This window comes from Bacillus sp. ISL-45 (assembly GCF_018613195.1).
GTDB lineage: Bacteria > Bacillota > Bacilli > Bacillales > Cytobacillaceae > Mesobacillus.
On the sequence record NZ_JAGGQQ010000011.1, the window covers coordinates 115,343 to 173,013 of the forward strand.

The following is a 57,671-nucleotide window of genomic DNA, read 5'->3' on the forward strand; positions in this document are numbered from 1 at the left end:
TCTAATCAGCTGCTAAAATATATAGACTTTGACTTGATTGCTGCTAACCCGAAGGTTTTTTGCGGGTACAGTGACATTACAGCGCTGCAGTTGGCTATCTATCAAAAAACAGGTCTCGTTACATATTCTAGTCCCTTTTTTTCGAGCTTCGGCGTCAAGCATGGACTTGAATACACTCTGGAATCGTTCTTGCAGGCAGTCACCAATGATGCGCCTTATGAGATCGTTCCATCAAATACATGGTCGGATGATGCCTGGTATCTCGACCAGGAAAATCGGACATTTCATGAACAAAGCGGCTACCTGATTCTTCAGGAAGGCGAAGCCGAGGGCAGACTGATCGGCGGCAATCTCTGTACCATAAACCTTCTTCAGGGTTCAGAATTCATGCCTTCCATCAAGGATAGCATCCTGTTCATCGAGGATGACGAAGAAAGCCACTCCAGAAGCTTCGACAGGGACCTGCAATCGCTGCTTCATCTTCCGGATGCTGATTCGATAAAAGCTCTGTTGATTGGCCGATTCCAAAAGAACTCCAATATTACGGAAGAAGCTCTAAGGAAGATTATTTCAAGTAAGGAAGAGCTGCGGAATATCCCAATCATTGCAAACGTCAACTTCGGGCATGTCCAGCCTCTTGCCACACTGCCTATTGGGGCAGTTGCCACAATAAAGGCAGCGGGTGGACAAACCGAGATCTTTATCGAACAAAAAGAATAGGGTTATAAACCTTAATGGCACCTTTTTGGGTGTCTTTTTTTTGCCAAGAATTTGTCGGATAAAACAGCTGGTGGAAGAACAGATTTAGTCTGAAGTAAGTTGCAGGTTCAAACAAAACAGCCGACGGAATAGCAGAAGTTGTCTAAAGTCACCCCAGGTTCAGACAAAACAGCCGACGGAATAGCAAAAGTTGTCCGAAGTCACCCCAGGTTCAGACAAAACAGCGGATGGAAGAGCAGAAGTTGTCCGAAGTCACCCCAGGTTCAGACAAAACAGCCGACGGAAGAGCAGAAATTGTCCGAAGTCACCCCAGGTTCAGACAAAACAGCCGACAAAATAGCAGAAGTTGTCTGAAGTCACCCCAGGTTCAGACAAAATAGCCGACGGAATAGCAGAAGTTGTCTGAAGCCACCCCAGGTTCAGACAAAAGAGCCGATGGAAGAGCAGAAGTTGTCTGAAGTCACCCCAGGTTTAGACAAAACAGCCGATGGAAGAGGAGAAATTGTCTGAACTCACCCCAGGTTCAGACAAAACAGCGGACGGAAGAGCAGAAGTTGTCTGAAGTCACCCCAGGTTCAGACAAAACAGCCGATGGAAGAGCAGAATTTGTACGAATTGTAGGCAATCCTCAATTACGAAAATGGATCAATTCCGTCCCTATCAAAAATCCCAGGCCAGTACCACTTATTTTTTACATCTTCAAGAAAGATTCCCCTTTTCATTTCATACAATTTATAGAATGTCCATTTAATTTTAATTGCGGTGAATGGAGTGAATGTATGAAGCCGTCCTACTTGATTAAGCCTGCCCTGGATGAAAGCTATCCAGAGATTGACTATGGAAAAGGTGTCTTTCTTTTTGACAAAGATGGCAAGAAATATCTTGATGCTGCATCCGGGGCTGTAACAGCAAATATCGGACACGGAGTTCCTGAAATTATCCTGGCAATGCATGAACAGTCCAAACGGGTGTCATTTGTCTATCGCTCCCAATTCACCAGTGAGGCAGCAGAAAAGCTGGCGGAAAAACTCGCTGATGCGCTGCCGGGGGATTTGAATTGGAGTTTCTTTGTAAATAGTGGCTCAGAGGCTACTGAAACCGCGCTGAAAATTGCGATTCAGTACTGGCAAGAGAAAGGGATAAAGTCCAAAACAAAAATTTTATCAAGATGGATCAGCTACCATGGAATCACTCTAGGTGCACTATCTATGTCAGGGCATCCGGGAAGAAGAGCAAGGTTTGTTCCATTGCTTGAAGAATTCCCATCGATTTCGCCTCCATATTGTTATCGCTGTCCATATCAAAGCACAGCACCTGAGTGTGGTTTTTTATGTGCGATGGAGCTTGAGGGAGCAATAAAGCGGATTGGTTCTGACCATATCGCCGGATTTATTGCAGAACCGGTTATTGGTGCGGCTGGAGGGGCGATCTCCCCCCCCAAAGGCTACTACGAAACAATTAAAAAGATTTGTGACGAAAACAATATATTATTCATTGCAGATGAGGTCATGACGGGTTTTGGCCGCACAGGGACGATGCTGGCATCAGAACACTGGAACATCATTCCCGATATTGTCGCGCTTGGTAAGGGAATGGGAGCAGGTTATGCCCCGATTGCGGCAACGGTTGTCAGTGACCATGTGATGGAGCCTATTTTGAATGGCTCTAAATCAATCATGAGCGGCCATACTCTTAGCGCGAATCCACAATCCTGCGCAGCCGCACTGGCGGTAATGGAATACCTTGAGAACAATCAAGTTTTAAATGAAGTCGGATCAAAGTCTGTGTACCTGAAAAATAAACTTGATAAGTTGAAAAATCAGTTTGATTTTATAGGAGATGTGCGGGGCAAAGGCCTGCTTCTCGGTCTTGAATTTGTCAGGTTGCCAGGTGCGAAACTCCCGTTTGAACGAAGCATGAAATTAACTGAACTAGTGGTTAAGGCGGGCAGGGATCATGGGATATTGCTGTACCCTGCAGGCGCTGGCATGGATGGTCTTTCAGGGGATGCAATAATTATTTCGCCACCGCTGACGATCACCAGGCGGGAGATTGATGAATTAATAGCCTTGCTGAAGGCAACATTCATCGAAGTGTATAGAATACTGGGATTTCCTTTTGAAGATGGAGTTGAAAAGTAGATGGATAATCCATTTGGAAAAATTGCGACGCTTGAGCAGGCAATGGAGCATTTTTATGACGGAATGACTTTGATGTTTGGCGGATTTGGCGGGGTAGGGTCACCTCCTGACCTGATTGACGGCATTCTTGAAAAAGAAATAAAAAATCTTGTGCTGATTGGAAATGATACTGGTTTTCCCGAGGTCGGCATTGGCAAAATTGTCAGCCGCGGTAAGGCAAAGAAAGTGATCGCCTCCCATATTGGGTCCAACCCAGTAGCAGGCACCCTGATGACCCAGGGAGAACTGGAGGTTGAATTCTCGCCGCAGGGAACCCTGACAGAACGGATTCGTGCTGGAGGAATTGGACTTGGAGCAATTTTGACAGATGTAGGAGTGGATCATGAGTTTGTTGCAAAAGGCAAACAAAGAATGACTTTGAACGGCAAAGATTATTTGATTGAAACTGCGTTAACGGCCGAAGTTTCAATCGTTTATGCAAAAAAGGCAGATCCATATGGAAATCTTGTCTTTGATAAAAGTGCCAGGAATACGAACCCGCTCGTGGCGATGGCCGGAAAATTCACCATCGCGGAGGCAGAGGAAATTGTGCCCCTTGGCAGCCTTGATCCTGAAGAAATCGTCACGCCTGGTGTATTTGTGGATATGGTAATTCCGTCTGGAGGGGTGAATTGGAAATGGGCATGGGAATAGATGTCAGAAACAGAATGGCCAGACGAGCCGCCGAAGAAATTTCTCCGGGCATGGTTGTTAACCTGGGCATAGGAATTCCCTCCCTGGTACCAAACCACCTTCCCGAAAAAACGAGAGTCATGTTCCATGCTGAAAACGGAATTGTCGGAATGGGAAAGTCGCCGGAAAAAGGTCAGGAGGATGAAAACCTGTGCAATGCCGGCGGATTCCCAGTCACTGTCATGGCGGGTTCCTCTTATTGTGATAGTGCTATAGCCTTCGGTATGATTCGCAGAGGCAGAGTGGATCTTACTATTCTAGGATCCTTACAGGTTAGCCAAAAAGGGGACCTTGCGAACTGGATTGTCCCCGGCAAGAAGGTTCCGGGCATGGGAGGAGCAATGGAGCTGGCACAAAAAGCCCGAAAAGTTGCCGTATTGATGAACCATACGGATAAAAACGGAGTTTCTAAAATCGTTCAATCGTGTACCTTGCCATTAACCGCTTCTGAATGTGTTGACATGGTCATCACCGATCTCGCCGTTTTTAAAATAATTGACGGTTCATTGATTTTGTCTGAACTTTTTGCGCCACATACAATACCTGAAGTTACCGGAAAGACCGCATGCGATTTTACAATCGACGAAAACATCCGGATTATCGAATATTAAAAGGGGCTGATATCGTGCAAACTCCTGAGCAAAAGGTGAGGAATTACATTAAAGAAAGCAGAATAAGAGGGACCCGGCTTTTGCAAAAATTAGTTCAGGAACCGAGTACTAGAGGGGATGAAAGCGGAGCCCAGGCAGTCATTATTGAAAAATGCCGCGAGCTGGGGCTTGAAATGGATATTTGGGAAATCGGGGAGAACGGACTGGCTGCTCACCCCGCTTTTTGTTCAGATCGAAAAGACTTCACTGGGAACCCAAACGCTGTAGGAATCATGAGAGGAACAGGTGGAGGCAAGTCGATGATCCTGAATGGACATATTGATGTTGTTCCCGCAGGCGACACAAAAGATTGGGAACGGGACCCGTTCAGCGGACATATCGAATGCGGCAAGTTATTTGGCAGAGGCTCGACAGATATGAAGGGCGGCACAACTTCGCTGCTTATGGCGATGGAGGCATTAAAAAATTCAGGAATCAAGCTAAAGGGCGATGTCATTTTTCAAAGTGTGATCGAAGAAGAAAGCGGTGGTGCGGGAACACTTGCTGCTGTCCTGAGAGGTTATAAAGCGGATGCAGCCATCATCCCTGAGCCGACTAATATGAAGCTGTTTCCAAAACAGCAAGGATCCATGTGGTTCAGGATTTCAGTGAAAGGAAAAGGGGCGCATGGCGGAACGAGGTATGAAGGTGTCAATGCGATTGAGAAAGCGATGCTGGTTATTGATAGACTGAGAATTTTGGAGTCTCGGAGAAATGAAAGGATTACTGACCCGTTTTTTGAAAGCATCCCAATCCCGATTCCTATCAATATCGGAAAAATCCATGCTGGAGACTGGCCATCATCTGTACCGGATTTAGCTGTAATTGAGGGGAGGATGGGAGTGGCTCCCAATGAAACACAGGATGAGGCAAAGAGGGAAATGTTTGAAGCCATTGTCGAAGTCTGTAACGAAGACCCATGGCTGAGAGAAAATAAACCTAAACTTGAATGGTTCGGTGCAAGCTGGTTGCCAGGCGACCTGGATCCTGAACATGAGCTGATTCATGTCCTTTCAGAAAGCTTTATGAACGTTAAGGAAAAATCTCCATTAATCGAGGCATCCCCATGGGCAACTGACGGCGGTATCCTCTCCAAGGTAGGTGGAGTGCCTGTAGTTGTTTTTGGACCCGGGGTGACGGAAACCGCACATCAGGCGAATGAATATATCAAGCTTGAAGATGTTTTTGAAGCGGCGGAAATCATTGCACTTGCTCTGCTTAAGTGGTGTGAGGTCAGCGATTAGAGAAAAGGGGGAACCAAACAAATGGGAGATATAAAGATTAAAACAGCTATACCAGGCCCAAAGGCAAAGGCATTGTTAGAGCGGAAAGAAAAAAATATCCCTGTGGGACCGTTCAACACAATCAAGTCGTTTGCGGAAAGAGGAGAAGGTGCCTTATTGACGGATGTTGATGGAAATACATTCATCGATTTTGCGGGCGCCATCGGCACACTGAATGTTGGCCACTGTCCAAGTAATGTAGTGAAAGCACTTCATGAGCAGATCGACCGCTATCTTCACCCGTGCTTCCATGTGATGATGTATGAACCATATATAGAACTTGCGGAAATTCTAAACAACATTACTCCAGGGACTCATGATAAAAAAACATTCTTCCTGAGCAGCGGAGCAGAAGCAGTAGAAAATGCGATAAAGATAGCAAGGAAATATTCAGGCCGGAAAGGAATCATTTCTTTTGAACGAGGTTTTCACGGAAGGACCTATATGGCAATGTCGCTGACGAGCAAGGTCAAACCATATAAATACCAGTTCGGCCCGTTCGCTCCGGAAACCTATAAATGGCCATTCCCGGTGTATTCTCAAGAAAAAGGCATGGCACCTGAAGAACTGGATGCCTACATGTTAAAAAAATTTGAGACATTTTTCCTTAGCGAGGTTCCTGGCACCGAAATTGCGGCTGTCATAATGGAACCGATTCAGGGTGAAGGCGGATTTAATATTCCATCCAAAACCTTTGTCCAAGGAGTGAAAAGGATTTGTGAACAGTATGGGATTCTCTTTATTGCAGACGAAATCCAAACCGGTTTCGGCAGGACAGGGAAGATGTTTGCGATGGAGCACTACGATGTGGTCCCCGATTTGATGACGATGTCAAAATCGATTGCTGCTGGGCTGCCGATCAGTGCGGTCACGGGAAGTGCTGAAATTATGGACTCAGCAGGTATCGGGGAAATTGGCGGAACCTTTGGCGGAAGTCCTCTTGGTTGTGTAGCGGCAATAGAAGTCGTTAAAATGATAGAAGAGCTAAATCTTCTTGATAGAGCAAACCTGTTCGGGGAAAAGTTCCAGGAAAGGTTCGGCAAGCTGACAGACAGTTTTTCGGAAATAGGCGATATCCGTTCTTTAGGTGCTATGTGTGCGATCGAATTTTTCGATGAGAATGATCGGCCAAACGGCCAAATCGTTCGAGAAATACTTGCAAAAGCACATCAGCGAGGATTAATTTTAATGAGCGCTGGTCTTTATGGTAATGTAATCAGGCTTTTAGCACCTCTGGTCATAACAGAGGATCAAATGGAGGAAGGGTTCGATGTGCTTGAATCAGCAATCACTGAATGCTGCAAGCGGTAGGAGGGGGAAACAATGAGACAGAATTTATGGATTAATGGTGAAAGCGTTGAATGTGATAAATACCGTCCGCTTTTTAATCCTTTTAATGGAGAAAAAATTGCCGATGTAGCAGAGGCAAGCAAAGAAGACGTGATAAAAGCGATAGATTCAGCTGCCGGGTCAGCAGGGACGATGGCAGAGATGGATGCCTATAAGCGTTCCGACATTCTCCGGAGAGTGGCTGAATTAATCCAGGAGGACAGGGAGGAGTGCGCCCGCCTGATTGCGGAGGAATCCTCCAAACCATTGAAGGCTGCATTTGGTGAAGTCGACCGTACCATCATGACCTATAAGTTTGCATCAGAAGAAGCAAGGAGGCTTCACGGCGAAACAATCCCGATGGACGCGGCTCCTGGAGGCGAGGGAAGAGTCGCCTATACGGTGAGGGAGCCGCTTGGAGTTATTGCTGCGATCACTCCTTTCAACTTCCCGATGAATCTTGTTGCCCATAAAGTCGGCCCGGCAATCGCTGCCGGAAATACGGTAGTCCTTAAGCCAGCCAGCCAGACCCCATTATCAGCCTATAAAATTGCTTCCTATTTCCATGAAGCAGGGCTTCCTGCGGGTGCTCTCAATGTTGTGACAGGCAGCGGAAAAAGTGTTGGTGATGTGCTGATTGCCGATGACCGGGTGAAGATGGTCACTTTTACGGGAAGTCCTGAAGTTGGGAAGCATATCCGAGAAAATGCCGGGTTGAAACGAGTAACTCTGGAACTGGGTTCCAATTCAGCATTGATTGTCGATGATGGAACCGATCTTAAAAAGGTAATGCCAAGAATTGTTACTGGAGCCTTTTCTAATCAGGGGCAGGTTTGCATCTCTATCCAGAGGATTTTCGTACACGAAGCGATCGCTGCTGAATTTGTTTCTTTGTTTATTGAAGAAGCTGGCAAACTGAAGGTGGGAGATCCACTGGATGTGCAAACAGATTTAGCTGCAATGATCAGCGGAAATGATGTGACCAGGGCAAAAGCCTGGATTCAGGATGCAGTGGAAAGTGGAGCGGAGCTCGTATATGGCGGAGATAGTGAAAGACAAATCTTGAAGCCAACTGTGCTGCTCAATGCAAAGCTCACTGATAAAATTTCCTGTGAGGAAGTGTTCGCCCCGGTTGTCCACATTAATACATTCCTTGAATTCGCTGATGCGATTGCTAAGGCTAATGACTCAAAGTACGGGCTGCAGGCAGGAGTCTATACGAATGATCTTCAAAAAGCGATGCAAGCGGCAAAAAAACTTCATGTCGGCGGTGTGATGATCAATGAAATACCGACATTCAGGGTAGATCATATGCCTTACGGCGGTGTCAAAATGAGTGGAACCGGAAGAGAAGGGATTAAATACGCTTTAGAAGAGATGACCGAACTGAAGCTTGTTTCAATCAAACTGGATTGAATCGTCAGCCTGGCTTTAAGCCGGGCTTTTCATACGATTGAAATGTTGAAGATCGGTAATAGGGGGTTTGAATATGCACTTAGGAAAAACATTAGCTTTATCGGAAAAGGAGTATAACATGACCGTTTATCTTGATAAACAGAATAAACGAGTCAGAGTAGAAGATTATTTAGGGAGTTTATCAAAAGTATTGGATCGAGCTGAAGGGTTTATTGAGAGTGAAAAGGCTGACAAATTGATTATCAAAGGAAGAAGAGAACATTTTACACAGCTGATCGAACGAGGTTTCAGTTTTGAAGCAAGTATTGATGGGTTCTTCCTGGGCTCTGACTGTGTGTTCTTTTCGAAGTTTTTCAGCGACGAAAGAAGGACTTCGCCGCATTGGCTTCAAGAGGATGGAATCATTAAAAGTGTTTACCATCTGGCAGAACCAGCACAGAAACTCACACCTCCAAAGGATTACATTTTGAAAAAGATGGACGAAACGGATTCAAAAGGATTGTCTCATTTATACAAAGTAGTTTTCCAAATTTATCCCACACCGTTGAATGATCCAGAGTATATCGTCAAAACAATGAAAGAAGGAACCATTTATTACGGATTTGTCCATGATGGTCAGATCGTAAGCGCTGCATCAGCAGAAGTGGACTCTTTTTATAAAAATGCAGAGATGACTGATTGTGCGACATTAAAAGAGCACAGGAAGCACGGATTGATGAAGGTGCTGCTAGCCCGCCTTGAGGAGGAACTGATCGAAAATGGCATATATTGTTCTTACTCCATCGCCAGGGCATTATCGTTCGGGATGAACGCAGCCCTCCATCAACTGGGTTATGCATACCGTGGCAGACTGGTGAACAATGTGTTTATCTATGATAAAATTGAAAACATGAACGTTTGGATAAAAGATTTGGCAAAACCGCCAAATTTTGGGCAGTGAAAAGACAGTTTTTCGGCACTCTGTCATATACTGAATATGGGAGTGTGATGAGATGAATTCAATATCCAATGTGACCGAAGAAATCTTGAGCGCAATATTGAAGTGCATCGACGAAGCAATCCATGTTGTGAATACAGACGGTATGACCATTTTCTATAATGAAGTAGCTGCCAGGCACGATGGACTGGAAATCAATGAGGTGATTGGAAAGCCGCTCCTTGCTGTATTCCCTTCACTGAACAATCAGTCCAGCACTCTATTGAAAGTAATTGAAACGAAGAAACCGATCTATAATGAAACCCAGTCCTTCGTCAATTTACATGGGCGAAAAATTGACACTGTCAACTCGACTCTGCCCATCTTTGTGCAGGGAGAATTGATTGGCGCAGTTGAAATTGCAAAGGATTATTCTCAAATCAAGCAGCTTTCTGAACGTCTGGTCGAAATTCAAAAGAGTCATAAGCATCGTGGCGGGAAAGCTGTTAAACAGCAAGCCGGCTATACGTTCAGCGACCTGATTACAAGCAATAAGCATTTTATGATGATTAAAAAGAAGGCAGAGAAACTGGCAAAATCTGATTCTCCGATTCTTGTGTATGGGGAAAGCGGGACCGGAAAGGAGCTTTTCGTCCAATCCATCCATAACGCCTCCAGTCGGGCAGCTGGACCTTTCATTGCGCAAAACTGTGCGGCAATTCCGGAAAACCTGCTTGAAAGCATCCTGTTTGGCACATCAAAGGGAAGCTATACTGGAGCAGTGGACAGGCCTGGATTGTTCGAGTTGGCTAATGGCGGAACACTTTTTCTAGATGAGCTTAATTCGATGCCCTTCGACCTCCAGGCCAAGCTTCTTCGTGTCCTTGAGGATGGCGCTGTCAGAAGAATCGGAAGCACTCATGTCATTTCTGTCAACGTCAGGGTGATTTCTGCGATGAACGTTTATCCTGCCCAGGCAATGGAAGCAAACCAGCTTCGGACGGATTTGTTTTACCGTTTGAATGTTTTGACATTCGAACTGATCCCCTTAAGGCAAAGGAAAGAAGATATCCTTTATTTGTCCGATATCTTTATCAGTCAATATAACAAGCAGCTGAGTAAGCATGTCTCCGGGCTTGATGATTATGTAAAAGCCATTTTCTGCAAACACCCATGGCCTGGCAATGTCAGGGAACTGAAGCATACTATTGAATACATGATGAATGTATGTGAAGGCAGTATGCTGACCGGACAGGATCTGCCGATGATGATGAAAAACATCCAGCCAGATCCTGCTGAAGAAACACGTACTTCATTTGTTTTGAGAGACCATCTAAAAGAGCTGGAAATCCAAATAATCAGTGATGCGCTGGATGCTTCTGGCGGAAATGTCCAGAAAGCAGCCGTCCTCCTCGACATTCCAAGACAAACACTACAATATAAAATGAAAAAATTAAATCTATGACATTCTAATCTGCCGAATTTTCAGCAGGTTATTTTCTTTTTTAAGATTAAATTCCCAAACTAGTTTACTAAAGCCTTGCAGGAAGCGGGATTGCCGAATTCTGAATAATCCGTCACTTTTGGCACGGAACTTGCATTATAAATAGCTATAAAAATAGCTAGGGGGAATTGGAATGAAACAGACTTTATATAAGCCTTTAAGACACTGGAAGGATATAGAACTTTGGAAGAATGTTACCGAGGAACAATGGAATGACTGGCTATGGCAGCTTACAAATACAATCAGGACACTTGATGATTTAAAGAAGGTTATTAATCTTACACCCGAAGAAGAAGAGGGTGTCAGGATCTCGACGAAAACAATCCCGCTGAATATAACACCTTACTACGCTTCATTAATGAATCCAGACGACCCGCGCTGTCCGATCAGGATGCAGTCAGTGCCAATCTCCAAGGAAATTCACAAAACAAAATATGATCTTGAAGATCCCCTTCATGAAGATGAAGATTCACCTGTACCTGGTTTGACGCACAGATATCCTGACAGGGTGCTTTTCCTCGTAACCAATCAATGCTCGATGTATTGCCGCTATTGCACAAGGAGGAGATTTTCGGGACAAATCGGCATGGGGGTTGCAAAGAAACAGCTTGATGCCGCAATCAACTACATCAGGAATACTCCTGAAGTTCGTGATGTCTTGATATCTGGCGGAGATGGCCTGCTGATCAACGATAATATTCTTGAATATATATTAAAAAACCTGAGAGAAATCGACCATGTTGAAATCATCAGGATTGGAACTCGTGCACCAGTTGTTTTCCCACAGCGCATCACAGAGAATCTTTGTTCAATCCTCAAAAAATACCATCCAATCTGGCTGAATACACACTTCAATACATCAATTGAAATTACTGAAGACTCAAAGCGGGCCTGTGAAATGCTTGCCAACGCAGGTGTCCCTGTTGGAAACCAATCCGTCATACTTGCAGGAATCAATGACAGTGTCCCGATTATGAAAAAGCTTATGCATGACCTCGTTAAAATTCGTGTCCGCCCTTATTATATATACCAATGTGACCTCTCTGAAGGCATCGGCCATTTCCGTGCCCCGGTCACAAAAGGCCTTGAAATTATTGAAGGCTTAAGGGGGCATACATCCGGCTACGCCGTTCCAACCTTTGTGGTCGATGCACCTGGCGGAGGCGGCAAAATTTCCTTGCAGCCAAACTACCTGATTTCCCAAAGTCCAGAAAAAGTGGTACTGCGGAATTTTGAAGGTGTAATCACCTCTTATCCCGAGCCTGAAAGTTATGTTCCAGGCAGAGCAGAAGGATACTTCAAACAGGTATATCCAGAATATGAAAACAAAAAATCCAATACTGGTATTGCTGCTATCATGAATGACAGTGAATTCAATCTCATTCCCGAAGGACTTCGCAGACTGGATCGGAGAGAACAATATGAAGTCGATCCTGCGCATTCATCATTAAAAGATAAACGTGAAAAACGAGATGAGCTAAAAGAAAAGAAGTTTTTATCTCAGCAGAAAAAAGGTCCTGAAGCGACTGATGAGCAAGGGGTAACTCCAACATCTGCCACGGAATAAGGAGGGAAAGCAGTGAAAAAGTGTGACTGGTGCAGCAGCGAAAACGTAAGAAATGTAACTGACAGGGTATTTTGGGAGCTGCCGGATGGTTCACGTGCAATTCAGATTGATGAGACACCAACTGTAAAATGTCTCGATTGTGAAATGATCTATCAGACAGATTTAATCACAAAAGAAATAGAAGACCAGCTGTTTTTAATCAATACTAAAAAATTAGATAAAGTGCTTACTTTTGAGGAACTTATGACGCAGCCAAGAATACTAAAGAGGAATTATTTTGATTTTTCTTCGTAGAATAACTATATTATTTTTCTAATATTTTTAGGCACTCAGCAATGAGTGCCTTAGTCATGTGAAAGTATAACTTACTAACGGACAAATTTAGATGATTTCTAAAATGTGAAAATCCTATTTAAATTTACTTTGTTGTTAACGTATTCTTATTATGCTAAAGTAAATTTAATTTTTGGAGAAGGAGAAGAAAAATGGATACTCGTTACCAGTATGAGCAAATAGACTACCAAGTAGATTTGCCGATTAAAATCTTTACGCAAACCGTTGAACGTTTTCCATATCATTGGCACGAAGATCTTGAACTCCTTTTCGTTCTAGACGGTTCCTTAGAGATAAGAGTAATCAGGATAGCTTTCAACTTGAAGAGGGGGATTTGTTCCTTGTGAATGGGAACGAACTCCATTTCGTCAACTCTAAGACTGCAATAGGGAAAACACATGTTTTAGCACTTCAAATTGATCATAAATATGTAAAAAAACATAATTTTAACCTTTCAGAAAAAAGGTTTTATTTAAACTCTAAAAAAATGGTAACTGAATCCACATACACACTCGATCATATCAAATACATATTAGCAAATATGATGGACCTCATACTTAACAGAAAGAATCTGTACCATTTAAAAATTGAGAAATTATTACTTGAGTTAATTGTCATACTATTGGAACATTATGAACTTCCTACACAGACTAAAGAGAGAGAGATAGCTCGCGACCAAAGACTGCTTGAGATATTAAAATATATGAATCACCATTGTATGGATTCCCAATTAAGTTTACAGGAAATTGCAGACGAGTTTTCTTTAAATCCACAATATTTATCAAGATATTTTAAGTCAAATGTTGGGGAATCATTTAAGAAGAAACTAGGCAGCATCAGACTTAATAAATCATTATTTTCATTAAGGACAACAGATGAGACGATTACAGAAATAGCACTAAAATATGGTTTCCCTGATAACAAAGCCTATTACAGGGTATTTAAGGAAGTGTTAGGAATTACACCGATGCAATATCGAGAGAAATATAAGGTTGATATTGAAAAAAACATTCCTAAAGATTACTTGAATATTAATAGCGGTGAATCACTGGTGAACTTATTTAAACACCTAGTGAAAAAAGATAGAAATGACGAAAATAGAAAAGACCTTATAACTGATGGACAAAAATATTATATTGACATGAAGGAATTTAAAGGAAAGATTACTCCAACCTTTACTAAATTAATGGCCTTTGGATATGCCCCTCATGCTCTTAGAAGGGATTTTACTGATCAGCTGCAACAAATCCAACAGGAAAATGGGTTTGAATATGTTCGATTTCATGGAATCTTTGCCGATCAACTTCTTGTTTATAACGAGAAACAGGATGGAACATATTATTTTAATTTTAATCATATTGATTCTCTTTTAGATAATTTATTAAAGGCAAATGTAAAACCTTTTATTGAAATAGGTTTTATGCCAAAGGATTTAGCGAGTACAGAAGATAAGATTTTCTGGTGGAATGCATTTGCTTCTCCACCTAAGGATATGAATAGGTGGTTAATATTGTTAGAAGCCTTTTTCAAACATATCATTAACCGCTACGGTTTAATGGAGGTAAGAACCTGGTATTTTGAATTTTGGAATGAACCAGAGGTTAAAAGTTTTTGGTCAGGAACCGAAGAAGAGTTTTTTAAGTTGTATGAAAAAAGCTATAAAAGAATTAAAAGGATTGATTCTGAAATTAGACTAGGTGGATTTGGGCTTATGTCACTTGCAGACTCCTGGTTGGAGAACTTTGAGTCCTTCATGAGGAAAAAAAACATTCACATAAGAAGATCGGAAAATACAGGTAGGTGCCGCTCCTGTTACAACAGGAATAAGTGTTGATGGGAAGACATTGGTAGCGACGCTGAATGCTGAAAATGCTCTGGCAATTGTTGATCTGGAAAGTGGAAACATAGAGAAGGTAGGAGTTGGCATTGGCCCGGCTCAGGTATACCTTGCTTCGAATAATGAATTTGCCTATGTCGCCAATCAGGGAACATAGAGTAATCCTTCTAACAGCATAACGATTGTTGATCTAAAATCAAAAGCAGCTATATCTACGATTGAAACCGGCAAAGGAGCACATGGCGTGGTGCTGAGTGGGGACAGTTATACTGCGTATGTAACTAATATGTTCGAAAATACGGTAAGCATAATAGACTTATAACGAAAGAAGTAAAACAAACGATTAAGATTGGAGAAGTCCCAAATGGAATCACGATCATGAAGTAATGGATGGATGCCGCGCCTTATATCTTTGAGGGGCGGCTTCTTGCATTACTGAATACAATTATTCGTCACATAAACTCGATTATTTCTACACATTTGATTTATACAATCATAATGAAAAAAGGTTTCTCTATAGTAAAGGAGGCTTTGTATACCATGAACCAAGTAATGATGACTGAAGATGCAAGTAAAATAATCTGGGAGATGATTGAAGCATTTGTTGAGGAATTGCCTAATATGAAATTCAAAAGCAGAGGTGATTGGGTGGCATTAATGAATTATAAAAAAGGAGTCATGAGATTTTAGGAAATTCCAATAGGGTCAATTGGAGGAAGATAAATGAACAAGTATAAAAGAATCGTGCTTGTGGCAGCAATAGTTGTGTTATTTGGAGGTTCCGTTTATTTGATTTTAGACTTTGACAAAAATGCACAGTCAGTCACGCCTACCATCGCTGAACAGGTGAAGGGAAAAAAAGAGGTGGCTGGATTGAATCAAAAAGATGACAGCCTTACAAAAACGGATACCCAAGGAGCTGTTGCCGTAAAAGCCACAATCATTCCGGAGAAAAGCAATACCAACCAACTGGTGTTTGAGTTGGTGTTGAATACGCACTCTGTCGATCTATCAAAATACAATATCACTAAAGCCTCCAAGATTGTTTTTGATGAAAGGGAAGAAAGCCAAGAATTCATATGGAAAGCATCATCAGAGGATTCTCATCATATGAGCGGAATATTAACTTGGGATGGACAAGTGACTGTTGACTTCAAAGAGGTGAGCCTTAAATTGGAGCAAATCGATAATATACCAGTGAGAACGTTTAGTTGGACAAATGAGGATATTTTCCAGTCCGCCAAGGAGGGAGAACAGTGAAAAAGAATCGGTTGATGGTGTCGGGGGCAGCTATATTACTGCTGCTCTCCATTATTTACGTGATAGGACTAAAGAATAGTAACACAATGGTTGCCTATATTCCGAATGTCGATGAAGGGACTATTTCTGTTATTGATACTAAAAAAGATAAGGTTATGAGAACGCTTAAAGTAGACAATGTGCTATCCGACGGGATTGAGGCCAGTAAAGATGGTAAATGGATTTATGCTGGGAATTATAGTCGCGGGGAGCTATTGGTTATTGATTCTAAAACAGGGGAAATAGTAAAAAGAATTGATACAGGCAAGAACCTTCATGGAATTGATATGACTCCGGATGGGAAGTACTTGTACCTGGCGAGCGGGGATTTCAAGGAAGGGAAAGAATTCAACTATATAACCGTAGTAGCAACCGGCAGCCATAAAGTGGTCAAAGAAATCCCCACTACATCAAAAAGCCCGTCGCATATAGATTTCAGCAGAGATGGAAGCCTGGCTTACGTCGCGAATATTCTGTCAAATGATATTACATTGATTAGCACAGAAACATTTAAGATCATCGCAACAATTCCAGTCGGCACCATTCCAAATGAGGTCGAGCCTTCAGCGGATGATAAATACCTTTACGTAGCGAATGTAACAGATGGTACCGTATCGGTTGTAGACTTAATAAACAGGGCAGAAATAGAAACAGTAAAAGCAGGAGAAGGAACACATGGGTTAGCTCTCTCTGCTGATGGAAAATTTTTGTTTGCATCCAATCGTATATCGAATGACCTCATTAAAATTCATTTGGATACTAGAAAACTTGAGGGGAATGTGCTGACCGGGAAAACCGCCAATCATGTCTCATTGGTGCCAGGAACAGATAAACTCTATGTCACTAACAAGGATTCTGATGATTTAACTGTGGTGGATGCTAAATCAATGAAGATTCTTTCAAAGATTAAGCTTGGTAAGACTCCGCATGAAATCAGTTTTGCAATTGCAAAGTAATAGAAAAAACCTAAAGAATCTAGCTAGAGTTGAATCCTTTATTTATTCTGTCAAGGGCCACTACGCAGAAATAGACTACAGCTTTTATAGCATAACAATCCCTGCCAAGATAAAGGGGATTTTAAATCCCTTCCTCGCCCGAACAACTACTGCATTCAGCTCAGTTTCTGTTGTAGGGGTTATGCTATTAAAGTGCTAGCCTGATAGCCAATGCAATTTGACTTCGACTGCAGGAAAGTGGCTGGAAAACTTCAGTTTTTCGTATAGAAAGAGGCCAATATCAACGACTCCGGTAAGTTTAGAAGAAGTTGCGAGGACTAAATCTAGTTAGGTTCCAACTAGAGAGGAAATCGGAAAACACGTTGGGGAAAGGCTATATATACCGCTTGAAGAAGGGATTGAAAGTAAAAAAGGAAGCCAGGTAGGCTTCCTCTTTGAAATCAGTTTTCTTATTCTACATTTTAATGCTCTAACGGAAGAGGTTATTATTCAGGTTTATTATTAGCATCAGGATCTGGAGTGAAGTTTACTTTAAATCCATCGTATTTAACCATGTTCACCATTCCAGCAGTGGCATGATGCAAATCGTGACAATGGAAGAGCCAGTTTCCAGGGTTATCTGCTTTAAAGGCAACAACATATTCATCACCTGGTTTTAAGTTAATTGTATCTTTCATGATAGGAGCACCTTCCACAGGTTTTCCATTCTTGCTGAGGACCTGAAAGAAGTGGCCGTGTAAATGCATTGGGTGATCATCCATCATAGAATTATTTGTCAGGGTCACTTTAACAAGATCACCTTCCTCAACAGTTATGTTATCTGTTTCTGGGAAAGTCTTGCCGTTAATCGTATAGGCCATTTCGTTGCCATCCATAGCAGTGTTTAAATCCATTTTATATTCAACATTATATTTTTGATCCAGTGAGAACTCACCCTTTTCAGAACCGCCATAATTCATAAATGTGAATTCGGGAAGCTTTTCGGACTGGTTGGACTTGTCAGATGAATCAGTAGAATTTTCATATTGAATTTTTGTCTTCATTCCACTTGAAACTTCCATGTCTCCGTGCCGTTCTATGAACCATTCTCCCGGGTTGTTTGCCGTAAATTCAATGTCATATCGCTCACCTGGTGCTATAGCAATCACATGATCTCTCAATTCTTTTGGTTCATTTAGTTCTTGTCCGTCAATTGCTGCTACTTTAAAGTCATGTCCATGCAGGTGGATTTTATGAGACATATACCCTACATTGACAAGACGAATTCTGACCTTTTCACCTTCTTTAACCTTTAAAGGCTCAATACTTTTACCGCTTTTGCCATTTATCGTAAAGATATCGTAAGCACTCATATCATGGCCCATTCCATTCATGCTGTCATTCCCGTGCGAGCCCATATTCCCATGATCCATGCCACTCATGCTGGTATCCGAGGAATTGGCCTCTTTATCACCATCTTCATCTGACCCCATATTCCCGTGGTCCATTCCTTCCATGCTGGACTTACCTTCTGCAGGGTTGCTCATCCACTCGTCAAGCATAAGGGTATAATCACGATCATAAGACTTATCATTTGGTTCTACAATAAATGAACCGTAAAGCCCTTTATCCATTTGTTCAACAGCATTTTGATGGGTATGGTACATATACGTTCCTGGATCTTCGGGGATAAATTCATATGTGAAGCTTTCACCTGGCTGGACTGCATTTTGTGTCACACCAGGGATGCCATCCATTTCATTTGGCACTGTAATTCCATGCCAGTGTATAGAGATTGGTTCATTCAGTTCATTTTTAAGATTGATTTTTAATTTCTCTCCTTGCTTTACCCGAATTTGGGAGCCGGGTACAGAGCCATTGAAAGTAAGTGCTTTTACGCTAACATCCTCATTTAGCTGGTGCATGGCTTCTTTGGCAATAATATTTATTTCATTGCCAGTAAGTGTTGCAGTAACGGTTGCTGTTTGTAGACCTTCTATATTTTCATTTACTTCAGAGCTAGGTTCTTCTTCCATGTTTTTGTGATCCATTTCACTCATACTGCTACTGGAACAGGCAGCAATAAAAAGGGTGGATAAAATGAGAATTGAAAGTAACTTTAATTTCATAGCTGTATACCTCCAGAAATTTTTTAAGGAAATCATAATACAAATAAATGCAGAAATTATGGATGAAAAATTCATTTCTTTTTTTTGAAAAGGTTATTAGGGCAAGACTTACCATGAAAATTTTGAAAAGGTATTTTTTAAGTAAACAATAATTAGAAATTTTCGCAAAAAGTAATGTTAAGATTGGTCCTAAATAGGAGGTGGAGAATATGGATAAATGGAGCAGGAGAACATTTATAGCTAAAACGCTCAAAGGGACGGCAGGAGTTATTGGCGTTTCTGTTCTTCCTCTTGGTTTGAATGCTTGCCACAATATCAAAAAGGTGGATACTAGTTCGATGGCCAGCCTTGGACCTATCAGTGAATTGGAAAAGGGAGAATTCCTTAAGAAAGTGCCTTATAAAACAACCGTTCAAGATGCATGGGTTGAACAGAAAATGGAAGGGGTTTGTATACATCAATAAAAACGCAAATGTGGACTCTTTAATGATTATGTCACCTGTATGTACACATTTGGGATGTATTGCTGGAAAAGCAGAGCAGGGTTTGAATTCATAGGAAGGAGTCGCGTTTTATTGTCCCTGTCATGGAGGGAAATATGACGAATTTGGTGTAAATATCGGTGGCCCCCCTCCAAGGCCGCTGGATATTTTTGAGGCATTTGTCCAGGATGGAATAGTGTATATTGCCATATTGAGTCCCGTCAAACGGGAATAATCACTAAGACCGAAGGAGTGATGTCCTATATCGTGTTGTCGCTTCAGGAAAGAAAAGAGTTCGGACAAGAAAATGCCCAACGGCTTATTTTTTGTGATTTGGTTTATGATAATGGGAGTGGTAAGCATATTGAGTATATTACTCAACTAATTCAGCTATCAAATTGATTGGTGTTTTTGGGTTTGAGAAAGGAACAAATTTTTCAGGGAGATCCTTAATCGAATCTACGAAAGCCGCCAATATCCAAGAGGCTTTCGTTTTTTCTTTGGAAACTGCAAATTGGCTGTATCCATATCTAAATAATACTTTGTTATGAAACAGCATTTCGTCTAGAAAGTCGTTCAAAGTGACACACTCTGGGCTGATAACTAAAGAGAGGGAGAGAGGGATTGCATGTTATGTTTATGAATATATATGTGAGGCACATGGCTGTTGGATTGATAAGCATTATTCTAGCTTATCTATTCTTTATTAGTAGGTCTGAATGGAGTTCTATGCATGCCTGGAATAGAGCCTATGCTGATGTATCACTTCTTCTTCTCGTCATAACTATTATGATCGGTCCCTTAAGTAAATTGAGTAACCTATTTGTCCGCTTTTTATCTTGGAGAAGGGAGTTAGGGGTCTGGTGCTGCATCATGGCTTTATTGCATGTACATGTATTATTCCAAGGATGGTTTTACTGGGAACCGATCAGACTGATCATTGGTGTTAACCAAGAAACTGGCCAGCTTTCGTTTGATCCCGGTTTCACCCTCGCTAACCTAGTTGGTGCTGTGGGACTAGTCTACTTATTTATGCTTGCTTTAATATCGAATAATTATGCAATAAACGTTTTAGGGAGAAGGACTTGGGATTACCTCCAGAAGAAAAGTGGGACTCTATATATTTTGGCATTATTGCACACTGCATTTTTCCTCTTCTTTTTCAGATTAGGCAGCTATAATTGGATGCAAAAGCCTTTTTATGGTCACCGTAATAGCCATTTTCTTGCTGCAGTGGGCCGTATTCATTCGAAGTGTTTTCAAAAGCAAAACAGGAAAATATTTAATGATGCCTCAATCAATATCAAGGATAAACAAAATTTGTTTACAAAAATCCTGAGTCATTTAATTTACAATGGAATAAAGAATAGGCAGATTAAAAAGGAGGGAATGCTCCTTTTAGAATTCATACTTTATGCAAAAAATAGAAGTTATATTGCCTTTTTAATGAAATACTTATAAAACACAAATCGTAATCATTACTATTTATTAATGGAGGAGGTAACATTCTGTTTAAATCACTGTGGCTAATATTGTTTGCGTCTAGCATCCTAGTTTTCGGAGGGTGCAGTCAAGCAGCAAAAGACGATACTGACAATGAATCAGATGAAGAGAAGATTAAAATTTTCACGACAATTTTTCCGCTTCAGGATTTTTCAGAAAAAATAGGTGGGGATTTTGTAGAAGTAGAAAACATCGTACCAGCAGGGTCTGATGCTCATTCCTTTGAACCTACAACTAAAACCATGGTCAAAATTGCTGAAGGGGATGCGTTCATTTATTTAGGAACGGGAATCGAGGGTTTTACTGATGCCGTCATTAGTGCTGTGAAAAATGAGGATACAGCCATTGTTAAAGCATCCGAAGGCATTCCGCTAATAAGTGCATATGAATCTCCTGAAGATGGACATGAAGAAGAAAATGAAGAAGAAAATGAAGGGGAACATACTGGAGAAGAGGGGGATTTTGATCCTCATGTCTGGCTAGACCCAGGGCGATCCGTGCAGCATGGTGAAAATTAAAGAATGCATTAATCAAAATCAATCCCAGACAGCAAAATTACTTTGAAAAGAATTTTCAAACTCTGAAAACTAATTTAGAAGCTGTAGATTCCAACTTTGAAAGTATGGTCAACGAGTCACAAAATAAAACTTTCGTCGTTGCCCACTCTGCCTATGGTTATTGGGAAGATGCATATGGTTTGAAGCAAATAGGAATTAGCGCTCTTTCTCCTAGTGCTGAACCGTCTCAAAAACAGCTCTCAGAAATAGTAAAAACCGCTGCAAAAGCTGAATTGGATTATATCCTTTTCGAGCAAAATGTCGAGAATCGGGTGGCCGAGGTCATAAAAAAAGAAATCGGTGCAGAAACTTTGATTCTTCACAATTTAGAATCATTAACAGAAGAAGATATTAAAAACAACGAAGACTATATTAGCTTGATGAATAAAAATATTGAAACCTTAAAACGAGCGTTAGAGGTTAATTAACTTTGTTTGATTATAGCGTAGTTTAATTATTTTTTTTGGTTGTAAAACAAATCTGCCAGTTGTAAACGGACCTTTGCGAGGGTTACAGAAACGAATGGTGAAGCATTTAAATTTACATTGCACCAGTACCTCGCAGTATATGCTTGGAGCATGCCGTCATATGGTTTGATAAGCAAAAAAACAGGCACTTGATGTCTGTTTTTTTTGCCCTCAAGAAGTTAAAATACCTTTCTTTCACCTAGGTTCTACGCTGAAATTTTTAATTTGAATATCTAAAAAATAGTGAAGAAGGGGTAATATGGAATGGTATTTTCCTGTGCAACTGCAATAGAATTCAACCGGTAAATAGTCTATAACTTTACTTTAGGTCATATAAATACAGTAGATTTGATAGTAATGAACGGAGGGAACGAATGAACAAAAGACATCAAAATACTATATTTATATTACAAGTTCACAGGATTTATTTCTCTCTATTTTTATTAATCTTTGGTATCATATTTTTCATTAATTTTCTTGATTTAAAAGAAAAATTGAGTTCTTCCATTATTACAGCTACTAGTGAAAAGGTACATACCAATATCCTCTTAAGCCTCATGTCAACTGAAATTGCTTCACTTAGACCAAGTATTGATGAAAAAGAAACACCCTCTATCTCCCGAGCGGTATTCCTCACTATCACAAATATTTGGCCCGAAGACATTAGAACATTTCTTGGCAGAGAAATTCCTGGTTTCTCCAACTTCAACACAGAAATTGCTATCGCTGGAAGAGGAACAGACCTCACTACTCTGCCAATGGAGTCAGCTCCCCCGGTGGAGGTGCTGTTAAAGGAGAAAGAACGAGCAGATAAGGAGCTAGCGAAAACAAATGTTTCTCAAGAGAATCCGGTTACGCCTGTCCCTAAAACTGAAAAAGATGTGGCGTATATTTATCATTCGCACAGCTGGGAAGCTTTTTTACCAACTTTACCTGGAAAGAAAACGGCAGATGAAGCTGTTAGTTTAAATGAAAGTAAAAACATCATTGCGGTTGGGAAGAAGCTAAGAGATGAATTAATGAAAAAAGGCATTGGAGCAAGCCATAGCACATCCAATGTTACAGAAGAATTGAAAAAGAAAAATTGGAATTACAATGATTCCTATACGCTTTCAAGGGAGACAGTAAAAGAGGTAATGGCACAAGAATCGTCAATTAGTTATCTTATTGATATTCATAGAGACTCCCAGCCAAGAAAGCTTACAACTACAATTATAAATGGAAAACCCTACGCCAGATTGTTTTTTATTGTGGGAAAAGATAACAAAAACTATGAAAAAAACCTTGCCTTGGCTAAAGAGTTAAATAAAATGCTAGAAGAGAAATTCCCAGGAATCAGCAGAGGTGTTTTTGTAAAGACAAAAGATGATGGGAATGGAGTATATAATCAAGACCTTTCCAGCCAATCGATGCTGCTTGAGTTTGGAGGAATAGAAAATAATAGCATTGAATTGGATCATTCTATTAAAGCATTTGCAGAAGTTTTCAGTGAATATTATTGGGAAGCTGTGGAAGTAAACGGGAATTGATTGTTTTAGTTTTGGCGTTTTAAAATAGACTATCTCCCTCTTGTTAAATCACTTAAAATCCTCAAATCATATATATCAATATGGTGCTTCATAAAAAATGCACAGTTTTATGGGATATTAGTGACAAAAGTAAAGGAATAATAGATTTCAGGAGGGAAACGATGTCTAAGAAGAAGAAACAAAACAAAGAGCAAAAGTTTGGCTTAGGCTGGCTCTTTCTAGTAGTAATGGGGTTATTCGTAATTATAATTCTTCTTCCTAATAACGGAGGAAATAAAATGACATTTTCTGACTTGCATGGTCTGAGCTATTCAGGAGATGGAGAAAAGTTAATTGCAGCAGTCCATGATGGTTTAAAGGTATACTCTGATGGATCTTGGTCAATACAAGAAGGACCAAAAAATGATTATATGGGGTATTCTCCTGTTAAGAATGGGTTTTACAGCAGTGGACACCCAGCACCAAGTTCTAACCTTCAAAATCCCTTAGGAATTGTAAAAAGCAAGGATAATGGACAGACGGTGGATGTAGTTGATTTGCATGGGGAGGCAGATTTCCATGCATTGTCCGTAGGGTACGAAACAGAAGAAATCTATGTTTTTGCGTCTGAACCTAATTCCAAAATGAAAGAACAAGGTTTTTACTACTCAAATAATCAGGGAGAAACCTGGAATTTAATGAATATGCAGGGGATATCCGGCTCTCCTTTAGTAATGTCAGCACACCCTTCCAGAACTGGAACATTCGCTATTGGTACAGATCAGGGTCTCTATCTATCTGAGAACTATGGAAATTCGTTTGAACAGATAGTAACTGATTTAAGCGTGAGTGCTGCTGTATTTTCAGATGATGATACAATCATTGCAGGAACAAATTATGGTGACAAGCGAATCTTAAAAATTAATATTAAAGATAGTAGTTTCAGTAATTTAAATATGCCCCAAAACTTTGAAGGAAATATCTCGTATATTGCCGTAAACCGTGAAAATACAAATGAACTTTCATTTGCAACCGATCTACTAAATGTATATACAAGTAGTGATAGTGGCAAAACATGGGAAGAAATTGTTGAAGAAGGTACCAGTAGGAAGTCAGGATAAAAGTAATAATAAATAGAAATGTAATCTGATATAGGAAATTATATATAATTGCATGAAGTTGACTGTCAAAAGAGTGAAGCATAGCCTAAAAGCCATCCCTGTATAAATAATCAAGGGATGGCTTTTCCTAAATTCATTGTAATAGTGCCAATCATTCATTTTCTTTATGTCCCGGAAAGAACAATAAACCCGGTTTTGCAGGTCTGCAGAAGACATTCCCGGGTTTTTAGATGGCAACCATGCATGGGAAATGGGTTCGTCGGAATGAGTATACAACTTGCTAAATATCTTAATGACACTCCAATGAAAACCCCTTTTTATGTGCATAATGATACATAGGTAGTGACAGGCAATGCCAAATAAACAAACTGGAAATCAAGTATAATGCTTATCTTGTTTCACGTACACATAAATTACATATTTTTCAAAAAAATAATTTTAATTATATATACATAGGGTACTGGGGTATAGTATATTGGTTGTAGGAGGGGGGAAGCTAAATGCAACCTGAAATAAAAACGAATACTTTAATCGCTGATGAAGTAAATTGTTACGAGTTTCAAAGGAAAAGTCATCACTCGGATAAAGTGAAAAACTCACTTGTGATTCGACTAAACCGAATAGAAGGTCAAATACGTGGCATAAAAGGTTTAATCGAAAGAGACACCTATTGTGATGATGTCATTACACAGATATCTGCAACCCAATCTGCGTTGAACAGCGTGGCAAAAGTTCTTTTAGAAGGGCATTTAAAGGGATGCGTAGTGGACCGCCTGGAGCAAGGAGATTTGGATGTATTAGATGAAGTACTCGTTACTATTCATAAGTTAATAAAAAAGTAGAGGAGCTGTTAGAAATGGAAAAGGTAACATTAAATGTAGTTGGTATGTCGTGTGGACATTGTGTCAAAGCGATCGAAGGCAGTGTAGGAGAATTACCTGGAGTTTCAAATGTTAAAGTTTATCTTGAAAGCGGAAAAGTCGATGTAAAATACAGCCCAACGGAAGTTTCCCTGGATAAGATTAAGGAAACTATTGATGATCAAGGTTATGATGTGAATTAAATATGAAGAAGGGTGTGCTTAATTGGACACCCTTTCTTTTAAAAACAATTATACCCAGTACGGGTATATGACATATCTTGAAAGTATAGTATGTATCCTAATTTCTAGTTAAAAAGGGGGAAGAAAAATGGAAGAGAAATCAATAGCAAAGACTCAAACTGATCTTTCAGGAGAAATCGTTACATTGAGTATCACTGGAATGACATGTGCTGCGTGTGCCACCCGCATCGAGAAAAACATTGCCAAAGTTCCAGGTGTACAAAAGGCTAATGTGAACCTCGCTACAGAGAAAGCTTCTGTTATGTATGATCCTGCTGTTGCAACTGTTGATGTTATCATTGCCAAAATAAAAAAGACTGGCTATGGGGTTCAGGAGGAAAAAGTTCAACTCGATATCATCGGAATGACATGTGCCTCATGTGCAACTCGTGTAGAAAAAGCGTTGAAAAAGGTCGAAGGAGTTACTGGTGCAGCAGTCAATTTAGCGACTGAAAAAGCAATTATCGAATATATTCCTGGAAACACAAATATCGAGCAAATAATGGCAACTGTAAAAAAAGTCGGCTATGATGCCAGGGTAGTAGGCGATAGGGATGATGATTATGAACGGAGTGCAAGGGAAAAGGAATACAAAACTCAGGTCAGAAAATTTACTGTAGGGGCAATCTTATCTGTATTTTTCTTAATTCAAATGATATCGGATTTTGCGATGGAATATGGAAATGGGATGTTTTTTCATATGAGTCCATGGGTTCAATTCCTTCTTGCTACTCCAGTTCAATTCTATGTAGGAGGCCATTATTACCGTGATGCCTTCAACGCGGTTCGTGGGGGCAGTGCAAACATGGCAGTTCTAGTTGTACTGGGAACTTCAGCCGCATATTTTTACAGTTTAATTGTCACGATACTAGGAACAGGACAATTTTTGTATTATGAAGCAGCTGCGATTGTTATGACCTTAATTGTTTTGGGGAAATTGCTTGAAACAAGAGCAAAAGGGCAAACATCTGAAGCGATTAAAACGCTCATGGGACTTCAAGCAAAAACAGCAAAGGTACTACGTGATGGAGAAGAACTTGATATTCCATTAGAAGAGGTTCAAACAGGTGACATAATTTTTGTTCGTGCAGGAGAAAAGGTTCCAGTAGATGGAGAAATCATCGAGGGAAATACTACCGTTGATGAATCCATGCTTACCGGTGAAAGTATGCCTGTTACAAAAGGAATAGGCGATACAGTTATTGGAGCAACTGTAAATAAACACGGGGCGTTTACCTTTAAAGCGACCAAAGTTGGTAAGGATACTGCGCTAGCTCAAATTATCAAACTTGTCGAAGAAGCTCAGGGCTCAAAAGCACCTATTCAGAAACTTGCCGATAAAATTTCTGGAATCTTTGTCCCGATTGTCATCCTAATTGCACTGGGAACTTTTGCTATAACTTATTTTCTTGCAGGATTTACGCCTGCCCTTGTCAGCACTATTGCTGTGCTGGTTATTGCATGTCCTTGTGCATTAGGCCTGGCTACACCAACAGCAGTAATGGTTGGTACTGGAAAAGGTGCTGAAAATGGTCTCCTTATTAAAGGAGCTGAACATCTTCAAACAGCTCAGCGGGTAACTACCGTAGTACTGGATAAAACCGGTACAATCACTAAAGGAGAACCAGATGTAACAGATATCGTCATACTTGGGGAATATACTGAAGATGAATTATTGCAATTAGCTGCTTCTGCTGAAAAAGGATCAGAGCATCCCCTTGGAGAAGCAATTATAAATGGAGCAAGAGAAAGGGGTCTTCCGCTTCGGGATGCTAAAAACTTTAATGCCATCCCAGGTCATGGTATTCAAGTGGACATCAATGATCAAAAGGTATTTATAGGGAATAAAAAGTTAATGCACAAAAATGGTATCGCTATAGATATTGCATTAAATCGAATGGAATCACTTGAAGGAGAAGGGAAAACTGCTATGTTAATAGCAGTTAATGACAGCCTTGCCGGTATAATCGCAGTAGCTGATACAGTAAAGGAAACATCTGCAAAAGCAATTAAACACCTTAAAAATATGGGTATAGAAGTTATTATGATAACTGGCGATAATAAATTGACAGCCGAGGCTATTGCCAAGCAGGTGGGGGTTGATCGGGTACTTGCCGAAGTACTCCCGGAAGACAAATCAGCCGAGGTAGAAAAACTAAAGCAGGAAGGGAAAATAGTAGCCATGGTCGGGGATGGTATCAATGATGCACCAGCACTAGCTGCTGCGCATGTTGGTATTGCCATTGGAACAGGTACAGATGTTGCAATGGAAGCTGCGGATATCACCTTAATGCGAGGTGATTTGATGGGAATAGTTGATACAATTAGCCTATCCAAATCTACAATGAGAAAAATCAAACAAAATCTTTTCTGGGCATTTGCGTATAATGTTATATTGATACCGGTAGCAGCAATTGGCCTTTTAAACCCAATACTCGCTGGAGGAGCTATGGCTTTCAGTTCTGTTTCAGTAGTAGGCAATACATTATTTTTACGAAAATGGAAACCTATACGTTAGAAAAGGTCTGTAAAAATTCCAAGAATGAGAGTGACTAACAGAGTCATTCTCTTTTTGTTGTCTTTATAAATAAAATACTAATAGAATAACGTGAAAATATAAATTCATATGTGCCCTTTAATATTAAAGGGTGTTATCTAATCTCCACATTTTCTTGATTTTTTTAATCTATTATATAATGAGTAATACAAATAAAACGAAGTAGTTATGAGTTAGGGTGAGAATTTGATATGCCTTCTCGGTTGAAGAATATATCTTTTAAATTGGGCCTTTTGTTCAGTGTGGTATTTGTCTGCTTCCTTCTACTGTTAGGGTTGGTCCTCTATGGTGTTTTCACAAATGTCTTGATTGATTATATTAAGCAGGATGTCCTAACGCGTGGAAACAACCATGCCCGTATTTTAGATGAAAACTTCGACCGGACAACGATTGGCCATGTGGTTGAAATGGAACAAGGGGTCACAACTGAGGTGCTTATTGCCGATTCCGAAAACAATATCATCGCTGCTTCAAAAGAACCCGACAATGACATGAAGAAGCATCTTACAGAAAACAGAGAAAAAAGCAGTTATATTCTTGAAGATGATTGGAGGGACCATCGCTATATTATTTCAGTCTCCACAATAGGCGATCAAGGCGGGTATGTTTATATGTACTATCCTTCAAACATCCTTCGAGAAATCGTCTTTGTCATGAATGCCCTTATCACAATAGCCAGTATTGGGATTATCCTCCTGGCTTTTGGGCTTATAGGTATTTTGTCGAAAAAACTGACAAGTCCATTGCTCACAATGAAAGAAGCCACTTCTAAAATGGCCTTGGGCAAGTATAGACAAACGATTCCGGTCAAAGGCGAGGATGAAGTAGCCCAACTTGGCATATCTATCCAGAAGTTGGGTGAACAACTTCAATACTTTGAAGATAGCAGGAATGAATTCCTGGCTGCTGTATCCCATGAACTTCGGACTCCCTTGACATACATTAAAGGGTACAGCGATGTGTTGAAAAAAGGAATGGCAAATAGCGACGAAGAAAAAGAGGAGTACTTATCAATCATAAATAAAGAGGCACAGCGGCTATCCATCATGATTAATGACCTGTTTGAAATGAGCAAGCTTCAGGTGGGAAAATTCGAACTGGATAAAAGGCCGGTCAACCTAAATGAGCTAATTAATAAAATAGCTACGAACCTTAGACCTGAAGTGGTAAAAAAAGGACTGAAGATCACTCTTGAACTTGAGGACGGACTGCCGGAAACAAAAGTAGATAAAGAAAGAATGGAGCAGGTTTTCTACAACCTGCTTGAAAACGCGGTGAAATACAGCACTGAAGGTGAAATTACCATTCGATCCTTCACCAAAAAGGATCTTGTTGTTGTAGAAATCTGTGATACTGGGGAAGGAATACCTAAGCCTGAACTTTCCCGAATTTGGGATAGATTTTACCGGGTTGAACGTTCAAGGGGAAGGAAAACTGGAGGAACAGGTCTTGGGCTCTATGTGGTGAAGCAAATCATTGAAGCCCATGGTGGACAGATTCAGGTCAACAGCAGGCTGAATGAAGGAACTGTTTTTACCATCTACTTAAAAACTTCCAAGGAGAGAGTGAAATGAACAAAATATTGATTGTTGACGACGAGGCACAAATGAGAAAGCTTGTTAAACTTTATCTGCTTCAGGAAGGCTATCAGGTGGAGGAAGTAGAGGACGGACAGGAGGCAATTGACATGCTTCGAAAGGATGACTATGGCCTGATGATCCTGGATGTAATGATGCCTATGATGGACGGGTGGGAGACAATACAGCATGTGCGCAAAATGTCTGATTTGCCGATTATCATGCTTACTGCTAAGGGTACTGTCCAGGACAAAGTTACAGGCTTATCAACAGGGGCTGATGATTACCTTGTCAAACCTTTTGATGAAGCAGAGCTGCTAGTAAGGGTCAAAGCACTCCTAAGGAGGACCGGCCATTCCAATTCTGCAGAGAACATCTTGAAGTATCAGGGGATGGTTATTGACCTCATCGCGAGGGAAGCAATGTATGAAGGGATGAGAATCAATCTGACACAGACTGAATTCGACATTCTCGCTGCACTAATCGAGCACAGGGGAAAAGTATTATCACGAGAACAACTCGTGGATATGATTTGGGGAATTGAATTTATGGGTGAGGACCGGACTGTGGATTCGCATATCAAGAACCTCCGTGAAAAGTTGCAAAAAGCTGGAGTGGATAAGTCAATTGTTAAAACGGTTTGGGGTATTGGATATAAAATAGAATAGTGGTGATGAAAAATGAAACGTTTATGGCCGATCATCATAATGACATTTGCCACCATAACAGGTTTGTCTTTTCTGTTTTTCGTAGTAAGAATGGTATGGTTCCCGCCAAATTCCATGGGGATGATGATGGGAAGGCAAATGATGTACCATCATATGCGTTTCTGGTTCGGTCAGGCTTTTTGGCTGCTCCTTATATTGCTTGGAATTGGATTGTTGCTGTGGATGGTGATCAACCGCATTAATCGAAAAAAATAAGTAGTCATAACCCTTTTATGCCTTCCTTGTTCCCTTCAAGAACAAGGAAGGCTGTTTTATTTTCTACAGTAGTGACCGATAGTGTATCAGCCAATAAGTAAATTACATATTTATTAATTTCAATAATTAAGGCGATGACGCAAAGAATTTTGGTATCGCATCAACGGGTCAAACCATATTTATCAATATTTAGTGAGGGATCAAGTTCTTATATTCATAATAGAATATGAATTAACTTACTTACTCAACTACGATAATTCCGACCATTCCGTTCTCTCTATGCCCTGGCAGGGAACAATAAAATTCATATGTACCAGTTTCAGTAGGAGTAAAAGAAATGTTTCCCTCCTCATGTGGCCTAGCATGTAAATGTAGTCCATCGCCATGTGAATCATGTGAACCATGGGATGAGATGTTTTCCTGGTCGGTGTTAGGCAATGTCGGTATTTTTTCAATCACGATATCATGTTCAATGGAGTCATGATTAGTAAAGGTAAGTAAGACTTTTTTGTTTTTTGACAAATTGATTTTACTTGGAGAATAGGAAAAATTTGAGGGGTTAACTTGAATAGTTATTCGGTTTAATTGCTCCTCCTTTTCATCAGTAGGAATTTGGGAATGATGCTCATGTATTGGTGATTCTTTTGAAATAACCGACTCTTTATTTAATTGATTACCAAAATAAAAGTATCCTACTAAAACAATGAATGTAAAGATAGGCTTTAAAAGCCAACTGGTAAAAACCCCATTATCTTTGGTTGCTTTTTGTTGAGAAAGAATCAAATACAGGAATAAGGTAGATACTGTAATAGTCAAAAATATATTTAGAAGAGAAACCGCTTGAAGTCTTGAAATCATTTCACCTAGCATTGCACCCATCATTCCGCCCATCATTCCAGCCATTGAGCCCTCAATAACCGAGAGTATCCCAAAAGCAAATCCTGCAGAAACACCTACCGAAATTCCGATCAATACGGAAATAAGAGAAGAAAGGAATAAATCTCCTTGATATATAAACCCGAAAAGAATCCCAGAGGTTACACCAATATTCATTGATATAGCCATAGATATAACCATGGGTGTCATACTTTTCATCTTTGTTCTATATTGATATGAAAGTATGATGGAAATCAGCGTCACAAGTAATAGAGTCCCTAAAACAAAATAGTGAAATTCGTTCATTCATCTTCGACCTCCTTTAATTGGTACATCATATGTCACTCCAAGACAAGCCATTCTTAAAAAAAAGAATTCTATTCAAGAATAATTATTAAAATATTCTAAATATTTAGTATTTACAAAATATTAGTATGGTAGTAAGATTATTTTTAATTACTCCTGAATATACCGTAGCGGGGTAAAGTACTTATGTGGAGGGAAAAGAATGGCAAAAGGACAGAAAGTTTTATTTCTTGGGGTTTATGGTATGGAAGTTGTGGAGTGCGGAGGTGCACTTGCTAAGAACGTTCTAAATGGTGGGGAATCATTTGCATCTATCATGCTGTGCCGAGAAACTAGTCAACCACAGGTTAGGAATGCAGCAGAAATACTTGGAGTAAAGGATATTACATTCCTGAATTTCCAGTATGGCACCGTTGATTTAAGCGTTGAATCAAAGAAAAAAATTATAAAAATTATTAGAGAGGTTAAACCTGACATCATTATTACCCAAGATCCCGAACATTCCTTTCACGATTTGGACCCCGACCGTCGTCCGGCAATGACTTTGCTTCTCGAGTCCATCGCCCTTTCTAGCAGAGATTTTGCTTTAGATGAACTTCCAGGATTAGAACCTCATCCGATTCCGACTATTTACTACATGACACCGCACCATCCTAATACTGTCGTTGACATTACAGAAGTATGGGAGAAAAAAGAACGTGCAATGGATATGCTTGAAAGTCAATTGGAATTCAGTGGCATGCATTTTGATGAAATGCTTGATCAGAAAGCAGCTGAAATTCTGTATCCAGGATTCTCAAAATTAACCAACTTTCAGGAAAAGGGAAGAGCTATACATCAAGTTCTAGATAAGGCTGTTCATGTGTATCATGGCCTTGCCACCCATGGTCATTTCGCTCTTGCGGAAGCTTATCGTAGAGAAGGGAACTTCCATTTACAGGAATTAATAGTATAACAATTTCATAAGGGGGCCGGAAAATGAGAAAATTAATATCACTAATAATAATTGCTCTTTTTGTTTTTTCTTCAGCAGGAAACAGTTCAGCTAAAGCAGAAGTAGAATCACTAAAAATCGGGATTCTTAGTGATGAAAGCACATTAAACCCTTATACTTATCAAACCGGATATCCAGGTCTTGACTTGGTAAGCCTGTTGTATGACACTCTGTTACAACTAGATAAGGATAATAAACCAGTCCCTTGGCTAGTTAAAGAGTATAAGGTAAGCGAAAACGGATTGGAGTATAGTTTTAAGCTAAACGAAAATATAAAATGGCATGATGGACAAATGCTTACGTCTGATGATGTTAAGTTTACTGTAGATTATTTTATTAAATATCCTAAATCAAGATTTACCAACCCTCTTAAAAACGTTGCCTCATTAACTGTTGAAAATGAAACAGACTTTACAATGGTTCTTACAAAACCCGATCCAAACTTTATGATTCAGCCTCTTGCGGATGTACCAATATTACCAGAGCATATTTGGTCAAAAATCTCAGATCCTGACAGTGAAACCAATGCAATAGGCAGCGGCCCATACATTTTAAGTGAACATAAGGCTGATCAATATTATAAAATGACCGCCAACAAGGACTATTTTAAAGAAGCTCCTCCTATTCAAGAAATCATATTTCCAATCATCAAAGATACTACAGCACTTTACAATGCATTGAAATCTGGGGAAATTGATGCGATTTCATCAAATATTTCTCCGGAGCTTGTTAACCAATTCGAGTCTAACCCTTCATTAAAGATTTCACGTGGAGCAGGATTCAGCACCACATTATTCCAGCTGAATTCTGAAAAATATCCTATGACAGAAAAGCCTTTCAGACAGGCAATTGATCTTGCAATAGATAAAAAAAGTTTGGTTGATATCGTGCTTTTAGGATTTGCAGAAGTCGGCAGCCCGGGTTTTATTCATCCGTCATCACCTTCATACAATGGTGAAGTAAAAACTTCTTACGATCCCGAAAAAGCAAAGAAAATCCTTGATGATGCTGGTTTCAAGGATACAAATGGGGACGGTTTCAGGGAAGACCAAAAAGGAAAAGAAATAAATTTCACAACACTAGTCCACTCTAACAATCCAATTAGAATCCGGGTTGCAGAACTGATTTCTGAAGCTATAAATGAGATAGGCATCAAAAATTCTGTAAAAGCCATGGAAGATACTACAATCATTAGTTTAATGTGGCCTGATTACGATGTTAGTAAGGGAAGAAACTTTGATATGGGAGTATTCGGCTGGTCAAACACGATGCAGCTTTTCCCTGATCGTATAGTCGAGCTGTTTTATTCAGATCCTGCGATTGGTTCTGTAAATATCGGCGGTTATAAAAATAAAGAATTTGATGCTTTGTCGGACCAACTAAGAGCAACATTTGACGAGACGGAACGACAAAAGCTTATTAATGACCTGCAGTTGATGGTTGCAGATGAAGCACCTATTATAACTCTCTATTATCAGGAAATTGTCAATGCATATAACCCTGAAAAATATGACGGTTATGTTTTCCAAACAGGAAAAGGGATAATCAATAAATTGTCTTTTGTTTCAGGTGAAAGAACAGAAAATGCTGCTGGGAATAACAGCAATTCCGGTGGGGAAAGTAAATCTTCTGATGAAAAAACGTCTAATGACAGCAATTCAGTAAAAGAAAATAATAATAACGGGATTCTAATTTTTGGCGTACTTATCGTAATAGCAGCTGTATTTTTCTTCTTATTAAAAAGGAAAAAGAAGAAGAGCGAAAAGGATGATTTTGATTTTTAAGGAAAAAGGATCTGTCCCGTAAAATTTTTACGGGATTTTTTCCTAAACTAGCAGGAGGTGCAGAATAATGGGGAAATTTATGGCAGGCAAGCTTTTGCAATACACAATTGTTATCTTCCTAATGCTAACATTGAACTTTCTTTTGCCTAGGCTTATGCCAGGCAATCCCCTCGTATTTTTGGCAGGTGAGGATGTTGGATTAATGTCCAGCGCTGAGAAAGAAGCAATCTTGGAAAAGCATGGACTTAATGATTCCATATTTGAACAATACGTTACTTATATTAAAAATATCCTTACAGGGGAATTCGGTTTCTCCTATCAGCAAAAGAGACCGATTTCAGAGCTTATTATGGAGCGCTTACCTTGGACAATGCTTCTTACAGGGCTCGGTCTTGTCCTCTCAACCATTCTAGGAGTAATGTTTGGAGCCATTTCAGCCTGGCGCAGAGGAACTAAAACTGATGCGAATTTATTGACAGTTTTTATGTTTCTTAGTGCAATGCCTTCCTTCTGGGTCGGTATGATTTTAGTTTCTATTTTTTCAGCTCAATTAGGTTGGCTCCCTGTTTTCGGAGCTGAAAGTGCCTGGTCGAATTATTCAGGTATGGATAGATTCATTGATATTAGTAAACATCTTATTCTACCATTAACAACCCTTATATTAATCTCAGTAACAAGCACCTTCATGATTATGAGATATTCAATGCTAAATGTTCTTGGTGAAGATTATATTATGATGGCCAAAGCAAAGGGCGTAAAAGAAAAAGTTATTAAGTATAAGCATGCCATGAGAAATGCTCTACTTCCCGTGGCTACTGTATTTATGCTTAGCTTAGGATTTACCTTGGGCGGGGCTACTGTAATAGAAACGGTCTTTGCATACCCGGGTGTAGGACGATTAATGTTTGAATCAGTCCTAAGCAGAGATTACCCACTGATTCAGGCGACTTTCCTGATTATTACCTTCAGTGTTGTCATTGCCAATTTCTTGGCGGATTTACTATATCCTTTACTTGATCCAAAGGTGGGAAGCCGAAATGGGTAATAAAAAATGGCTAAAGTATTGGCAAGTCCTTACCTCCAATAATATCGGTATAATTGGTTTAGGTCTTCTGATTATTTTTTTGGCGATAGCAGTTTTCGCCCCTTTACTTGCCCCATTTGATCCGACTGACCGAGTGGGAACGCCGTTTACAAAACCCAACAGTCAATTTCTTCTGGGTACCAACGATGTAGGACAGGATATTTTAAGTGAACTGCTGTATGGGACCCGAATATCTTTATTAATTGGTGTCCTAGCTGCCTTTATTTCTATTCTTCTTGGATGCCTTATCGGAGTAATATCAGGGTATTACGGCGGAAAAGTAGATGCTCTTTTAATGAGATTAGTTGACCTAGTACTTGTTATACCATTTTTGCCTCTTATGATATTATTGGCCGCCTTTATTGGTCCGAGTTTTTGGAATATCATTTTGGTAATTAGTTTAATTTCCTGGGCGAGTCCGGCAAGGGTTATAAGATCACAGGTATTAACGCTAAAAACAAAAGGGTACGTCGAAGCCGCTAAATCAATTGGTACCAATATTAAGGTCATATTAGGCCGGCATATTTTGCCGGGTGTTATCCCGATTGCACTTTCCCAATTTGTATTAGCAGCTAGTCATTCTATATTAATTGAAGCCTCTTTAAGCTTTTTGGGTCTAGGAGACCCTTTTACTAAGAGTTGGGGAACGATTTTATATTATGCCCAGGCAAGGGGAGCATTTTTAACGGATGCATGGGTCTGGTGGATACTTCCTCCTGGCTTACTCATCACCACACTGGTAATAGGATTTGCTTTTACTGGCTATTCATTGGAAGAAGTTATGAATCCGCGACTGAGAAGGGGGCGTTAACAAATGTCTGCTGTATTAACTGTAGAAAACCTCTCCACTTTCTTTAAAACCGAAAAGGGAATTGCCCGTGCTGTAGAAAACGTTTCATTCTCTGTTGAAGAGGGAGAAATGCTTGGACTGATTGGAGAGTCGGGATGCGGGAAAACGACCGTTGCCCAATCGATTCTAAGATTAATAGAGTTTCCCGGAAAAGTAGTTGCTGGAAGTGTTCATTTAAATGGTAGGGATTTGCTTAAAGCCTCCGATTCTGAACTAGGTTCTTTAAGATGGAAGGATCTTTCTGTCATACCTCAAAGTGCGATGAATGCACTAAATCCCGTTTATACAATAGGCGATCAAATTATGGAGGCCATTTTGCTCCATGAAAAAGTAAGCAAAAGAGAAGCACTGGCACGGACGAAGACCCTACTTGAGCTTGTAGGAATAGATGGTGACCGATGGAAAAGCTACCCGCACGAATTCAGCGGAGGGATGAAGCAGCGCGTTGCCATTGCCATGTCACTTGCTTGTTCTCCAAAACTGGTAATTTCCGACGAATCAACTACAGGACTAGATGTATTAACCCAGGCACAGGTGATAGCATTAATTAAAAATCTTCAGAGAAAGATGGATTTATCAGTAATCCTAATTTCACACGATTTGCCGATGGTCACTGCTATTTGCGACAAAATAGCAATCATGTATGCAGGGAAAATTGTTGAGCTTGCCTCAACAGAGGATATATTGAATGATACAAGACATCCTTATTCAAAGGCATTATTACAAGCGACTCCTGACCTGTCCGATCCTGATCGGGAAGTGATTTCGATACCAGGCAGTGTCCCTAATCTAGTAAACATTCCACAATGTTGCAGGTTTCATACGCGATGTGCGTTTGCCTTTGACCGCTGCAGAAAAGAAACACCTGAGTTCAGGGAAGTAAAGACCGGCCACTTTTCCGCATGCTTTCTTGAGGAGGAGGAAAATGGATAATTCAATTTTACTGAAAGTAAGAGGTTTGAAGAAAACTTTTGTAAAAAAAACTGGATCGATTTTAAACCGGAAACTGCAAAATGTTTACGCCGTCCATAATGTTAGCTTTGAGATTAAAAAAGGGGAAATTCTAGGGATCATCGGGGAAAGCGGCTGTGGAAAAACCACAACAGCGCGAATGGTGATGCGCCTGATGAAGGAAACCAGCGGGGAAATTCTTTTTGAAGGAAGAAATTTATGCAAATTAACAGATTCAGAGACAAACAGGTTGAGAAGTAAAATGCAAATGATCTTTCAGGATCCATATGATACTCTCAATCCTGGGATGACAATAATGGACATTTTAATGGAACCAATCAATGCCCACGAAAAACACCTCCCATATGATGAGAAAGTTCGAAGGGTGAAAGAGGCGATTGAATCAATTGAGCTGAGGCCCGCTGAAGACTATATGGAGAGGTTTCCACACCAACTTAGTGGCGGACAGAGGCAAAGGATTGCTATAGCAAGAGCTGTGATTCTGGAACCACTATTTATTGCAGCTGATGAACCGACTTCTATGCTTGATGTTTCTGTCCGAGCAGGTATTTTAAACCTCCTTCTCGAACTTAAGAAGAAAATGGGCCTAACCATGATGCTGATTACACATGACCTATCGACAGCAAGTTATATGTGTGACCGAATTGCTGTCATGTACCAGGGTAAAATTATCGAGGTCGGGCCCACCAAGAAAATAATCCAATCGCCTTCACATCCTTACACAAAGGCACTAGTTTCGGTAGTAAAAGATCTCAATTACTTTATCCAAAATCGAGAAAAGTTAATTCTAGATGGTGAAGTAGATGCAACCGAAGAGACAGCAGGATGCCCGTTTGTAAAAAGATGTCCATATCAGGAGGATATTTGTAACAGTGAAATGCCGAAACAGGAATCTCTCGGCGCGGGTCATGCAGTATCTTGTCACTGCCACAGTAATCTACTTGAAAAAACTTCTTAGGAAAGGGGGTTTTGAAATTGAACAACGAAAAGAAAATAAAAGTCGCTGTTAATGGCGGCATTGATTTCGGATCCAAACTGACTGCTAACCAGCTTCGTATACTTGCAAAATATATGGAAGACGACCAGGAGCTTGAGCTTACAACCTTCCAGCAGCTTTATATTGACATTCTTGAAAGTAAAAAGGATGAAATTATTACGGATTTTGAGTCGGTCGGTTTACACTGCTACCCAGTCGGCAATTTTGTAAAGAGCCTTAGAACCTGCAATTTTTGTAAAGGTGCAGAGGAAGAGGGAATGCCTGTCGCAATCGAACTTAATAAGAGAATTGCCGGGAAATCTGTTCCGTTCACCCTAAAACCAGCTTACACCGGCTGTCCTGTTGGCTGTGGAGAGCCTTTGGTTAATGATATTGGAGTTATGAAACGGAATGGGAATCAATATAATCTTTATATTGGCGGGAAAACAAAAGGAGAGGATGCCGAGGCAGGAAGCTTATTTAAGGAAAATCTAAATCCTGATGAACTTTATACTACAATCGAAGAAATTATTAGGGTATATGGGGAAAAAGGGAAGAAACGAGAGCCTTTCCATAAATTTTTAAAGAGATTCGGAAAAGAAGAACTCATTGAAAATATAAGTCAGGTATAAGGGGGAATGGACATGGGTGTAGAGGCGGCTAATGAACAAGTATTACCACCAACTGGTTGCTCTACAAATCATCGAAAGAGCCATCATTCAGAAAAAATAAAAAAGAACCTTGATTCAAGGCTAAATCGGATTGAAGGACAAATCCGTGGAGTTAAAAGATTAATTGAAAATGATACCTACTGTGACGATGTGATAACTCAATTATCCGCCATCCAATCTGCTTTAAACAGTGTTGCAAGTCTTCTTCTTGAAGGACATTTAAAAAGCTGCGTCATTGAAAGGATAAATGAAGGAGACACGGAAGTCATTGATGAGGTCATAGTTACCTTCCAGAGGTTACTGAAAAAGTAATAGAGAAAGAAAACCGGGAGGGATTTTCGGTGGCTCAACCAGAGACCGCGGGTATACAAAGTACTAAACAAAAGATTAGTATCATCTTAGCTTTAGCTATTCCAGCTATGGTTGAGAATACCTTGCAAATGGTGGTCGGTTTTGTGGATACCCTGTTTGTTGCCAGACTCGGTTTAAACGAAGTGACAGCGGTTGGGATAGCGAATGCGGTTTTAGCCGTTTATATTGCAATTTTTATGGCAATAGGGGTGGGAACTTCTTCGCTCATTGCCAGGAGCATAGGATCAGGCGACATCGAAAAAGCAAAATCGATTGCCAGGCAATCCACTTTTATTTCTATTTTGGCGGGAATGATCTTTGGTATCATTTCCGTCTTTTTTAGTGAACCGTTGCTTAAAATGATGGGAGCAGAATCTAATGTTTTAAGAGATGGGGCCATATATTTACAGATTGTTGGAATTCCGTCCGTCTTTATTTCATTGATGTTCAATTTTGGTAGCATATTAAGGGCTGCTGGGGATACAAAAACACCTATGAAAGTAAGCTGGTGGATCAATTTAATTCATATTGGTCTAGATTATGTCCTGATTTTTGGCTTATTTAAGTTGGATGGATTTGGTGTAGCTGGAGCCGCGTGGGCCACTGTCATTGTAAGGCTTTTGGGGTCAGCTGCGTTGTATCATCATATAAAAAAATCCCCGGTTTCTTTTTCTTTCTCTGGTGAATCTTCCAAAGGAGATTCATTTGCTATCTTAACATTATCTGCCCCTGCAGCAATTGAGAGATTAATTATGCGTCTTGGCCAGGTGGTTTATTTTGGCCTGATCGTGAAAATAGGGGCAGAAACGTATGCTGCCCACACAATTGCAGGGAATATTGAAACATTTTCATATATGCCGGGTTACGGTCTTGCGATAGCAGCCACTACCCTTGTTGGCCAAAGGATTGGTGCTAGACAATATAGGGACGCATATGAATTTGGTTTTTTAACTACGGGATTAGCAATTGGATTTATGTCATTAGTTGGCTTGGTGTTGTTCTTTTTATCTCCATGGTTTGCTTCCTGGTTTACTACAGACCTACATGCTAGAGGCATGGTTGTAACGGCGCTGCAAATTGATGCTTTTGCACAGCCTGCACTGGCTGTGGGTTTAGTTTTAGCAGGTGCACTTCAGGGTGCCGGAGACACAAAAAGTCCGATGTACAGCACCGCACTTGGTATGTGGGTGATTAGGATAATCGGAGTTTATATCCTTGGAATACAATTCGGCATGGGGATAGCGGGTATATGGATTTCAATCGCGATTGATTTATATGCAAGGGGAGCTTTTTTGTTTTATCAATTTAAAAAACACTTTAAAAAAATAGAAGAAAAAAACATAGGGTTTAACTGAATCAATTTTTATATGCTTATTTATCGCTGTATGTATTAATCTGCATTTCTAATTATAAAAATTCTATTTATATTTTCTTGACCATCCTTTAATGGTTATTAAAAGTTATTTTAATGCTGCACCCACATATACTATAGAGGGGTAATGTATATTGAGAACAGTAGGAGGTTTTGCTTATAGATTTCAAGAGGTTTACTTGGATTGATGAGGTTTCGGGTCTAAAACATAATAGGGGGAAACACAATGCAAAATTTTGGGAAACGCTTATCATTTTTCATCTTACTTTGTGTACTGATATTAGTATTTAGTGCCTGTAATAATAGTCAAGTCAATACTCCTGCTAATAAAGAAAAGAATGAAGAAAAAACAAGCAGTTCTAATAAAGAGCAAGTTATTACAGTCAATGCATTAAGTGAACCGCCTAGTCTTGAACCAGCACTGATTGATAACCAGACTGCTGGGGATATTTCAAATCAATTATTCGAGGGTTTGGTCCGATTGGACAAAGACGGAAACATAGTTCCTGGTGTTGCAGAAAAGTGGGACATTTCTGATGACGGAACTGTTTATACTTTCTATTTTAATAAGAATGCTAAATGGTCAAATGGTGACCCTGTGACTGCTAAGGATTTTGTCTATTCGTGGGAGAAGGTTTTACGTCCAGAAGTAGCTTCACCTCTTGGCAGTAACTTGTTCTTTATTAAAAATGGAGCAGCATACAATGAAGGATCATTGAAGGATTCATCCCAGCTAGGGGTAAAGGCTGTTGATGAATATACACTGGAGGTTACTTTAGAAAAACCTACTTCCTTTTTCTTAGGTTTAACTGCTTTCTTTACATTATTGCCTATCCATGAAAAAACGGATAAAGCAAATCCAGAGTGGGCTTCTGAAGCTGAAACCTTTGTTTCAAACGGACCTTTTAAAATTGAGAGTTGGAAACACGGCCAAGAATTAATTATGGTTCCAAATGAAAATTATTGGGGCAAGGATGTAGTTAAGCTTGAAAAGTTAAAGTGGGTAATGGTGAATGAACAAAATACTGAATATGCTATGTACCAATCGAACGAGCTCGATTTTTCTGCCAATATCCCAAATTCAATAAGAAGTAAATTAATAGCTTCAGGTGAAGCAAAAACAGCGCCAAGCGCAAGTTTAGCTTATATAAGATTTAATCATGAGGATCGAATTTTTAAAAATGAAAATATCCGTAAAGCATTAGGTCTTGCCCTTGATAGAAAACTTTTGGTAGAAAAAGTGACACAGGGAGGAGAAGTTCCCGCTCTTGGTTTAATACCATTAGGATTGAGTAGTGGTGCAGGAGAATTCAGGGAATTAGCTGGAGACTCCTTGTTTAAGGATAATGATTTAGACACATCAAAACAACTTCTGAAAGAAGGACTCGAAGAACTGGGACTTTCTACATTGCCTAAAATTAATCTGCTTTTTTATACAGACGATACTTACAATAAACTTTCTCAAGCAATGCAGGAAATGTGGAAGAAAAACTTAGGAATTGATACAGAGCTCCAAACGATGGAACGTAAGGTATTTGTTCAAAATGTTCAAGCCGGTGAGTACCAATTAGCTTTGTACAGTACTGGCGCAGACTATGATGATGCAAGCAATTTAATGGGACAATTCATGAGTGGGGATGTCTATAACTATAGCAACATTTCTATTCCTGATTACGATCAATTAATGGAAAAAGCAGAAGCGGAATTGAATCTGGAGAAGCGAGCGGGGTATTTGGTCGAAGCTGAAAAGGTTCTAATAGACCAAATGGCAATTTCCCCACTTTATTACCGTACAAAAGTTTACTTGCAAAAGGACAATATCGAAGGAGTCTATCAGTATACAATTCAGGCAATTGATTTCCGGGAGGCAAGTGTTAAGTAGTAAAAATGGTGGCGCGCTAAGCGGCTAGGATGCTGAAAGAGTGTACAATGAGTACACTTTTTCAGTTGTTTTTGCCTAAAATCATAAAGGAGGGGGAATATGCGGCAATTTTTTACCAGGAGAATTATTAGTGTTATTTTAACTTTATTTGTCATTATTTCGCTTACCTTTTTATTGATGTACGCAATACCCGGTGATCCTTTTACAAGTGAAAATCGTATTCCAGAGCAGGTAGTTGAAAACTTAAAAGAGCATTATGGACTTAATGATCCCTTGTTTATACAATATTTTAAATATCTAAAGGGAGCATTATTGATGGACTTTGGTCCTTCAATCAAATGGGATAACCAGACAGTTAACCAATTAATTGCTAACGGATTTCCTGTTTCGGCCATGATAGGTATTCAAGCCATTCTCATAGCTGCATTCTTTGGAATCGTTTTAGGTATTCTCGCAGCTTTTCGTCACAATAGTGCAATTGACTATTTTTCTATGATTATTGCCATACTTGGCCTTTCCGTCCCCAGCTTCATTTTTGCTACAATATTAATCAATTTTTTTGCTATAAAGCTGCAATGGTTCCCTGTCGCAACATGGGGTACATGGAAACACTCCGTTTTGCCAAGCATTGCTCTTGCTGTTACACCGATGGCCTATATAGCACGACTTACTAGATCAAGTATTTTAGAAGTACTTTCGATGGATTATATTCAAACTGCCATGGCTAAAGGAGTGACTGGTTTCAGATTTATTTTTAAGCATGTACTTCGTAATGCAATGATTCCAGTTGTAACAATACTTGGTCCCATTACAGCTACAGTATTGACTGGAAGCTTTGTAATAGAACAAATCTTCGGTATTCCAGGCTTGGGGAAATATTTTGTTGAGGCCATCAATGATAGAGATTATCCATTAATTTTGGGAACGACTGTTTTTTATAGTGCTATATTAATATTCTTTATTATATTAGTCGACCTTGCATACGTTCTGATCGATCCTAGAATAAAACTTATCAAAAGGAGGGGATAGATGATGCAGCAAGTGCCAGACGATCTTTTTGTTCTAAAGAAAAAAAACAAAGAAGAAAAGGCTGATAGTAAACCTAGTGAATCGTTTTGGGTAGATGCGATAAGCATACTGAGACAAAACAAGCTTGCTATGACTGGACTTGCCATTAATATTGGTTTGATCGTAATGGCAATTATAGGTCCAATGCTGGTTCCCTATTCGTATTCAGATCAAAATCTATTAAATTCCAATCTCCCTCCATCATTTGACTATTGGTTTGGAACTGATGATTTAGGTAGAGATTTATTTTCCAGGACCTGGGTAGGAGCGAGAATTTCCCTTTTTATTGGTATAACAGCAGTCGCTTTGGATTTGATAATCGGAATTATATGGGGAGGAATCGCAGCATATAAAGGCGGAAAAACTGATGAAGTGATGATGAGAATCGTAGATATACTTTATGGACTGCCTCATTTGCTGGTGACAATTTTATTGATGGTCGTATTAAAGCCTGGATTACTCACTATTATAATTGCAATGGCTGCAACGGGATGGATTGGAATGGCGCGTCTAGTTCGCGGTGAAATACTGAGATTGAAAGAATCTGAATTTGTAATGGCATCCCAAGTATTAGGAGGGAGTTTTTTTCGGGTCTTATTTAAGCACCTTATTCCAAATGCTATGGGCCCTATAATAGTGAGCATGACATTATCTGTTCCTGGTGCAATTTTTGCGGAGGCCACTTTAAGCTTTCTTGGACTAGGAGTTCCTGTACCGCTTGCGAGCTGGGGAACGATGACATCAGAAGGTCTCGTCACCTTATTAACAGGTGAAATATGGAGGCTATTTTTTCCGGCATTATTTATTTCATTAACGATGTTTTCATTTAATGTATTGGGTGATGGTCTGAGGGATGCGCTGGATCCGAAATTCATAAAATAACTCTTTTACTCAATGAAAGGGTGATAAATGTGAAAAGATTACTAGAAGTTAATGATCTGCACGTTCATTTTCATTCAAAAAAACAGAATATCTACGCTGTTCGTGGGGTTTCCTTTCATGTGAACAAGGGGGAAGTCCTCGCAATTGTCGGAGAATCCGGGTCTGGGAAATCAGTTACTGCTAAAAGTATTATGAAACTGCTTCCTGAGAAAACATGTTCCATCCCCGAGGGGTCCATTTTATTTAACGGGGAAGAAATCACAACAATGAAGAAAAAACAGCTTTCCAAAATCCGTGGGGCAAAGATTGGTATGGTATTCCAGGATCCCATGACTTCCTTAAACCCGACAATGAAGGTGGGTGACCAAATTGCGGAGGGGCTAATCGTTCATAAAGGCTATAGTAAAAAGTTAGCTCATGAAAAGGCAGTTGAAATCATTAGTCTAGTTGGAATCCCGGATCCTATATATTGTTGTACAACCTATCCTCATCAGCTAAGTGGAGGAATGAGGCAGCGAGTCGCCATTGCAATGGCTTTGATTTGTGAACCTGATCTGTTAATTGCTGACGAGCCAACAACAGCTCTTGACGTAACCATCCAAGCACAGATTTTGGATTTATTAAAAGACCTGCAGGAGAAAATGAGTATGGCGATCATTCTCATTACGCATGATTTAGGAGTGGTTGCAAGGTTTTCAGATAGAGTGAATATCATGTATGCCGGTAAAATAGTCGAATGTGGAACGAAAAACGAAATTTTTTATAATCCAAAACACCCCTATACGATTGGATTGCTAGAATCAGTTCCTCATCTTGATTTAGAAAAAAACCAACAATTAACCGTGATTGAAGGGACACCACCAGACTTGCATGACCCTCCAAAAGGTTGCGCTTTTACTTCGCGATGTCCGTTTGCAATGGAGGTATGTGATTTGTATCAACCAAATAAAACCATCCTATCAAGTACACATCATTCTGTATGTTGGTTGATGGACCAAAGAGCGTCAAAAATAGATAAAATTCAATTACAGTGAGTTTATCTACGATGAATATTACCAGAATCTTCGGACATTCAGCCTTAGTTCCAATAACCGTCTGGCCTACATTCCACGAGGAGGGTACAGAAACTCCATTTTTTCTACATAAGTAAACACTAATATCAAAGTAGATTGAAAATGAGAGGGTTGATGATATGTTTATAAAACTGGAGAAAAGTGGCGAAATGGTTTTTGGGCTGTTAGCAGGGGAAATGTTCCTAGACGGTGAATGTGGGAGGTGGAGTGAGGGAGCTGGAGTCTTTTTATGAGAGCCATTTGGGAAAGATCCGGCAATCGTTGTATTTGAGAATAATGGTTCCTATAAATGCTATAAAGTACTAGAACAAGTAGATTTCAAGGAAATTATCTTGGCAGAAAAGTAAGCAATGAAGGCGGGACTGCTTTTTTAAGCGGTCTCGCTTTTTTTGATTTCAATGCAGCAGGGAAGAAAAATGGTTAATGTAAATCTATAGTGCTTTAAGGTGATAGCTGGTTTGCAGTCCAACCATTAATATCATTTGGCAAAACTCGACCAGCCAATTATATATTGGGCTTTTCTTTCAAAGCTCCCGGTTATGGGGAAAGAAGTTCAAAATAAATCATTTAAATGAAGAAGGATATATTTTACTAAATCAATTACAAGTATTATCCACCTCTTCCTCGAAATACTCAAGCAGATGATAATCCGTGGATAGATACAAATGTACAAAGAAGGATAGAGTGACGGCTAACAGGGAGGTTGATTAAATCCCAGTAGCGGTCATCTTTTTTTACATAAAGTAAGTTATTCAGTTACTCCGTTGGCAGCCGGAATAGTGAGGACAATAAATACAATTGATTCAATCTCCTATATTTGATGTTATTTATAATTTTTTCACTCTACATACTTTCTTCATGATTCGCTTTTATATTTAAAGCATAGAAACAAACATCATCACCAGAAAGGAGGGGCTAGCATGATGGGACCTGGTTTTGCAGCAGCTGGCTGTGGACCGATTGGCTTACTTATTGGTTTGCTGTTGATTGGTCTCCTGATCTACTTGTTGATGAACAGGAAGAAATCAGATGGGTCGAACCTGCCTGATTCTAGTAAAGCAATGGAACAATTGAAGATGCGGCTGGCACAAGGGGACATCACCCCGGAAGAGTACCAAAAGATGAAAGACATTGTTTCGAAATAACAGTTTTCGCTTCATACTTTCTACAAATTTTTAAAAGAGAATGAAAGTATAAAGAAATGGAAAGGAGAGAAGGAAATGATGATGGGACCTGGGTATGGTTACTTTGGAGGCTTCGGGATGGGAGGTGGATCCTTGATGATGATCGTAGTTTTCCTGGCAGTCGGCTATCTGCTGTATCTGGCTTTCAACCAAAATAGAGGGAGTGAACAATCGCTTCCACACAAGACAGTGAACAATCAAGCAATTGATCTTGCCAAAGGCAGGTTGGCAAGAGGAGAAATCACTGTTGAAGAATTCGAACAAATGAAAGAAAACCTTTTATAAAAAGTTTTAAAAAAACTTATAAAAATAAAAAAATAGGAGTGTTTACTATGATGAAAAAGACAATTATTACTGGCGCATTAGCAGCAGCCCTTATCGCAACAGGAGGTACAGGATTGTATATGGCATCCGCGAAGGAAAATGCAGTTAATCCTGCTGATTTTATGAAGGAGCAGGGAATTGATTTCAAGAATATGGCTAACATCATGGGTGAGGGCAACTTTGAAAATATGCAGGAGTTCATGGGTGAACAGGGTGTTAATATCGATGAGATGAATCAAGTGATGGAATCAGGAAATTTTGATGATATGCAAAAATTCATGGATGACCAGAATATCAACTTTGGACAAATGAAGCCATATATGCAGGAAATGCATCCTGATTTGAGCACTAAAGACCTTGAGGATATGTATAAAGGGATGCATGGCACAGGTGGTGCATCTAACAGCCGGAATTTCCAGGGTATGGGGAACACAGGCTTATAAAATCTTACCGTGGGCCGGTTTTCCGGCCCTTAATACCAAAATTTAGGAGGAATGGAACAATGTTTACGCTGTTGATCTTGTCAATAGGTTTTTACCTTTACAAAACAGGCGATTTACAAAAATTCTTTAGGAAGATGGGTACTCACGTTCCAGATAATAACTCGGCCAGACAAATCATAGATTTGAGGTATGCTGCAGGCAAAATTACCGAAGAAGAATACGTTAAACTGAAAAATCTCATTTAATATAAAGGAGTAATGACAAATGATGAACGGTCACATGGGTTCTTTTATAAACGGATATGGATATAGCGGCCCATCCGGCTTCACCCAGTTTGGAATGATGCCATACTTTAACTCGTCTACTTTAATTTTCCTTGTTCTAATTGCAATAGGAGTATATTTTCTGATGAAAAACCAGTCTTTACACAAGGCGAATTCAGGGAGTATCCAATCCTTAGAAGCCGAAGAAATGGCAAAGTTAAGATACGTAAGAGGAGAAATCACCTTAGAAGAATTCCAGCAAATTTTGTTAACGATTAAATCGTAATCGAGGTGAATGAAGTGATTACTCTTATATTAGCAGCCATAGTCTTCTGTTATTTATTGAGAACTGGAGATCTGTTCAGACTGATCAAGATGACAAGGAAGCTGATTGTTGACCTTATGTACTCTTTCAAAAAGCAGAAGCAAGATTCAATACAAAAGGAATCTCCTGCAGAAACCCTGAAACTTCGTTATGTCAAAGGCGAGATTTCTCAAAGTGAATATGAAATGATTTCTAAAAACCTATTCTAAAAGAAAGCTGCCAAACGGCAGCTTTCTTTTCATCAGTTCTAATGACTGTTTTTAGAAAAGCGAAACAAATCCCCAACCTGCTGTTGCAAACAGAGTGATGAGTCCTAGTGTCAGGCCAATCAGTTGCCGGTTTCCCTTTTTCTGTTGATTTAAATATTCTTTGTAATCGATCTCCCACCGAGCAAACTTGAGTCCGATTTCATCTGGCTCAATTCGGTAAAGGTTACCACCCTTATCAGACAGTACAATTTTTGAAATCACTCCGTGGCTCTCATATGGTATGATATCTGGTCGATATTATGATGAGAAACACACATTTTTTTCAACTCACTAAAATTATTTTAAAAAAAGTAGAGAAATGAAACTAAAAATCCATATTCATTCTTTGTGCACAGTTTGCCAGTATAATGATCACTAATCCGTAATCAGAGAGGATGGTTTCATTGAAACAGAAATCAAATGAGAAAATTAAAAAAAGATACAACCGAGTTTCAAAAATTTATGACAGAATGGATAAGATGATTCGAGAAGATTGGAGGAGGGATCTGTTGGCTGGCTCATATGGCGATGTTCTGGAAGCAGGGGTAGGGACTGGGGCGAACCTACCTTTTTATCCGAGCAGTATTAAATCCTTGATTGGAGTGGATTTCAGTAGCGATATGTTAAAGTATGCAAAACAGAAAGCTTCACAACTTAATGCGCCTTATCAGATGGAACTGGTAGAGGCGGACATCCAGGACCTGCCCTATCCGGACAATAGTTTTGATACAATCGTATCAACCTGTGTGTTTTGCTCTGTACCAGACCCGGTTTTGGGTCTAGAAGAACTAAGAAGAGTTTGCAAACCGGACGGACAAATGCTCATGCTTGAGCATATGAGAAGCGAAAACCAGGCGGCAGGACTTGTAATGGATTTTCTGAATCCAGTAACTGTGAGAATGTGGGGAGCGAATATAAACCGGGAGACAATGGCAAACATTAAATCAGCAGGATTGTCAGTTGTTGGCGAAGAAAGACTAATGGGGTCAATAATGAGAAGACTGTTGCTTTCTCCAAATAAATAGATCTATGTAACAAAAAACGGTTCAAGAACAGAACCATTTTTTGTTTGGTTATTCTAATTTTTTCCGACTTATTCCTCAATTGACTATTTATGTTAGGAAAGCGAAATTCACCAATAAATAGGATATGCCATCCCTGCTATAAGGTAAGCATAGTATAGAAAATGACAGTAGAATTGTCATTTCTGTGTCTATCCAGGTTGTATCTGAAGTATTATTCCTTTTAAAATACGTTAGTGTTTTAGCGTGGACATACAATCAAATTTTCTTAAGGCGGATTTTATTGTTGGAGTTCACTTCCATTTCCAGGAGATTTTCTCCTTCCCAGTTTAGCAGTTTACGTAGTTCACAGGGTATCGTTAAGTTACCATTATATAGTGTTGCCTGATTTAAGTATTTATCTTCGTGGTCTTTCTCAATCACGATAGTGTCTTTTTCGTTATAAATATAAAGCACGTGACCATCTTCAATTCCGAGTTCTTGTGTCACTTTCTTCGGTATGATGATTTGGCCATTATTATAAAGTTTCCTGATTAGCATAACTTTTCACTCCAATTAAGGATTTCCACTCTGTGCTGTTCACAAAGTTTTATTAACCTAGGGTATCGAATAAATGAGAAGAAAGTATGCAGGAAGTTAATGTATATAAAAAAACTCCGGAATGTATTAAGAAAAGTTTAATCCAAGTTGAGTCGAATGATTGAATATCCATATTTATTGCACAAATATGCGCTAACATGTAGGTGGTTACTTATTAACCCCCTAGAAGAAACGGTCCGCATACAGCCGTTTCTTCATTTATAAACAGCTAATTAACCAATCTATCTAACAGCTAATGCCCAACAAAGGAAATGTGGTAATCCCGTGTGTCCCTCCATAAAAGATACTCGTGGAAGCACATTCTTGGAGAAAACTGGCTAGGTGCTGGAGCTAGACACTAATCTAAGTGTAATAAGTTTATACTTTCTAATATAGTTGAAAAACAGAGCACCTACTATCGGAAAGGTGCTCTTTTTTTTGCATTAAAGTGGACGAGCCCTTAATCAATCCGTTATAGTATGGACAAACTAATTTTAACAATAGGCAGGCGTTCATATATGTATAAAAGCTTTTACCACTTTCTTATGAAATATCGTTCCACCAAACCAAAGGATGCGATCAGCAGGTTCGCGAATTCCGCGTATGATGATCTCTCGTTTCCCAAAAACTCGGAGGATTATGATGAAATCAGCTCCTATTTGGAAATGAACGGTCAATATCCGGAAAGTATGACTGTATTTGACGAAGCATGGGATGAATATTTGATTGCAGAAAGTTAAAGGCTCTTGCGGCTATCCGCAGGAGCTTTTTTATATACTAAGAAGTTGAAATGGAGTGCTCATTAACCTGATTGAATTTTGCCGGACACAAAGGTTAAAAGCTTCTTCCATCCACCATCTAGGCGTAGCGATTTTCAGAAAAATGCATATACTGTTGTAATCACAATTCACGACTCATCGTTGAGAGGATGGAGGAAATGGAAAAACGGAAGAAACCTAAGTTTAACATCGGTGATACAGTCGTGATCACTATTTATGGGACTGTGGGGAAAGTGACAGATGTAAAATGGCTTGACGGCCTTCATGTATATGAAATAAATAAGAGCGAGGGCTTGTATTTGGAAACAAGTTTGCAGATGCTCTCTGAGTACGATGGGAAGCTGCTTGAAAAGGAGCAAATCGACATCGAGTACAAATATTTTTTTGGGGACCTGGTTCAGGTAAAAGGTTATGGTTCGGACCTATTTAAGGTTGTCGGATTTCGAACTGAAATCTGGAGATATAAAGAAGATGCCTGGGAGGATGTCATATATGAACTTTCCAGGATTAAAGATGGTGAATGGCTTGAAGCCGGGGAAGAAGAACTGACACTTGTTGCGGATTCGGACAGTGCTGATACGTTTATCCAGAAGCTGGGGCTTCTGTTTTCTGCCAATAAAGAAGTAAATCCATCAGTCAACCTCGAGAAAAAGTCTCCTCAGCCGCGGGCAGGTGAAAAAGAAGAGCTTAGGAAAACCAATCAAAAGAGGATGACGATCGACAATCTGCTTGATATTTATAACGATTACCGAATTTTATATAAGTGGTTCCAGGATGATGAATACGCCCATGTCATGAGAGTCATTCTTCGTAAACTGTCAATGCTCGTTAACAATGATGGAAAAAGCCATGTTTAAAAATGGCCTGCAAATTCAAGCAGCACATAAGCAAGAAAAGGAATTCCTGCCCACAAAAGAATTTTAAATAAGATATATACGATAGTGCCAAACAACTCAATAATCATACTATCTTCTTTGTTCACATCGTCTACAAACATTGCCGCAAGAATACCCAGCCTCTCCATACCAGATCACTCCTATTTTGATTTATTCCATTCTATGCTTGTCCAAAAGTAATAGAACAATTTTCAGAAAATTGATCGAGCTTGGCATTAAACATAGGTTCTTCACATACATTTGGAATAAAGGGGGGCGAATCTGTGAAAGAGATTGAGGTTATAATCGATACAGAGGAGATTGCTGAATTTTTCTTTCATGAACTTTTAAAAAGGGGATACGTTCCCACAGAGGAAGAGCTTGAAGAAATGGCAGATATCACTTTTGAATATCTGATCGAAAAATGCATCATCGATGAGGAAGAAGATATAGACTAGGTAAGGTTTACACAGTTATGGCAGATTCTTTGGGAATCTGCCTTTTTATATTACGCTTAGTTATAAAAGAATGTTGATTTAACAGATCTTGAAAAATAAACGGAAAAATTCCGCTTAAATTGGAAACGGCCCTTAATTCCATTAAAATAAGGGTTGTTTTTCCGGTTATTTCATCCCAACCGTTTGATTTTGGCTTATTTTTAGCATTTAACCGGAATATCTCCTCCTATTTCTGCTTCGAAGCGTTCTCTATATACAATAGCCGGAAATTTTCCGCTTATAAATTCTCATACCAAACTAAAAAGCTGGCATGGAATATTAACATAGTCTTATTTTTAAAAAAAATCACTTCTCTGTGAAACTCTCTCAATTTATAAACGTATACATCTATATGAAAGAAAAATGTGAAATCAGGGAGGCAAGGGACATGTCATTATTTAATAAGGTTTTTGCCAGTGTCGGCATTGGAGCAGCTAAGGTCGATACAAAGCTAGAAAAGGACCGGGTGATGCCTGGAGAAGAAGTAAGTGGAATTGTAGAAATTCGCGGGGGCAACACGGAGCAGAACATCGATGACATCTATTTGAGTTTACATACAACATATATAAAAGAAGCGGATGACAAAAAGTATACTGCCACAGCCCAGATTGACCGATTCAAGCTGACGCAGTCATTCGTAATCAAAGAGAATGAAATAAAGGAGATCCCATTCTCATTCAGGCTTCCTATGGAAATGCCATTATCAATGGGCAGGACGAAGGTTTGGGTGTCAACTGGGCTTGATATCAAAAATGCAGTGGATCCAAGCGATAAAGATTTTCTGACGGTAGTGCCCAATCAATTGATGCATGGGGTGTTTAACTCTATAAGCGATCTTGGCTTCCGTTTGAGGGAAGCTGAGTGTGAGCAAGCGCCAAGACATCTCCGCAGAAATCTGCCATTTGTCCAGGAGTTTGAATTTGTGCCATCATCAGGTACCTTTAGAGGACGGTTGGATGAATTAGAAGTAATTTTCTATCCAGTCAGCGAGAACGAAATTGAGGTCTTGATGCAAGTTGACCGGAGGGCGAGAGGGCTTGGAGGCTTCTTGTCAGAAGCCATGGGGATGGATGAAACATATGTAAGAATGAATATCCATGTATCTGACCTTCCGTCTTTGAAGCAGAAATTACAGAACACGATCGAGCGTTTTTGCTAATAAGCAGGTACAGACGATGAAGCAAACTGCTTCATCGTCTTTTTGTTAGGCTCTTTTCTCAAACTTTGTTGCTATTGACTACAAAATAGGATTGAATGCCCTATTTTTCTTCGCAAAGGTGACTCTTTTGTAAGAAAAGACCATTTTTGTTATCCTTGTTTCTTTCTTCCTGTAGCTGAAAATTCTTTGCCGTGAGCTTCCTGTTCAGCAACGATTGCTTCAGGAGGGATATGATTGTTTTTCTTTGGTGAATTGATTCGGTTGCGGTGTTTCTTGCCCATTGCTTCATACCTTCTTTTTCGTTTATTTTTATATAACTGGTGCAGCGGATTTTTTCTTTCACCTTTGGTAAAGCTATTTTTAGCTTGCCCGTATACAAAATTGTCATGAAACTGAAGATTTTCCTGCTTAACTATATTGTGGTATAGTTTTGAGGTAGCAACCTATAGGATGGAGGATTTTAAATGAGTGTACATATTGGTGCTAAAGAAAATGAAATCGCAGAAACGGTTTTGCTGCCTGGTGATCCATTAAGGGCGAAATACATTGCGGAAACATTCCTTGAAGATGCGAAGTTATATAATGAAGTCAGAAATATGTTTGGCTACACAGGAACATATAAAGGTAAAAGAGTTTCTGTACAGGGGACAGGCATGGGGGTTCCTTCCATTTCAATTTATATCAATGAATTGATGAATAGCTATAATGTCCAAAACCTGATTCGCGTAGGTACATGCGGAGCAATCCAAAAGGATGTCAAAGTACGCGACGTAATTCTGGCTATGAGCTCTTCAACCGATTCACAGATGAATCGCCTCACTTTCGGCGGAGTGGATTTTGCTCCGACAGCAAACTTTGATTTATTATATAAAGCGTATAATACAGGCCTTGAAAAAGGTTTGAACCTTAAAGTCGGTAATGTTTTCACTGCGGACCAGTTCTACAATGATAATGCAGAATTAGAAAAGTGGGCACAATACCAGATTCTTGCTGTTGAAATGGAAACAACAGCTCTATACACCCTGGCTGCTAAATATGATCGCAGGGCCCTTTCAATCCTAACAGTCAGCGACCATATCCTGACTGGTGAAGAGACCACTGCAGAAGAACGCCAAACAACATTCAACGACATGATCGAGGTTGCGCTTGAAGCGGCAATCAAAGAATAATTATTTGAAAACCCTTTCCTTTGTGGAAAGGGTTTTTTCGTGTAGATTCTTAATTATGAGCAATTCATATTGAAGTAAGACCAGCGTTTAATGGACATTTCAAGCCAAGATGGAAGCCGAAATGTCTAAAAACCAGTGTTTAATGGACATTTCGAGCCAAGATGGAAGCCAAAATGTCTAAGAACCAGTGTTTAATGGACATTTCAAGCCAGGATGGAAGCCAAAATGTCTAAAAACCAGTGTTTAATGGACATTTCGAGCCAAGATGGAAGCCAAAATGTCTAAGAACCAGTGTTTAATGGACATTTCAAGCCAAGAAGGAAGCCAAAATGTCTAAGAACCAGTGTTTAATGGACATTTCAAGCCAAGATGGAAGCCAAAATGTCTAAGAACCAGTGTTTAATGGACATTTCGAGCCAAGAAGGAAGCCAAAATGTCTAAGAACCAGTGTTTAATGGACATTTCAAGCCAAGATGGAAGCCAAAATGTCTAAGAACCAGTGTTTAATGGACATTTCAAGCCAAGATGGAAGCCAAAATGTCTAAGAACTTGCGTTCAAAGGACATTTAAAGCACAGAGTGATCCTAAAAATGTCTACTACCCAGAGACAAGAAGTTTGCACATTTCAATAACAGGCATAATGATTAGCAAGGCTAATGGGAAAAAAGGCCATTCGAAAGTTTGCTGAAAAATGTTAGAATGGTGTTATTGCTTTAAAATGTTGAAGATTGGTGGAAATGATGAAAAAACTAATACTGATAATCGCATTGCCGATTTTTTTGGCAGGATGTGCAAAGGTTGAGCCATATCTTGAAAAAATTCCTTATTTGGGAGATAAATTAGTTGGACAAGATGATCACGATGATCAGCCGGCTGAGGTAAATCAACCCGAACAGAACGCGGAAAACAACCCTCCTATAGAGGACAAGCCAGCAGAAGACGAATTGACACTCGAAGCTGCGTACTTCAATGTAGTCCAGAATTCAGACGGAAAGAATGTCATCCAGAATCCGCAGAATACTTTAGCGCTTGTCAATAAGATTTTTGGGTTGCCAGATCATTATATCCCGGCCGACTTGGTTCGACCGAATGTTCCCTTCTCTTTTGGAGAGGCCAAGCTTGAAAAGAGTCTTATGAGGGAAGAAGCTGCAGCAGCATTGGAAGAAATGTTTGCCGGCGCAAGGAAGGATGGAATTGAACTTGCTGCCGTTTCCGGATACCGATCATATGGGCGCCAGGAAAACCTTTTCAACGCAGAGGTCAATAAGGTTGGGGAGGACAAGGCCCTTCAGGCAGTTGCGAGACCAGGAAGCAGCGAACACCAGACAGGCTTGTCGATGGATATTTCCAGCAAAACCAATAATTTTAATCTGAATGAACAATTTGGAACAACAAAAGAAGGAGTGTGGCTTGCCCACAATGCCCATGAATACGGGTTTATCCTCAGATACCCAAAGGGTAAAGAAGATTTAACAGGCTATATGTATGAACCATGGCATTTCAGGTATGTGGGAATAAAGGCAGCAACGGAGATGTATGAAAATGATTGGACACTGGAAGAGTATTTTGAGAATGTAAGGAAGATATAAGGGAAAGCCTGGCTTGTTGGCCAGGTTTTTTGCTTATTCTATATAAAATTCTTTTTAAACTGTGGCATCAAATAATAAATGTGACATTTTTAACTGTTATATACACATTTAGGAGTAAAATAGAAAAAAACACAAACTTTATTGTTGAATAATATACTATACAGGGGTATAGTAAATATTGGAGATGGAAGGAACAGTTCGAATGAAACGGGGTGTAGACGATGAAAGAACAAATGACTGTCGACATAACGGGTATGACATGTGCCTCTTGTTCCACAAGGATTGAAAAGGTCCTTAATAAAATGGATGGCGTCGAGGCAACTGTAAACCTGGCAATGGAAAATGCCTCAGTCACATATGAATCTGAAAAAATTGAACCTGATGATATATTTAAAAAAATAAACGATTTGGGGTACGGTGTCCGAAACGAAAAAATGGATTTGGATGTTTTCGGTATGACATGTGCAGCTTGTTCCACAAGGATTGAAAAGGTGCTCAACAAAATGGACGGAATGGTCTCGGCAACCGTTAACCTTGCAACCGAATCGGCTTCAGTTGAGTTTAATAGTGCTGTCCTTTCAGCAGATAAAATCATTTCGAAAATACAGGATCTTGGTTACGATGCGAAGGAGAAGGTCCAGAGGGAAGCGAAGGCGCAGCAAAAAGAAGAGGAAATCAATGCAAAGAAACGAAAGTTATTTATATCCATCCTTTTGTCACTTCCGCTTCTTTATACAATGATTGGCCATGCTCCCTGGGATACGGGACTGCCAATGCCGCACCTGTTGATGAATCCATGGTTCCAGCTGTTATTGGCAACTCCGGTCCAATTTTGGATTGGCGGGCAATTTTATGTAGGTGCCTATAAATCACTTAAGAACAAGAGTGCAAATATGGATGTCCTGGTGGCACTTGGTACATCCGCTGCGTATTTTTATAGTCTTGCAGAAGCTATAAAAACAATTGGTAATCCAGATTATATGCCGCATTTATATTTTGAAACCAGTGCTGTCCTGATTACATTGATCCTTGTTGGGAAACTGTTTGAGGCACTTGCAAAAGGACGCACGACTGAAGCGATTTCCAAGCTTCTAAGCCTGCAGGCCAAAGAGGCGACTGTTATCAGGGATGGCGAGGAGATTAAAATCCCGATTGAAGAAGTAAAGGTAAATGATACGATCATCGTTAAACCAGGTGAGAAGATTCCTGTCGATGGCAAGGTCGTATCCGGCCAGTCGGCTGTTGATGAAGCGATGATCACTGGGGAATCAATTCCGGTTGAAAAAGCAGCAGGCGATACTTTGATCGGTGCTACCATCAATAAAAATGGTACTCTGACGATGACTGCAACAAAGGTCGGTAAAGACACGGCCCTGGCAGGAATCATTAAGGTAGTCGAGGACGCTCAAGGGAGCAAAGCTCCAATCCAGCGTGTGGCAGATCAGATTTCCGGAATTTTCGTTCCGATTGTTGTCGCAATTGCAAT

The 57,671-nt window shown here is 39.8% G+C and carries 61 protein-coding genes (2 of these 61 running past the window's edge); 55 read left to right on the forward strand and 6 right to left on the reverse strand.

Annotation, left to right across the window (positions count from 1 at the left end; genetic code table 11):
* The 16 genes from J7E35_RS15340 to J7E35_RS15415 form a co-directional block, all read left to right on the forward strand.
* Window positions 1-720, forward strand: the 3' portion of a protein-coding gene (locus J7E35_RS15340; protein ID WP_214781137.1) for a S66 family peptidase. The gene continues 261 nt to the left of window position 1, outside the view; the window shows 720 of its 981 coding nt (coding positions 262-981); its start codon lies off the left edge, out of view; its stop codon occupies window positions 718-720.
* A gap of 779 nt (window positions 721-1,499) precedes the next feature.
* Window positions 1,500-2,861 (forward strand): aspartate aminotransferase family protein, encoded by a 1,362-nt coding sequence (locus tag J7E35_RS15345; RefSeq protein ID WP_214781138.1) that lies wholly within the window; start codon window positions 1,500-1,502, stop codon window positions 2,859-2,861.
* Window positions 2,862-3,554: a CoA transferase subunit A gene (locus tag J7E35_RS15350; protein ID WP_214781139.1), complete on the forward strand. Its 693-nt coding sequence runs from the start codon at window positions 2,862-2,864 to the stop codon at window positions 3,552-3,554.
* Complete coding sequence (locus tag J7E35_RS15355; protein ID WP_214781140.1) at window positions 3,539-4,204, forward strand: 3-oxoacid CoA-transferase subunit B; 666 nt, start codon at window positions 3,539-3,541, stop codon at window positions 4,202-4,204. The genes J7E35_RS15350 and J7E35_RS15355 overlap by 16 nt, the downstream gene beginning before the upstream one ends.
* 14 nt (window positions 4,205-4,218) lie before the next feature.
* Window positions 4,219-5,487, forward strand: a complete 1,269-nt coding sequence (locus J7E35_RS15360; RefSeq protein WP_353050376.1) for a peptidase — start codon at window positions 4,219-4,221, stop codon at window positions 5,485-5,487.
* A gap of 21 nt (window positions 5,488-5,508) precedes the next feature.
* Window positions 5,509-6,837: a 4-aminobutyrate--2-oxoglutarate transaminase gene (gene gabT / locus J7E35_RS15365; protein ID WP_214781143.1), complete on the forward strand. Its 1,329-nt coding sequence runs from the start codon at window positions 5,509-5,511 to the stop codon at window positions 6,835-6,837.
* Window positions 6,838-6,849: 12 nt separating this feature from the next.
* Window positions 6,850-8,271, forward strand: a complete 1,422-nt coding sequence (locus J7E35_RS15370; protein WP_214781145.1) for an aldehyde dehydrogenase family protein — start codon at window positions 6,850-6,852, stop codon at window positions 8,269-8,271.
* 73 nt (window positions 8,272-8,344) lie between these two features.
* Window positions 8,345-9,211, forward strand: coding sequence for a putative beta-lysine N-acetyltransferase (ablB, locus tag J7E35_RS15375; RefSeq protein ID WP_214781147.1), 867 nt, complete (start codon window positions 8,345-8,347; stop codon window positions 9,209-9,211).
* A 52-nt stretch (window positions 9,212-9,263) separates the two neighbouring features.
* Complete coding sequence (locus J7E35_RS15380) at window positions 9,264-10,652, forward strand: sigma-54 interaction domain-containing protein (RefSeq protein ID WP_214781149.1); 1,389 nt, start codon at window positions 9,264-9,266, stop codon at window positions 10,650-10,652.
* A 172-nt stretch (window positions 10,653-10,824) separates the two neighbouring features.
* The gene (kamA, locus tag J7E35_RS15385) at window positions 10,825-12,258 is read left to right on the forward strand and encodes a lysine 2,3-aminomutase (RefSeq protein ID WP_214781151.1); all 1,434 of its coding nucleotides are present in this window, start codon (window positions 10,825-10,827) and stop codon (window positions 12,256-12,258) included.
* A gap of 12 nt (window positions 12,259-12,270) precedes the next feature.
* Window positions 12,271-12,552 carry a YokU family protein gene (locus J7E35_RS15390; protein ID WP_214781152.1) on the forward strand — a complete coding sequence of 94 codons (282 nt, stop codon included), beginning with the start codon at window positions 12,271-12,273 and terminating at the stop codon, window positions 12,550-12,552.
* A 382-nt stretch (window positions 12,553-12,934) separates the two neighbouring features.
* Window positions 12,935-14,425 (forward strand): GH39 family glycosyl hydrolase, encoded by a 1,491-nt coding sequence (locus tag J7E35_RS15395; protein ID WP_214781153.1) that lies wholly within the window; start codon window positions 12,935-12,937, stop codon window positions 14,423-14,425.
* Window positions 14,426-14,435: 10 nt separating this feature from the next.
* Window positions 14,436-14,585 (forward strand): hypothetical protein, encoded by a 150-nt coding sequence (locus tag J7E35_RS15400; protein ID WP_214781154.1) that lies wholly within the window; start codon window positions 14,436-14,438, stop codon window positions 14,583-14,585.
* Window positions 14,586-14,968: 383 nt separating this feature from the next.
* Window positions 14,969-15,118 carry a hypothetical protein gene (locus J7E35_RS15405; protein WP_214781155.1) on the forward strand — a complete coding sequence of 50 codons (150 nt, stop codon included), beginning with the start codon at window positions 14,969-14,971 and terminating at the stop codon, window positions 15,116-15,118.
* A gap of 33 nt (window positions 15,119-15,151) precedes the next feature.
* Window positions 15,152-15,688, forward strand: coding sequence for a hypothetical protein (locus tag J7E35_RS15410; RefSeq protein ID WP_214781156.1), 537 nt, complete (start codon window positions 15,152-15,154; stop codon window positions 15,686-15,688).
* Entirely contained in the window at window positions 15,685-16,683 is a 999-nt protein-coding gene (locus J7E35_RS15415; protein WP_214781158.1) for a YVTN family beta-propeller repeat protein, read from the forward strand. The genes J7E35_RS15410 and J7E35_RS15415 overlap by 4 nt, the downstream gene beginning before the upstream one ends.
* A gap of 485 nt (window positions 16,684-17,168) precedes the next feature.
* On the opposite strand, the gene J7E35_RS15420 is transcribed toward J7E35_RS15415, so the two are convergent.
* Window positions 17,169-18,791, reverse strand: a complete 1,623-nt coding sequence (locus J7E35_RS15420; protein WP_214781160.1) for a multicopper oxidase family protein — start codon at window positions 18,789-18,791, stop codon at window positions 17,169-17,171.
* Between the two features lie 209 nt (window positions 18,792-19,000).
* Here J7E35_RS15420 and J7E35_RS23315 point away from each other — a divergent pair, with 209 nt between their 5' ends.
* The 12 genes from J7E35_RS23315 (at window position 19,001) to J7E35_RS15475 (ending at window position 30,588) form a co-directional block, all read left to right on the forward strand.
* Window positions 19,001-19,255 carry a hypothetical protein gene (locus tag J7E35_RS23315; RefSeq protein WP_251009774.1) on the forward strand — a complete coding sequence of 85 codons (255 nt, stop codon included), beginning with the start codon at window positions 19,001-19,003 and terminating at the stop codon, window positions 19,253-19,255.
* Window positions 19,256-19,933: 678 nt separating this feature from the next.
* Window positions 19,934-20,734 carry a ferric reductase-like transmembrane domain-containing protein gene (locus J7E35_RS15430; RefSeq protein WP_251041016.1) on the forward strand — a complete coding sequence of 267 codons (801 nt, stop codon included), beginning with the start codon at window positions 19,934-19,936 and terminating at the stop codon, window positions 20,732-20,734.
* Window positions 20,735-20,805: 71 nt separating this feature from the next.
* Window positions 20,806-21,294 carry a metal ABC transporter substrate-binding protein gene (locus J7E35_RS23725; protein ID WP_353050377.1) on the forward strand — a complete coding sequence of 163 codons (489 nt, stop codon included), beginning with the start codon at window positions 20,806-20,808 and terminating at the stop codon, window positions 21,292-21,294.
* Window positions 21,295-21,311: 17 nt separating this feature from the next.
* Window positions 21,312-21,761 (forward strand): metal ABC transporter solute-binding protein, Zn/Mn family, encoded by a 450-nt coding sequence (locus J7E35_RS23730; protein ID WP_353050378.1) that lies wholly within the window; start codon window positions 21,312-21,314, stop codon window positions 21,759-21,761.
* A gap of 413 nt (window positions 21,762-22,174) precedes the next feature.
* The gene (gene spoIIP, locus J7E35_RS15440) at window positions 22,175-23,329 is read left to right on the forward strand and encodes a stage II sporulation protein P (protein WP_214781162.1); all 1,155 of its coding nucleotides are present in this window, start codon (window positions 22,175-22,177) and stop codon (window positions 23,327-23,329) included.
* Window positions 23,330-23,490: 161 nt separating this feature from the next.
* On the forward strand, window positions 23,491-24,429 hold the full coding sequence (locus J7E35_RS15445; protein ID WP_214781164.1) for a F510_1955 family glycosylhydrolase: 939 nt from the start codon (window positions 23,491-23,493) through the stop codon (window positions 24,427-24,429).
* Window positions 24,430-24,929: 500 nt separating this feature from the next.
* Window positions 24,930-25,271 (forward strand): metal-sensitive transcriptional regulator, encoded by a 342-nt coding sequence (locus tag J7E35_RS15450; RefSeq protein WP_214781165.1) that lies wholly within the window; start codon window positions 24,930-24,932, stop codon window positions 25,269-25,271.
* Window positions 25,272-25,285: 14 nt separating this feature from the next.
* Window positions 25,286-25,492: a copper chaperone CopZ gene (copZ, locus tag J7E35_RS15455; protein ID WP_214781166.1), complete on the forward strand. Its 207-nt coding sequence runs from the start codon at window positions 25,286-25,288 to the stop codon at window positions 25,490-25,492.
* Between the two features lie 127 nt (window positions 25,493-25,619).
* Complete coding sequence (locus J7E35_RS15460) at window positions 25,620-28,049, forward strand: heavy metal translocating P-type ATPase (protein ID WP_214781167.1); 2,430 nt, start codon at window positions 25,620-25,622, stop codon at window positions 28,047-28,049.
* A gap of 344 nt (window positions 28,050-28,393) precedes the next feature.
* Window positions 28,394-29,662, forward strand: a complete 1,269-nt coding sequence (locus tag J7E35_RS15465; protein ID WP_251041018.1) for a sensor histidine kinase — start codon at window positions 28,394-28,396, stop codon at window positions 29,660-29,662.
* The gene (locus tag J7E35_RS15470) at window positions 29,659-30,333 is read left to right on the forward strand and encodes a response regulator transcription factor (RefSeq protein WP_214781169.1); all 675 of its coding nucleotides are present in this window, start codon (window positions 29,659-29,661) and stop codon (window positions 30,331-30,333) included. Before J7E35_RS15465 ends, J7E35_RS15470 begins: the two co-directional genes overlap by 4 nt.
* A 12-nt stretch (window positions 30,334-30,345) precedes the next feature.
* Entirely contained in the window at window positions 30,346-30,588 is a 243-nt protein-coding gene (locus J7E35_RS15475) for a hypothetical protein (protein WP_214781170.1), read from the forward strand.
* Between the two features lie 240 nt (window positions 30,589-30,828).
* Here J7E35_RS15475 and J7E35_RS15480 read toward each other — a convergent pair whose 3' ends face one another.
* Window positions 30,829-31,770: a cupredoxin domain-containing protein gene (locus J7E35_RS15480; protein WP_214781171.1), complete on the reverse strand. Its 942-nt coding sequence runs from the start codon at window positions 31,768-31,770 to the stop codon at window positions 30,829-30,831.
* 202 nt (window positions 31,771-31,972) lie between these two features.
* Here J7E35_RS15480 and J7E35_RS15485 point away from each other — a divergent pair, with 202 nt between their 5' ends.
* From J7E35_RS15485 to J7E35_RS15575, 19 genes are all read left to right on the forward strand, one after another.
* The gene (locus J7E35_RS15485; RefSeq protein ID WP_214781173.1) at window positions 31,973-32,725 is read left to right on the forward strand and encodes a PIG-L deacetylase family protein; all 753 of its coding nucleotides are present in this window, start codon (window positions 31,973-31,975) and stop codon (window positions 32,723-32,725) included.
* A gap of 23 nt (window positions 32,726-32,748) precedes the next feature.
* On the forward strand, window positions 32,749-34,548 hold the full coding sequence (locus J7E35_RS15490) for an ABC transporter substrate-binding protein (protein ID WP_214781175.1): 1,800 nt from the start codon (window positions 32,749-32,751) through the stop codon (window positions 34,546-34,548).
* Window positions 34,549-34,615: 67 nt separating this feature from the next.
* Window positions 34,616-35,593: an ABC transporter permease gene (locus tag J7E35_RS15495; protein ID WP_214781177.1), complete on the forward strand. Its 978-nt coding sequence runs from the start codon at window positions 34,616-34,618 to the stop codon at window positions 35,591-35,593.
* Window positions 35,586-36,443 carry an ABC transporter permease gene (locus tag J7E35_RS15500; protein ID WP_214781179.1) on the forward strand — a complete coding sequence of 286 codons (858 nt, stop codon included), beginning with the start codon at window positions 35,586-35,588 and terminating at the stop codon, window positions 36,441-36,443. The genes J7E35_RS15495 and J7E35_RS15500 overlap by 8 nt, the downstream gene beginning before the upstream one ends.
* A 3-nt stretch (window positions 36,444-36,446) precedes the next feature.
* A complete protein-coding gene (locus J7E35_RS15505; RefSeq protein ID WP_214781181.1) occupies window positions 36,447-37,415 on the forward strand; it encodes an ABC transporter ATP-binding protein in 969 nt (322 codons plus the stop codon).
* The gene (locus J7E35_RS15510; RefSeq protein WP_214781183.1) at window positions 37,408-38,412 is read left to right on the forward strand and encodes an ABC transporter ATP-binding protein; all 1,005 of its coding nucleotides are present in this window, start codon (window positions 37,408-37,410) and stop codon (window positions 38,410-38,412) included. Before J7E35_RS15505 ends, J7E35_RS15510 begins: the two co-directional genes overlap by 8 nt.
* 17 nt (window positions 38,413-38,429) lie before the next feature.
* On the forward strand, window positions 38,430-39,062 hold the full coding sequence (locus J7E35_RS15515; protein WP_251041020.1) for an NAD(P)/FAD-dependent oxidoreductase: 633 nt from the start codon (window positions 38,430-38,432) through the stop codon (window positions 39,060-39,062).
* 12 nt (window positions 39,063-39,074) lie between these two features.
* Complete coding sequence (locus J7E35_RS15520; protein WP_214781185.1) at window positions 39,075-39,413, forward strand: metal-sensitive transcriptional regulator; 339 nt, start codon at window positions 39,075-39,077, stop codon at window positions 39,411-39,413.
* A gap of 107 nt (window positions 39,414-39,520) precedes the next feature.
* Window positions 39,521-40,807, forward strand: a complete 1,287-nt coding sequence (locus J7E35_RS15525) for an MATE family efflux transporter (protein WP_214781551.1) — start codon at window positions 39,521-39,523, stop codon at window positions 40,805-40,807.
* Between the two features lie 243 nt (window positions 40,808-41,050).
* On the forward strand, window positions 41,051-42,706 hold the full coding sequence (locus J7E35_RS15530; protein ID WP_214781187.1) for a peptide ABC transporter substrate-binding protein: 1,656 nt from the start codon (window positions 41,051-41,053) through the stop codon (window positions 42,704-42,706).
* 99 nt (window positions 42,707-42,805) lie between these two features.
* Window positions 42,806-43,735: an ABC transporter permease gene (locus J7E35_RS15535; RefSeq protein ID WP_214781189.1), complete on the forward strand. Its 930-nt coding sequence runs from the start codon at window positions 42,806-42,808 to the stop codon at window positions 43,733-43,735.
* Window positions 43,736-43,738: 3 nt separating this feature from the next.
* Window positions 43,739-44,656: an ABC transporter permease gene (locus J7E35_RS15540; protein WP_214781553.1), complete on the forward strand. Its 918-nt coding sequence runs from the start codon at window positions 43,739-43,741 to the stop codon at window positions 44,654-44,656.
* A gap of 29 nt (window positions 44,657-44,685) precedes the next feature.
* Window positions 44,686-45,690 (forward strand): ABC transporter ATP-binding protein, encoded by a 1,005-nt coding sequence (locus J7E35_RS15545; protein WP_214781191.1) that lies wholly within the window; start codon window positions 44,686-44,688, stop codon window positions 45,688-45,690.
* Between the two features lie 959 nt (window positions 45,691-46,649).
* The gene (locus J7E35_RS15550; protein WP_214781193.1) at window positions 46,650-46,874 is read left to right on the forward strand and encodes an SHOCT domain-containing protein; all 225 of its coding nucleotides are present in this window, start codon (window positions 46,650-46,652) and stop codon (window positions 46,872-46,874) included.
* A 75-nt stretch (window positions 46,875-46,949) separates the two neighbouring features.
* Complete coding sequence (locus J7E35_RS15555) at window positions 46,950-47,198, forward strand: SHOCT domain-containing protein (protein ID WP_251041022.1); 249 nt, start codon at window positions 46,950-46,952, stop codon at window positions 47,196-47,198.
* Window positions 47,199-47,248: 50 nt separating this feature from the next.
* A complete protein-coding gene (locus J7E35_RS15560; RefSeq protein WP_214781195.1) occupies window positions 47,249-47,680 on the forward strand; it encodes a hypothetical protein in 432 nt (143 codons plus the stop codon).
* A 59-nt stretch (window positions 47,681-47,739) separates the two neighbouring features.
* Window positions 47,740-47,925 carry an SHOCT domain-containing protein gene (locus J7E35_RS15565; protein WP_214781197.1) on the forward strand — a complete coding sequence of 62 codons (186 nt, stop codon included), beginning with the start codon at window positions 47,740-47,742 and terminating at the stop codon, window positions 47,923-47,925.
* Window positions 47,926-47,944: 19 nt separating this feature from the next.
* A complete protein-coding gene (locus tag J7E35_RS15570) occupies window positions 47,945-48,229 on the forward strand; it encodes an SHOCT domain-containing protein (RefSeq protein WP_214781199.1) in 285 nt (94 codons plus the stop codon).
* Window positions 48,230-48,234: 5 nt separating this feature from the next.
* Complete coding sequence (locus J7E35_RS15575) at window positions 48,235-48,477, forward strand: SHOCT domain-containing protein (protein ID WP_214781201.1); 243 nt, start codon at window positions 48,235-48,237, stop codon at window positions 48,475-48,477.
* 51 nt (window positions 48,478-48,528) lie between these two features.
* Here the strand turns inward: J7E35_RS15575 and J7E35_RS15580 are convergent, their stop codons facing one another.
* A complete protein-coding gene (locus J7E35_RS15580; protein ID WP_214781202.1) occupies window positions 48,529-48,738 on the reverse strand; it encodes a hypothetical protein in 210 nt (69 codons plus the stop codon).
* A 182-nt stretch (window positions 48,739-48,920) separates the two neighbouring features.
* On the opposite strand from J7E35_RS15580, the gene J7E35_RS15585 reads away from it, so the two are divergent.
* A complete protein-coding gene (locus J7E35_RS15585) occupies window positions 48,921-49,541 on the forward strand; it encodes a class I SAM-dependent methyltransferase (protein WP_251041024.1) in 621 nt (206 codons plus the stop codon).
* Window positions 49,542-49,796: 255 nt separating this feature from the next.
* Here the strand turns inward: J7E35_RS15585 and J7E35_RS15590 are convergent, their stop codons facing one another.
* Entirely contained in the window at window positions 49,797-50,078 is a 282-nt protein-coding gene (locus J7E35_RS15590) for an AbrB/MazE/SpoVT family DNA-binding domain-containing protein (RefSeq protein WP_214705861.1), read from the reverse strand.
* A gap of 557 nt (window positions 50,079-50,635) precedes the next feature.
* On the opposite strand from J7E35_RS15590, the gene J7E35_RS15595 reads away from it, so the two are divergent.
* Both J7E35_RS15595 and J7E35_RS15600 read left to right on the forward strand, forming a co-directional pair.
* Window positions 50,636-50,857 carry a YozE family protein gene (locus J7E35_RS15595; RefSeq protein ID WP_214781206.1) on the forward strand — a complete coding sequence of 74 codons (222 nt, stop codon included), beginning with the start codon at window positions 50,636-50,638 and terminating at the stop codon, window positions 50,855-50,857.
* A gap of 197 nt (window positions 50,858-51,054) precedes the next feature.
* Window positions 51,055-51,753 (forward strand): hypothetical protein, encoded by a 699-nt coding sequence (locus tag J7E35_RS15600; protein ID WP_214781208.1) that lies wholly within the window; start codon window positions 51,055-51,057, stop codon window positions 51,751-51,753.
* Here the strand turns inward: J7E35_RS15600 and J7E35_RS15605 are convergent.
* The gene (locus tag J7E35_RS15605) at window positions 51,750-51,920 is read right to left on the reverse strand and encodes a hypothetical protein (protein ID WP_214781209.1); all 171 of its coding nucleotides are present in this window, start codon (window positions 51,918-51,920) and stop codon (window positions 51,750-51,752) included. The two genes, J7E35_RS15600 and J7E35_RS15605, sit on opposite strands and share 4 nt — an antisense overlap.
* Before the next feature lie 135 nt (window positions 51,921-52,055).
* Here J7E35_RS15605 and J7E35_RS15610 point away from each other — a divergent pair, with 135 nt between their 5' ends.
* Together J7E35_RS15610 and J7E35_RS15615 are read left to right on the forward strand one after the other, a co-directional pair.
* A complete protein-coding gene (locus J7E35_RS15610) occupies window positions 52,056-52,229 on the forward strand; it encodes a YozD family protein (protein WP_214781217.1) in 174 nt (57 codons plus the stop codon).
* A 427-nt stretch (window positions 52,230-52,656) separates the two neighbouring features.
* Window positions 52,657-53,427, forward strand: a complete 771-nt coding sequence (locus J7E35_RS15615; RefSeq protein WP_214781219.1) for a sporulation protein — start codon at window positions 52,657-52,659, stop codon at window positions 53,425-53,427.
* Window positions 53,428-53,576: 149 nt separating this feature from the next.
* Here the strand turns inward: J7E35_RS15615 and J7E35_RS23525 are convergent, their stop codons facing one another.
* Entirely contained in the window at window positions 53,577-53,708 is a 132-nt protein-coding gene (locus tag J7E35_RS23525; protein ID WP_285289116.1) for a hypothetical protein, read from the reverse strand.
* A gap of 183 nt (window positions 53,709-53,891) precedes the next feature.
* On the opposite strand from J7E35_RS23525, the gene deoD reads away from it, so the two are divergent.
* The 3 genes from deoD to J7E35_RS15630 all read left to right on the forward strand — a co-directional run.
* Entirely contained in the window at window positions 53,892-54,596 is a 705-nt protein-coding gene (deoD, locus tag J7E35_RS15620) for a purine-nucleoside phosphorylase (protein WP_214781221.1), read from the forward strand.
* 740 nt (window positions 54,597-55,336) lie between these two features.
* Complete coding sequence (locus J7E35_RS15625) at window positions 55,337-56,185, forward strand: M15 family metallopeptidase (RefSeq protein ID WP_214781223.1); 849 nt, start codon at window positions 55,337-55,339, stop codon at window positions 56,183-56,185.
* 221 nt (window positions 56,186-56,406) lie between these two features.
* Window positions 56,407-57,671 carry the 5' portion of a heavy metal translocating P-type ATPase gene (locus J7E35_RS15630; protein ID WP_214781224.1) on the forward strand. It continues 1,132 nt past the right edge of the window, so only the first 1,265 of its 2,397 coding nucleotides appear in the window; its start codon is at window positions 56,407-56,409; its stop codon lies beyond the right edge, outside the window.

Excerpts from the sequence above, each read along its gene's own strand:
- J7E35_RS15470 (WP_214781169.1), top strand. The coding sequence starts at position 29,659 with ATGAACAAAATATTGATTGTTGACGACGAGGCACAAATGAGAAAGCTT.
- J7E35_RS15420 (WP_214781160.1), bottom strand. The coding sequence starts at position 18,791 with ATGAAATTAAAGTTACTTTCAATTCTCATTTTATCCACCCTTTTTATT.
- J7E35_RS15410 (WP_214781156.1), top strand. The coding sequence starts at position 15,152 with ATGAACAAGTATAAAAGAATCGTGCTTGTGGCAGCAATAGTTGTGTTA.
- J7E35_RS15480 (WP_214781171.1), bottom strand. The coding sequence starts at position 31,770 with ATGAACGAATTTCACTATTTTGTTTTAGGGACTCTATTACTTGTGACG.
- J7E35_RS15550 (WP_214781193.1), top strand. The coding sequence starts at position 46,650 with ATGATGGGACCTGGTTTTGCAGCAGCTGGCTGTGGACCGATTGGCTTA.
- J7E35_RS15615 (WP_214781219.1), top strand. The coding sequence starts at position 52,657 with ATGTCATTATTTAATAAGGTTTTTGCCAGTGTCGGCATTGGAGCAGCT.
- J7E35_RS15495 (WP_214781177.1), top strand. The coding sequence starts at position 34,616 with ATGGGGAAATTTATGGCAGGCAAGCTTTTGCAATACACAATTGTTATC.
- J7E35_RS15570 (WP_214781199.1), top strand. The coding sequence starts at position 47,945 with ATGATGAACGGTCACATGGGTTCTTTTATAAACGGATATGGATATAGC.
- J7E35_RS15510 (WP_214781183.1), top strand. The coding sequence starts at position 37,408 with ATGGATAATTCAATTTTACTGAAAGTAAGAGGTTTGAAGAAAACTTTT.
- J7E35_RS15345 (WP_214781138.1), top strand. The coding sequence starts at position 1,500 with ATGAAGCCGTCCTACTTGATTAAGCCTGCCCTGGATGAAAGCTATCCA.
- ablB (WP_214781147.1), top strand. The coding sequence starts at position 8,345 with ATGCACTTAGGAAAAACATTAGCTTTATCGGAAAAGGAGTATAACATG.
- J7E35_RS15475 (WP_214781170.1), top strand. The coding sequence starts at position 30,346 with ATGAAACGTTTATGGCCGATCATCATAATGACATTTGCCACCATAACA.
- J7E35_RS15540 (WP_214781553.1), top strand. The coding sequence starts at position 43,739 with ATGCAGCAAGTGCCAGACGATCTTTTTGTTCTAAAGAAAAAAAACAAA.
- J7E35_RS15430 (WP_251041016.1), top strand. The coding sequence starts at position 19,934 with ATGGCTGTTGGATTGATAAGCATTATTCTAGCTTATCTATTCTTTATT.
- spoIIP (WP_214781162.1), top strand. The coding sequence starts at position 22,175 with ATGAACAAAAGACATCAAAATACTATATTTATATTACAAGTTCACAGG.
- J7E35_RS15560 (WP_214781195.1), top strand. The coding sequence starts at position 47,249 with ATGAAAAAGACAATTATTACTGGCGCATTAGCAGCAGCCCTTATCGCA.
- deoD (WP_214781221.1), top strand. The coding sequence starts at position 53,892 with ATGAGTGTACATATTGGTGCTAAAGAAAATGAAATCGCAGAAACGGTT.
- J7E35_RS15490 (WP_214781175.1), top strand. The coding sequence starts at position 32,749 with ATGAGAAAATTAATATCACTAATAATAATTGCTCTTTTTGTTTTTTCT.
- J7E35_RS15505 (WP_214781181.1), top strand. The coding sequence starts at position 36,447 with ATGTCTGCTGTATTAACTGTAGAAAACCTCTCCACTTTCTTTAAAACC.
- J7E35_RS15605 (WP_214781209.1), bottom strand. The coding sequence starts at position 51,920 with ATGGAGAGGCTGGGTATTCTTGCGGCAATGTTTGTAGACGATGTGAAC.
- J7E35_RS15555 (WP_251041022.1), top strand. The coding sequence starts at position 46,950 with ATGATGATGGGACCTGGGTATGGTTACTTTGGAGGCTTCGGGATGGGA.
- J7E35_RS15525 (WP_214781551.1), top strand. The coding sequence starts at position 39,521 with ATGGTTGAGAATACCTTGCAAATGGTGGTCGGTTTTGTGGATACCCTG.
- J7E35_RS15485 (WP_214781173.1), top strand. The coding sequence starts at position 31,973 with ATGGCAAAAGGACAGAAAGTTTTATTTCTTGGGGTTTATGGTATGGAA.
- J7E35_RS15520 (WP_214781185.1), top strand. The coding sequence starts at position 39,075 with ATGGGTGTAGAGGCGGCTAATGAACAAGTATTACCACCAACTGGTTGC.
- J7E35_RS15355 (WP_214781140.1), top strand. The coding sequence starts at position 3,539 with ATGGGCATGGGAATAGATGTCAGAAACAGAATGGCCAGACGAGCCGCC.
- J7E35_RS15405 (WP_214781155.1), top strand. The coding sequence starts at position 14,969 with ATGAACCAAGTAATGATGACTGAAGATGCAAGTAAAATAATCTGGGAG.
- J7E35_RS15595 (WP_214781206.1), top strand. The coding sequence starts at position 50,636 with ATGTATAAAAGCTTTTACCACTTTCTTATGAAATATCGTTCCACCAAA.
- J7E35_RS15600 (WP_214781208.1), top strand. The coding sequence starts at position 51,055 with ATGGAAAAACGGAAGAAACCTAAGTTTAACATCGGTGATACAGTCGTG.
- J7E35_RS15460 (WP_214781167.1), top strand. The coding sequence starts at position 25,620 with ATGGAAGAGAAATCAATAGCAAAGACTCAAACTGATCTTTCAGGAGAA.
- J7E35_RS15530 (WP_214781187.1), top strand. The coding sequence starts at position 41,051 with ATGCAAAATTTTGGGAAACGCTTATCATTTTTCATCTTACTTTGTGTA.
- J7E35_RS15535 (WP_214781189.1), top strand. The coding sequence starts at position 42,806 with ATGCGGCAATTTTTTACCAGGAGAATTATTAGTGTTATTTTAACTTTA.
- J7E35_RS15350 (WP_214781139.1), top strand. The coding sequence starts at position 2,862 with ATGGATAATCCATTTGGAAAAATTGCGACGCTTGAGCAGGCAATGGAG.
- J7E35_RS15370 (WP_214781145.1), top strand. The coding sequence starts at position 6,850 with ATGAGACAGAATTTATGGATTAATGGTGAAAGCGTTGAATGTGATAAA.
- J7E35_RS15380 (WP_214781149.1), top strand. The coding sequence starts at position 9,264 with ATGAATTCAATATCCAATGTGACCGAAGAAATCTTGAGCGCAATATTG.
- copZ (WP_214781166.1), top strand. The coding sequence starts at position 25,286 with ATGGAAAAGGTAACATTAAATGTAGTTGGTATGTCGTGTGGACATTGT.
- J7E35_RS15590 (WP_214705861.1), bottom strand. The coding sequence starts at position 50,078 with ATGCTAATCAGGAAACTTTATAATAATGGCCAAATCATCATACCGAAG.
- J7E35_RS15450 (WP_214781165.1), top strand. The coding sequence starts at position 24,930 with ATGCAACCTGAAATAAAAACGAATACTTTAATCGCTGATGAAGTAAAT.
- J7E35_RS15625 (WP_214781223.1), top strand. The coding sequence starts at position 55,337 with ATGAAAAAACTAATACTGATAATCGCATTGCCGATTTTTTTGGCAGGA.
- J7E35_RS23525 (WP_285289116.1), bottom strand. The coding sequence starts at position 53,708 with ATGGGCAAGAAACACCGCAACCGAATCAATTCACCAAAGAAAAACAAT.
- J7E35_RS15445 (WP_214781164.1), top strand. The coding sequence starts at position 23,491 with ATGTCTAAGAAGAAGAAACAAAACAAAGAGCAAAAGTTTGGCTTAGGC.
- kamA (WP_214781151.1), top strand. The coding sequence starts at position 10,825 with ATGAAACAGACTTTATATAAGCCTTTAAGACACTGGAAGGATATAGAA.
- J7E35_RS23315 (WP_251009774.1), top strand. The coding sequence starts at position 19,001 with ATGGATAAATGGAGCAGGAGAACATTTATAGCTAAAACGCTCAAAGGG.
- gabT (WP_214781143.1), top strand. The coding sequence starts at position 5,509 with ATGGGAGATATAAAGATTAAAACAGCTATACCAGGCCCAAAGGCAAAG.
- J7E35_RS15565 (WP_214781197.1), top strand. The coding sequence starts at position 47,740 with ATGTTTACGCTGTTGATCTTGTCAATAGGTTTTTACCTTTACAAAACA.
- J7E35_RS15500 (WP_214781179.1), top strand. The coding sequence starts at position 35,586 with ATGGGTAATAAAAAATGGCTAAAGTATTGGCAAGTCCTTACCTCCAAT.